This window comes from Nostoc sp. DedQUE05 (assembly GCF_034530955.1).
GTDB lineage: Bacteria > Cyanobacteriota > Cyanobacteriia > Cyanobacteriales > Nostocaceae > Nostoc.
Window position 1 is genome coordinate 1 of record NZ_JAVRCB010000054.1, and the last position, 52,514, is coordinate 52,514.

The 52,514-nt window shown below is 41.7% G+C and carries 44 protein-coding genes, 2 tRNA genes and 1 pseudogene; 29 read left to right on the top strand and 18 right to left on the bottom strand.

Annotated features, from left to right (window positions below; genetic code table 11):
• Nucleotides 1–221: 221 nt before the first annotated feature.
• On the top strand, nucleotides 222–776 hold the full coding sequence (locus tag RMZ42_RS29645) for a Uma2 family endonuclease (protein ID WP_322674783.1): 555 nt from the start codon (nucleotides 222–224) through the stop codon (nucleotides 774–776).
• A 79-nt stretch (nucleotides 777–855) separates the two neighbouring features.
• Here the strand turns inward: RMZ42_RS29645 and RMZ42_RS29650 are convergent, their stop codons facing one another.
• From RMZ42_RS29650 to RMZ42_RS29660, 3 genes are all read right to left on the bottom strand, one after another.
• Complete coding sequence (locus RMZ42_RS29650; protein ID WP_322674784.1) at nucleotides 856–2,316, bottom strand: DICT sensory domain-containing protein; 1,461 nt, start codon at nucleotides 2,314–2,316, stop codon at nucleotides 856–858.
• Nucleotides 2,317–2,543: 227 nt separating this feature from the next.
• The gene (locus RMZ42_RS29655; protein ID WP_322674785.1) at nucleotides 2,544–4,043 is read right to left on the bottom strand and encodes a UDP-N-acetylmuramoyl-L-alanyl-D-glutamate--2,6-diaminopimelate ligase; all 1,500 of its coding nucleotides are present in this window, start codon (nucleotides 4,041–4,043) and stop codon (nucleotides 2,544–2,546) included.
• 53 nt (nucleotides 4,044–4,096) lie between these two features.
• The gene (locus tag RMZ42_RS29660) at nucleotides 4,097–4,378 is read right to left on the bottom strand and encodes a glutaredoxin family protein (protein ID WP_322674786.1); all 282 of its coding nucleotides are present in this window, start codon (nucleotides 4,376–4,378) and stop codon (nucleotides 4,097–4,099) included.
• Nucleotides 4,379–4,586: 208 nt separating this feature from the next.
• Between RMZ42_RS29660 and RMZ42_RS29665 the strand changes: the two genes are divergently transcribed.
• From RMZ42_RS29665 to RMZ42_RS29695, 7 genes and pseudogenes are all read left to right on the top strand, one after another.
• On the top strand, nucleotides 4,587–5,600 hold the full coding sequence (locus RMZ42_RS29665; protein WP_322674787.1) for a homogentisate phytyltransferase: 1,014 nt from the start codon (nucleotides 4,587–4,589) through the stop codon (nucleotides 5,598–5,600).
• A 3-nt stretch (nucleotides 5,601–5,603) separates the two neighbouring features.
• Entirely contained in the window at nucleotides 5,604–6,077 is a 474-nt protein-coding gene (locus RMZ42_RS29670) for a tetratricopeptide repeat protein (RefSeq protein WP_322674788.1), read from the top strand.
• A 581-nt stretch (nucleotides 6,078–6,658) separates the two neighbouring features.
• Nucleotides 6,659–8,799 (top strand): annotated as a pseudogene (locus tag RMZ42_RS29675) (ATP-binding protein).
• Between the two features lie 332 nt (nucleotides 8,800–9,131).
• Nucleotides 9,132–10,358 carry a tetratricopeptide repeat protein gene (locus tag RMZ42_RS29680; RefSeq protein ID WP_322674789.1) on the top strand — a complete coding sequence of 409 codons (1,227 nt, stop codon included), beginning with the start codon at nucleotides 9,132–9,134 and terminating at the stop codon, nucleotides 10,356–10,358.
• Nucleotides 10,359–10,430: 72 nt separating this feature from the next.
• Nucleotides 10,431–12,020, top strand: a complete 1,590-nt coding sequence (gene cobA, locus RMZ42_RS29685) for a uroporphyrinogen-III C-methyltransferase (RefSeq protein ID WP_322674790.1) — start codon at nucleotides 10,431–10,433, stop codon at nucleotides 12,018–12,020.
• A gap of 117 nt (nucleotides 12,021–12,137) precedes the next feature.
• Nucleotides 12,138–12,734 (top strand): dephospho-CoA kinase, encoded by a 597-nt coding sequence (gene coaE, locus RMZ42_RS29690; RefSeq protein ID WP_322674791.1) that lies wholly within the window; start codon nucleotides 12,138–12,140, stop codon nucleotides 12,732–12,734.
• 241 nt (nucleotides 12,735–12,975) lie between these two features.
• On the top strand, nucleotides 12,976–13,281 hold the full coding sequence (locus RMZ42_RS29695) for a hypothetical protein (RefSeq protein WP_322674792.1): 306 nt from the start codon (nucleotides 12,976–12,978) through the stop codon (nucleotides 13,279–13,281).
• 185 nt (nucleotides 13,282–13,466) lie between these two features.
• Here the strand turns inward: RMZ42_RS29695 and RMZ42_RS29700 are convergent, their stop codons facing one another.
• A complete protein-coding gene (locus tag RMZ42_RS29700; protein ID WP_292733993.1) occupies nucleotides 13,467–13,802 on the bottom strand; it encodes a hypothetical protein in 336 nt (111 codons plus the stop codon).
• 184 nt (nucleotides 13,803–13,986) lie between these two features.
• Between RMZ42_RS29700 and RMZ42_RS29705 the strand changes: the two genes are divergently transcribed.
• From RMZ42_RS29705 to psb35, 6 genes are all read left to right on the top strand, one after another.
• Nucleotides 13,987–14,436 (top strand): hypothetical protein, encoded by a 450-nt coding sequence (locus RMZ42_RS29705; protein WP_322674793.1) that lies wholly within the window; start codon nucleotides 13,987–13,989, stop codon nucleotides 14,434–14,436.
• The gene (locus RMZ42_RS29710) at nucleotides 14,420–15,088 is read left to right on the top strand and encodes a Uma2 family endonuclease (RefSeq protein WP_322674794.1); all 669 of its coding nucleotides are present in this window, start codon (nucleotides 14,420–14,422) and stop codon (nucleotides 15,086–15,088) included. Before RMZ42_RS29705 ends, RMZ42_RS29710 begins: the two co-directional genes overlap by 17 nt.
• A 496-nt stretch (nucleotides 15,089–15,584) precedes the next feature.
• Nucleotides 15,585–16,745: a KamA family radical SAM protein gene (locus RMZ42_RS29715; protein WP_322674795.1), complete on the top strand. Its 1,161-nt coding sequence runs from the start codon at nucleotides 15,585–15,587 to the stop codon at nucleotides 16,743–16,745.
• A gap of 169 nt (nucleotides 16,746–16,914) precedes the next feature.
• On the top strand, nucleotides 16,915–17,361 hold the full coding sequence (locus tag RMZ42_RS29720; RefSeq protein WP_322674796.1) for an SET domain-containing protein: 447 nt from the start codon (nucleotides 16,915–16,917) through the stop codon (nucleotides 17,359–17,361).
• Between the two features lie 90 nt (nucleotides 17,362–17,451).
• A complete protein-coding gene (locus tag RMZ42_RS29725) occupies nucleotides 17,452–18,441 on the top strand; it encodes a D-alanine--D-alanine ligase (RefSeq protein WP_322674797.1) in 990 nt (329 codons plus the stop codon).
• A gap of 182 nt (nucleotides 18,442–18,623) precedes the next feature.
• Nucleotides 18,624–18,851 (top strand): photosystem II assembly protein Psb35, encoded by a 228-nt coding sequence (gene psb35 / locus RMZ42_RS29730; RefSeq protein WP_322674798.1) that lies wholly within the window; start codon nucleotides 18,624–18,626, stop codon nucleotides 18,849–18,851.
• A 126-nt stretch (nucleotides 18,852–18,977) separates the two neighbouring features.
• Here the strand turns inward: psb35 and RMZ42_RS29735 are convergent, their stop codons facing one another.
• On the bottom strand, nucleotides 18,978–19,418 hold the full coding sequence (locus RMZ42_RS29735) for a Crp/Fnr family transcriptional regulator (protein ID WP_069074674.1): 441 nt from the start codon (nucleotides 19,416–19,418) through the stop codon (nucleotides 18,978–18,980).
• A 587-nt stretch (nucleotides 19,419–20,005) separates the two neighbouring features.
• Here RMZ42_RS29735 and RMZ42_RS29740 point away from each other — a divergent pair.
• Complete coding sequence (locus tag RMZ42_RS29740) at nucleotides 20,006–20,680, top strand: cadmium resistance transporter (RefSeq protein WP_322674799.1); 675 nt, start codon at nucleotides 20,006–20,008, stop codon at nucleotides 20,678–20,680.
• A gap of 244 nt (nucleotides 20,681–20,924) precedes the next feature.
• Nucleotides 20,925–21,596: a pentapeptide repeat-containing protein gene (locus tag RMZ42_RS29745; RefSeq protein WP_322674800.1), complete on the top strand. Its 672-nt coding sequence runs from the start codon at nucleotides 20,925–20,927 to the stop codon at nucleotides 21,594–21,596.
• Between the two features lie 488 nt (nucleotides 21,597–22,084).
• Here the strand turns inward: RMZ42_RS29745 and RMZ42_RS29750 are convergent, their stop codons facing one another.
• Both RMZ42_RS29750 and RMZ42_RS29755 read right to left on the bottom strand, forming a co-directional pair.
• Nucleotides 22,085–23,770, bottom strand: coding sequence for a SulP family inorganic anion transporter (locus tag RMZ42_RS29750; protein WP_322674801.1), 1,686 nt, complete (start codon nucleotides 23,768–23,770; stop codon nucleotides 22,085–22,087).
• Nucleotides 23,771–23,831: 61 nt separating this feature from the next.
• The gene (locus RMZ42_RS29755; RefSeq protein WP_322674802.1) at nucleotides 23,832–24,065 is read right to left on the bottom strand and encodes a hypothetical protein; all 234 of its coding nucleotides are present in this window, start codon (nucleotides 24,063–24,065) and stop codon (nucleotides 23,832–23,834) included.
• A gap of 60 nt (nucleotides 24,066–24,125) precedes the next feature.
• On the opposite strand from RMZ42_RS29755, the gene RMZ42_RS29760 reads away from it, so the two are divergent.
• From RMZ42_RS29760 to RMZ42_RS29800, 9 genes are all read left to right on the top strand, one after another.
• Nucleotides 24,126–24,359 carry a hypothetical protein gene (locus RMZ42_RS29760; protein WP_322674803.1) on the top strand — a complete coding sequence of 78 codons (234 nt, stop codon included), beginning with the start codon at nucleotides 24,126–24,128 and terminating at the stop codon, nucleotides 24,357–24,359.
• A gap of 6 nt (nucleotides 24,360–24,365) precedes the next feature.
• Nucleotides 24,366–24,764: a type II toxin-antitoxin system VapC family toxin gene (locus RMZ42_RS29765; RefSeq protein ID WP_322674804.1), complete on the top strand. Its 399-nt coding sequence runs from the start codon at nucleotides 24,366–24,368 to the stop codon at nucleotides 24,762–24,764.
• A 215-nt stretch (nucleotides 24,765–24,979) separates the two neighbouring features.
• Nucleotides 24,980–25,114, top strand: a complete 135-nt coding sequence (locus RMZ42_RS29770; RefSeq protein ID WP_322674805.1) for a hypothetical protein — start codon at nucleotides 24,980–24,982, stop codon at nucleotides 25,112–25,114.
• A gap of 150 nt (nucleotides 25,115–25,264) precedes the next feature.
• Nucleotides 25,265–25,786, top strand: coding sequence for a PspA/IM30 family protein (locus RMZ42_RS29775; RefSeq protein WP_322674806.1), 522 nt, complete (start codon nucleotides 25,265–25,267; stop codon nucleotides 25,784–25,786).
• Nucleotides 25,770–27,506, top strand: coding sequence for a DnaJ domain-containing protein (locus RMZ42_RS29780; RefSeq protein WP_322674807.1), 1,737 nt, complete (start codon nucleotides 25,770–25,772; stop codon nucleotides 27,504–27,506). The genes RMZ42_RS29775 and RMZ42_RS29780 overlap by 17 nt, the downstream gene beginning before the upstream one ends.
• Before the next feature lie 57 nt (nucleotides 27,507–27,563).
• On the top strand, nucleotides 27,564–28,184 hold the full coding sequence (locus RMZ42_RS29785; RefSeq protein WP_322674808.1) for a Uma2 family endonuclease: 621 nt from the start codon (nucleotides 27,564–27,566) through the stop codon (nucleotides 28,182–28,184).
• A gap of 705 nt (nucleotides 28,185–28,889) precedes the next feature.
• Nucleotides 28,890–30,341, top strand: coding sequence for a glycoside hydrolase 100 family protein (locus RMZ42_RS29790; protein WP_322674822.1), 1,452 nt, complete (start codon nucleotides 28,890–28,892; stop codon nucleotides 30,339–30,341).
• A gap of 188 nt (nucleotides 30,342–30,529) precedes the next feature.
• Entirely contained in the window at nucleotides 30,530–32,017 is a 1,488-nt protein-coding gene (locus tag RMZ42_RS29795) for a 16S rRNA (cytosine(967)-C(5))-methyltransferase (protein WP_322674809.1), read from the top strand.
• Between the two features lie 57 nt (nucleotides 32,018–32,074).
• On the top strand, nucleotides 32,075–32,497 hold the full coding sequence (locus RMZ42_RS29800) for a TerB family tellurite resistance protein (protein ID WP_194043291.1): 423 nt from the start codon (nucleotides 32,075–32,077) through the stop codon (nucleotides 32,495–32,497).
• A gap of 310 nt (nucleotides 32,498–32,807) precedes the next feature.
• Here the strand turns inward: RMZ42_RS29800 and RMZ42_RS29805 are convergent, their stop codons facing one another.
• Nucleotides 32,808–34,241, bottom strand: a complete 1,434-nt coding sequence (locus RMZ42_RS29805; protein WP_322674810.1) for a cobyrinate a,c-diamide synthase — start codon at nucleotides 34,239–34,241, stop codon at nucleotides 32,808–32,810.
• A 237-nt stretch (nucleotides 34,242–34,478) separates the two neighbouring features.
• On the opposite strand from RMZ42_RS29805, the gene RMZ42_RS29810 reads away from it, so the two are divergent.
• A complete protein-coding gene (locus RMZ42_RS29810) occupies nucleotides 34,479–35,114 on the top strand; it encodes a glutathione S-transferase (protein WP_322674811.1) in 636 nt (211 codons plus the stop codon).
• A gap of 944 nt (nucleotides 35,115–36,058) precedes the next feature.
• On the opposite strand, the gene opcA is transcribed toward RMZ42_RS29810, so the two are convergent.
• The 5 genes from opcA to RMZ42_RS29835 all read right to left on the bottom strand — a co-directional run bounded on the left by opcA (nucleotide 36,059) and on the right by RMZ42_RS29835 (nucleotide 42,825).
• On the bottom strand, nucleotides 36,059–37,435 hold the full coding sequence (gene opcA / locus RMZ42_RS29815; protein ID WP_322674812.1) for a glucose-6-phosphate dehydrogenase assembly protein OpcA: 1,377 nt from the start codon (nucleotides 37,433–37,435) through the stop codon (nucleotides 36,059–36,061).
• Between the two features lie 162 nt (nucleotides 37,436–37,597).
• Nucleotides 37,598–39,127, bottom strand: coding sequence for a glucose-6-phosphate dehydrogenase (gene zwf, locus RMZ42_RS29820; protein WP_322674813.1), 1,530 nt, complete (start codon nucleotides 39,125–39,127; stop codon nucleotides 37,598–37,600).
• 165 nt (nucleotides 39,128–39,292) lie between these two features.
• Entirely contained in the window at nucleotides 39,293–40,438 is a 1,146-nt protein-coding gene (tal, locus tag RMZ42_RS29825) for a transaldolase (protein WP_322674814.1), read from the bottom strand.
• Nucleotides 40,439–40,730: 292 nt separating this feature from the next.
• The gene (gene fbp, locus RMZ42_RS29830) at nucleotides 40,731–41,780 is read right to left on the bottom strand and encodes a class 1 fructose-bisphosphatase (protein ID WP_322674815.1); all 1,050 of its coding nucleotides are present in this window, start codon (nucleotides 41,778–41,780) and stop codon (nucleotides 40,731–40,733) included.
• A 781-nt stretch (nucleotides 41,781–42,561) separates the two neighbouring features.
• Nucleotides 42,562–42,825 (bottom strand): hypothetical protein, encoded by a 264-nt coding sequence (locus RMZ42_RS29835; RefSeq protein WP_322674816.1) that lies wholly within the window; start codon nucleotides 42,823–42,825, stop codon nucleotides 42,562–42,564.
• Between the two features lie 526 nt (nucleotides 42,826–43,351).
• Here RMZ42_RS29835 and RMZ42_RS29840 point away from each other — a divergent pair.
• Complete coding sequence (locus RMZ42_RS29840; RefSeq protein ID WP_322674817.1) at nucleotides 43,352–43,840, top strand: DUF1499 domain-containing protein; 489 nt, start codon at nucleotides 43,352–43,354, stop codon at nucleotides 43,838–43,840.
• 534 nt (nucleotides 43,841–44,374) lie between these two features.
• Nucleotides 44,375–44,446, top strand: a tRNA-Val gene (locus RMZ42_RS29845).
• Nucleotides 44,447–44,486: 40 nt separating this feature from the next.
• Here the strand turns inward: RMZ42_RS29845 and RMZ42_RS29850 are convergent.
• The 3 genes from RMZ42_RS29850 to RMZ42_RS29860 form a co-directional block, all read right to left on the bottom strand.
• On the bottom strand, nucleotides 44,487–45,893 hold the full coding sequence (locus tag RMZ42_RS29850; protein WP_322674818.1) for a 1-acyl-sn-glycerol-3-phosphate acyltransferase: 1,407 nt from the start codon (nucleotides 45,891–45,893) through the stop codon (nucleotides 44,487–44,489).
• A gap of 166 nt (nucleotides 45,894–46,059) precedes the next feature.
• Complete coding sequence (locus tag RMZ42_RS29855) at nucleotides 46,060–46,506, bottom strand: DUF2127 domain-containing protein (RefSeq protein ID WP_322674819.1); 447 nt, start codon at nucleotides 46,504–46,506, stop codon at nucleotides 46,060–46,062.
• 277 nt (nucleotides 46,507–46,783) lie between these two features.
• Nucleotides 46,784–46,856, bottom strand: a tRNA-Ala gene (locus tag RMZ42_RS29860).
• Between the two features lie 68 nt (nucleotides 46,857–46,924).
• Between RMZ42_RS29860 and RMZ42_RS29865 the strand changes: the two genes are divergently transcribed.
• The gene (locus RMZ42_RS29865; protein WP_322674820.1) at nucleotides 46,925–47,839 is read left to right on the top strand and encodes a rhodanese-related sulfurtransferase; all 915 of its coding nucleotides are present in this window, start codon (nucleotides 46,925–46,927) and stop codon (nucleotides 47,837–47,839) included.
• Nucleotides 47,840–47,854: 15 nt separating this feature from the next.
• Here RMZ42_RS29865 and RMZ42_RS29870 read toward each other — a convergent pair whose 3' ends face one another.
• Both RMZ42_RS29870 and RMZ42_RS29875 read right to left on the bottom strand, forming a co-directional pair.
• A complete protein-coding gene (locus tag RMZ42_RS29870) occupies nucleotides 47,855–49,354 on the bottom strand; it encodes an ATP-binding protein (RefSeq protein WP_322674821.1) in 1,500 nt (499 codons plus the stop codon).
• Nucleotides 49,341–51,689 (bottom strand): PAS domain S-box protein, encoded by a 2,349-nt coding sequence (locus tag RMZ42_RS29875; RefSeq protein ID WP_416211844.1) that lies wholly within the window; start codon nucleotides 51,687–51,689, stop codon nucleotides 49,341–49,343. The genes RMZ42_RS29870 and RMZ42_RS29875 overlap by 14 nt, the downstream gene beginning before the upstream one ends.
• Nucleotides 51,690–52,514: the final 825 nt, after the last annotated feature.

Below are 52,514 nucleotides of genomic sequence, written 5' to 3' on the forward strand. Positions count from 1 at the left end.
AAAGTTTTTTCTTTCTTTGTATGAAACCACCCTGCTCCCCGCTCTTCGGGAGGGGAGACAAAGCGCAGCTTTGGCGGGGTGGGGTTCTTCGGGTTTAATAAGCAATCAAGCGGACATGATATAAGTCCTAAAAACAATGTCTGATGAGCTAGCCGGTGCTTCATTCTAAAATCAAAGTAAACCTCTTGTCTAAGTGGTAGAAAAAAGGCTAAATAAGGATTATGACCGTAACTACCTATAAATGGACAATTAAACGTTATCACCAAGCAATAGAGGCAGGTATTTTTGACGACCAGCCCATTGAACTATTGCGCGGCGACCTCATTGTTATGCCTCCAGAACGAGAATCTCACGCCTACTACAACACAGAAGCAGCTGATTATCTTCGCACACTGCTCGGTGAACGGGTAAAAATCCGCGATGCAAAACCCGTTACCTTACCCAACGATTCAGAACCTGCTCCCGATGTTGCGATTGTCAAACCTTTAGGTGAGGTCTACTTAGAACACCATCCTTACCCAGAAGATATCTTCTGGGTTATTGAATTCTCCAAAGCCACTAGTAGCAAAGATTTAGGTGACAAAAAAGACATCTACGCTGAGGCTGGTATTGTTGAATATTGGGTTGTCAACCTGAAAATTCCGCAGTTAAAAGTATTTCGTGACCTAGAAAATGGGGAATACAAAACCGAACTGACATTAACTACAGGTACTATTTCACCCCTAGCCTTTCCTGATGTATCTGTCCGAGTTGAGCGCCTTATAGGTAAGACCTAGTACAGCGTATTATGGAAAGGGCGTAGGAGTTATAAGTTATGAATTATAAATCGATCGCTCATAACTCATAACTTATAACTCATAACTCATTTTCTGTCGCGATCGCTCTTGGCATATTACCAGCAGTTGCCAGTTGCACTGTAAAGGTAGAACCTTCAGATAATTTACTTTTTACAGAAATAGATCCACCACAGCGCAGCAGCAATTGCTGTACTATCGTTAACCCTAACCCAGCACCACCATAATCTTCGGTTGCTGCTGTACGCACGCGATAAAAGCGATCGAAGATTTTGGGAATTTCGTTTTCCGCAATACCGATACCTGTGTCGCGGAATTCTAATTGGACATAATCGCCTTGATTACGGGCACGCACCCATACTTGACCTCCATTAGGGGTAAACTTAAGACTGTTGTGCAACAGATTAATCACAATTTGCCTTAGCTTACCAGTCACGCACCAAACAGATGGGAGTTCAGTCGGTACGGTGTAGGCTAGCATAATTCCTTTTTCTTGGGCTACAGGTTGGTAGGTACTAACTACTCCAGGTACTATATCTGAGAGACGCACCAACTCCAAAGTCGTCCCGTCAAAATTCTGTTCTAGCTGCACCAGTTCCAAGAAACCAGTAATCAGGGAGTTTTGCTGATCGCACTGGGTATTTAACATCTGTAAATAACGTTGTCGTTGCGGGGGTTTCAGATTAGGGGAATTTAATAATGAAAGTGCTGTTTTCATGTGCGTCAAAGGTATACGTAGTTCCTGACAGACATTTTTCAGGTATTCATCTTTGAGTTGCTCTTTGTTGTGCAGTTCTTGATTTTGCTGCTCCAACTTATTAGTGCGTACTGTGATGATTTGACGATTAATTTCATCTTGTCGGAGGAGTTGTTTTGCCAACAATTGATTCATAAGTGCGGCTTGAGGCACGGTTGGACAAATAAAACTAGCAGGTATTGAGGATGATTCTGGCGCAATCGCTTGTTGGATACCATTTAATACTTGCTGAATTACTCTCCCCTCAACAGTAGTTATAATCAGCAATGGCTGGTTTTTATTAGTATTTACCTTCCCCGATGTCTGATTTTTACGTTTTTTAAGTGGTCGATGAGCCAAAATTAAACTGCAAAACTGTGGCGATAACACCATCAGAAAGTTTTCCCGCCGCATTTGGCTATCTGGTGGTAGATGAACGGGGACATAATTAGATGATGGGGATGAAGGAGATGAGGAGATATTTAATCTTCCCTCTTCCTTATCTTCCCCTGCTTCCCTTTTCCTACTCTCGTCAATCTGGCAACTATAAATGAGACTAGACGCACCTACCGAGGATTGATAACGCGCTAATTCTGATTGCCAAATTTTATCTGGTGGTAGCTTCACCCAGAGAGTGGCTGCAATTTGCTGCTCAATGAGTAAGTCAATTTGCGCTCTCACCAGTGATAGCAGAGTAGCAGGACTGAGGGACAATGGTTTCGGAGGCGCTTGCACTCCCATAACCAGTTGATAAACAGACAGATCCTTAGCCAGAGAAACATTCATGAGTCAAGCACAACTTGGATGAAGCAAGAAATAATTCTGTCTTCGATTTTCACCTTTATATGTGCATTTTTTACAAAATCACCACGGAAAAAAACATTAACTATAAAAAACTCTATCCACGAGGGGATGGGGGAGCAGGGGAGCAGGGGAGCAGGGAAGAAATTGCAGTAAGTTTTTCTCCTCTGCCCCTCTGCCTCTCTGCTCCCCTGCCTCTTCCAATGCCCAAATTATTGTACGTTAAGTCTTTGCTGTAAAGCCTCGCGGGCGTGTTCTCGGTCGTCAAAATGGATTTTTTCGGTGCCGAGAATTTGGTAATCTTCGTGACCTTTACCAGCAAGCAATACTCCATCACCGGGTTGTGCTTGTAAAATAGCGGTACGAATTGCGATCGCTCGATCGCAAATTACTCTTGGCTGCACTGTATCAGCTATTCCCGCTAAAATATCTTGCAAAATCCTTTCTGGATCTTCAGTGCGGGGATTATCTGATGTCACCACTGCCACATCAGCTAACTCAGCAGCAATTTTACCCATTTTTGGGCGCTTAGTGCGATCGCGATCGCCTCCACAACCAAATACACAAATCACTTTTCCAGGTATAAACGGACGCGCAGCTTTCAATAAATTTTCTAAGCTATCGGGCGTGTGGGCATAATCCACAATCACGCTAATATCTTGCTCAGTACTAATCTGTACCCGTTCCATCCGTCCGGGAACTCCAGGGAACTCAGGTATCACAGCTGCCACTAACTGTAAATCTAGCCCTAAGTGCAAAACTGCTCCTACGGCTGCTAAAAGATTTTCTAAATTATATTGTCCGACTAGGGGCGATCGAAAAGCCACATCACCTTTTGGTGTATGTAATGTCCCACTAACACCATTTGGCTGGTAACTTAAATCGCTCATCCATAAATCAGCGCTGTTGTCGTTGACGCTGTAACTCCAAACGCGTTCGGAATCTAACGAGGCAATTAACCGCTTCCCGTAGGAATCATCAGCATTAATTATTGCCCGTCCCTTGAGATAATTAGGACTAAACAATAACGCTTTGGCAGCAAAGTAATCTTCCATATCGCTGTGATAATCGAGATGGTCTTGAGTAAGATTACTAAATACCCCTACCTCAAATTCACAACCCAACACTCTACCTTGGGCCAAAGCGTGAGAACTGACTTCCATCACCCCAAACTCACTACCAGCCTTTACAGCTTCTGCTAGCTGCTGTTGCAGTTCCACTGCAAAGGGTGTAGTGTGGGCAGCAGTTTGCTCAAAACCTGCCCAACGAGTGTAGAGAGTTCCCATCAAAGCTGTAGCTAAATTAGCTTTGTTGAGGAGAAATTCAATTAGATGAGTAGTTGTAGTTTTGCCATTTGTACCAGTCACACCTACCAACTTGAGTTTTCGCCCTGGATAACCGTAAAAAGCACTGGCTATCTGCGCACAAGCTTGAGTGATGTTACTTGCACTAATGACCACAGCCTGATTTGTGGGAGGATTTTTTTGTGCAGCTTCGGGAGAAACGATCGCAGCGACAGCCCCTGATGCGATCGCACTTTGCCAAAATTCCCCACCATCAACCCGCGTTCCTGGCATCCCAATAAACAAATCACCCACACGACAAGCATGGGAATTCGTCTTTAAACCCCTAACTTCCACATCCTCTAAAGTTGGATAACTAGGCAATTGCTCAACACTGTCTACCGCTGTTAGTAATTCCCGCAATTTCATTTTGTGAACCTCGTCACATTCTTGATCTTGCGCTTATTCTGCATTATTTTTTTCTAATTGGCTAAATATTTACGCAACATTTGCTCCAATTGCTGCACGTTAGCACGAGGAGAAGGACGCGGCAATGGTTTCTCACTTCCCTCTGCGCCCTCTGCGCCTCTGCGGTTCGATAAATAAAGCACCGGCACTTCATACTGATACGCAGCAAACCAATCTTCACGAGTTGTAATATCCCTAACTTCCAACTCGAAACTGAGATTTTGGATTTGTTCTAGCTTTTCTTGCAAGCCTTCACATAAATGACAGCCGGGTTTACTGTATAAAATTAGTCGCATTCTTGATATGAGTTGGCGCAAGAAGTTATAAGTTTAGAATAACGTAGACGCTTCTCCTGTCGGAGACGCTACGCGAACGGCTTGTCGCAGCCACAGCAGAGGGCACGAAGTAGAAGGATGAAAGCTCATTGATTCATGAAAGTAGTCTAATGACCAAATTCTGTGACAATGATTAACAACCAACCAGAATACTGTATTTAAGCTACTCATGAGCCAAAGTTCTCAAAACAGCCCTTTAACAGGCAAACCTGTTCAATCATATTTCCAGTGGTTATACGCCTTCTGGAAATTCTCTCGCCCTCACACAATTATTGGTACAAGTCTGAGTGTTTTGGGTTTATATTTAATTGCCATTGCCATCAGTAGAGACCCGATTAATCATATCTCTACAGACGCGATGAATCGCGTCTCTACAAACGCGATGAATCTTGTCTCTACGTATTCTGTATTCCCTGTCTTTGGTGCATGGATTGGTTGTCTGTGTGGCAATGTTTATATTGTCGGGCTGAATCAATTAGAAGATGTAGAAATTGATAAGATTAATAAGCCTCATTTACCCTTAGCGTCTGGTGAGTTTTCTCAGCAAACTGGGCAATTAATTGTTGCTTCTACTGGGATTTTGGCGCTGGTTGTGGCGTGGCTAACTGGCCCGTTTTTATTGGGTATGGTAGCAATTAGTTTGGCCATTGGTACTGCTTATTCTTTACCGCCAATTCGCTTAAAACAGTTTCCGATTTGGGCGGCGCTGTGTATTTTTTCGGTGCGCGGTACGATTGTTAACTTAGGGCTATATCTGCATTACAGTTGGGCGTTGCAACAAAGCCAAACAATTCCGCCTGTGGTATGGGTGCTGACGTTATTTATTTTGGTGTTTACCTTTGCGATCGCTATCTTTAAAGATATCCCCGATATGGAAGGCGATCGCCTCTACAATATTACTACTTTCACTATCAAACTTGGCCCTCAAGCTGTGTTCAATCTATCTCTTTGGGTAATAACTGCCTGTTATCTGGGAATAATTCTGGTTGGGGTGCTACACGTCGCCTCAGTTAACGCTATATTCCTGGTAGTTACTCATTTGGGGCTGTTGGCTTGGCTGTGGTTACGGAGTTTGACGGTAGACTTACAAGAGAAAAGTGCGATCGCTCAATTCTACCAATTTATCTGGAAACTCTTTTTTATGGAATATCTGATTTTTCCTATCGCCTGTCTTTTGGCTTAGACAATGCTAGAAACCTTTCCTACTAGTTCGATTCTCGCTGCTGTTGTAGTTGTTCTGAGTCTGTCAATCCTTGGCTATTTCGCTTGGAAAACTTTGATTACCTCAGATTTGTTTCAAAAAGGTATCAATCTTGCCCAAGCAAAAGATTACCAAGGTGCAGAAGCAGCTTTTCGCAAAGTGATTTCCATCAACTCTACAAATGACGTAGTGCGCTTGTTTTTGGGAGATGTTTTAAACCAGCAAGGACAAGTAGAAGAAGCAACAGAATTATTTCGGGAAGTAATTCGCCGCAGTCCGAAAAATCCTGATGCTTACTTGCGGCTGGCAAATATTCTCATGCAGCAAGAGCGAGAAGAAGAAGCTAAAACTAACCTGCAACAAGCTAAAGATTTATTACAAAAACAGCGCCAACCTGAAAAAGCTAAAAAAATCACTCAACTATTAGATAAAATGAGTGCTAAGTCAAGCGAATCTTAACTTTAATGAGAGTTGCAGAGATTAAATTTTCCTGTTGTGTCTCCTAATTTTTGCCATTCCCATCATTATGGTGAGAATGGTTTTTATTTGGTAATTTACTATTGTATACCATAATTATGTCTGCAACTTCCGCAAGTTTGACCGCTCTCTTCACAGCCCTTACAATTGCGATCGGATGCGCCACAAGCTTCATAGCTACAATTAATTCATTTAGGCTTTATAAGAAAAAATATTGTGAATTTTAAATTATATCATGTCTGCTTGATTGCTTATTAAACCCGAAGAACCCCACCCCGCCAAAGCTGTGCTTTGTCTCCCCTCCCCGCTTTTCGGGAGGGGTTGGGGGTGGGGTTCTTTTATTATGGGTAATTTGGCGGACATGATATTATTTATGTTTGCAAAACAGTGATGATACTAACAGCCTTTTTGTTTTGTAAAGACATATTGTAGTTTATTTAAGCAGTACAGAAATTAGACACACTGTATCACTAATATTTTAGTACTAAAATATTATTAAGCAAGGGTAGAAATTTAGTAGTAGATTGTTTAGATTAAAGAATCCAGTTTTTATGTCAAATATAATATCAGAATTGTGGACTAACTTTTTGACATCAGAATCATTTATTCCACATGGACACTGCTATCTATGGCAAACGAATTTAGTTTGGTTACACATATTATCTGACGCATTCATTGCACTAGCTTATTACTCGATTCCAGCTACACTCTTCTACTTTGTCCGCAAGCGACAAGACTTGCCCTTTGATTGGATTTTTCTACTATTTAGTGGATTTATCGTAGCTTGTGGCACTACTCATTTAATGGAGATTTGGACACTTTGGCATCCAATCTATTGGGTGTCGGGGTTTCTCAAAGCAGTAACTGCCACAATATCTGTAATTACCGCGTTAAAGCTTGTACCTTTAGTTCCTCAAGCATTGGCACTTCCTAGCCCTACTCAATTAGAACAAGCAAATCAAGAACTTCAAACACAAATAAGCGAACGCTTATGGGTAGAAGAGGAACTGCGAAAATACCAGAATCATCTCGAAGAAATGGTTGCTGTTCGCACCAATGAAATTACTCAGACTAACGAGCAATTACAACAAGAAATTCTTGAACGTCAACGCATCTTAGAAATTCTCCGGCAAAGCGAAGAACGTTACCGTTACTTGGCTGAGGCAATTCCTCAACTTGTTTGGACAACTAAACCTAACGGTGAATGCGATTATTTTAATCAAAATTGGTGCGAATACACTGGGCTAACGTTAGAACAATCTTTGGGTTCTGGTTGGTTGGCTGCATTGCATCCAGATGATGTTCAAAGAGCTGATAAAGTGTGGTCTGATGCTGTCAAAAATAGCACTATATATAACAATGAGTATCGCTTTAAACGAGCTGCTGATGGCTCTTATCGTTGGCAGCTAGCGCGAGGTTTACCACTTAAAGATGAGCAAGGTTTTGTAGTCAAGTGGTTTGGAACCTGTACGGATATCCACGAACAAAAACAAATACTTGAAGAACGAGCGCACCTACTGGAATTAGAACAAGTAGCACGAGCGAAAGCAGAAACAGCCAATCGAATTAAAGATGAATTTTTAGCCGTCCTCTCTCACGAACTACGCACTCCACTCAACGCAATTCTCGGCTGGTCAAAGTTGTTGCAAACCCGCAGATTAGACCAAACAAAGACATCTGAAGCCCTAGCCACAATCGAGCGAAATGCTACCTTACAAGTTCAACTCATTGAGGACTTGCTGGATATTTCCAAAATTTTACAAGGCAAACTGACGCTAAATATCACGAAGATTAATCTCAAGTCCACGGTATTGTCGGCACTACAGACAATGCAGTTAGCAGCAGAAACAAAGTTGATTGAGGTAAATACAGTATTTGAACCAGGTGTGGGACAAATTATGGGCGACTCGACTCGTTTGCAGCAAGTCGTCTGGAATCTCGTTTCTAACGCAATCAAATTTACACCCAGAGGAGGAAAGGTAGAAGTGCGACTCCAGGAAACTGATGGCTATGCTCAAATAATTGTTAGCGATACGGGTAAGGGAATTAGCGCTGACTTTTTGCCATTTGTGTTTGATTACTTTCGCCAAGCAGATAGCACCTCTACGAGAAATTTGGTGGATTAGGACTGGGATTAGCAATTGTGCGTAATATCATCGAAATGCATGGCGGCATCGTCAAAGCAGATAGCCACGGTGAGGGTAAAGGGGCAATATTTACTGTTAGCTTACCGCTTCTGCCAAATGAAAGTCCAAAGCTGACGGATGGACAAAATTATCCTGCATTTTTAGCTACTAACTCCTTACCTCTGCATGACATCAGGATTTTAGTTGTCGATGATGATACTGATTCACGAGATTTTGTTGCTTTTGTATTAGAGCAAGATGGGGCTTTTGTGATGACAGTATCTTCAGCAGAAGAAGCATTACAAGCCTTAGCAGAGTTCAAGCCAGATGTGTTGGTAAGCGATATTAGTATGCCCGATATGGATGGCTATATGTTAATACATGAAGTGAGAACTCGGATACCAGAACAAGGTGGACAAATTCCAGCAATTGCCTTGACTGCCTTTGCGAGAAACGATGACCACGAAAAAGCTCTAAAAGCTGGATTTCAGATGCATTTATCCAAACCTCTTAACCCAGAAAAATTAATTGCAGCGATTGTTAAATTGATGGAAACAAAAGTGTCAGCAATTACCTAAAAACGACTTTTTACTTTTAAGAAAGCACTATCTATAGTGGGGTAAGGGTTAAAGGGTAAAGGTATGAAATTTCCCCTTACTTTTTGACATGCACCCCAATATCTTGCAAAAGTAACTTTTGCAAGATGTCTATTGTGTACAAATAGCCATTTATATGAGATTACACTTGTATCAAGTTAGCTTAATCACTTATAATTCCAGCTATAACCTCGCCAAAGCTACGCTTTTGCTCTCCTAACAGCAAGTCAGGAAGGGCTAAGATAGGGTTTTTTGACGATCGCAATTAACCAAACTCGATATTAGATGTAAACCAAGCAGGTAAGGTAAGAAAAATGCTGAAAAACAAGAATCTACTGGTAGCAGCTATTATCTGCTTGTGTTTGAGTAATGGGAATACTGCCTTTGGTCAAAATGTTGGCGTTATTTTAGCAAAAATTCAAAATACTCAGTCCGCAGTTATTCGGAACAAAAACGCAGTTGCTAACTTCGAGCAAGGAAGCAATCTCTATAAACAGGGAGATTTAAAAGGAGCAGAGGCGGCTTTTCGGAAGGCAATTGAACTAGAACCCAATTTTGCACAAGCTTATATTGCCTTGGGAAATACTCTCGACGATCGCGGTAAACCACAAGAAGCGATCGCTCAATACAATAAAGCCATTAGTCTCGATCCTCAAGACTCTAGAGCATATTTTAATTTAGGTTTGACTTTAGCAAGACTGAATCAATTAGAACCTGCGATCGCCCAATACAAAAAAGCCATCAGCCTTGAACCCAAGTATGCTGAAGCTCACTATAACTTAGGAAACGCTTTCTACGCTCAAGGCAAGCTAAAAGAAGCAGTTACCGAATATACAGCAGCTATTCGCCTCAAACCAGACTATGCGCCGACTTACACCCGTTTAGGAAATGCTCTCTACGATCGAGGTGAGCTAGCAGAAGCAGTTACCCAGTATAAAAAATCTATTAGCTTCGATCCTAACTATGCAGACGCTCACTATTACTTAGGAAACGCCTTGTACGCTCAAGGAAAGCCAGCAGAAGCAATCGCCAACTATACCGAAGCCATTCGCCTCGCTCCGAAAAATCCAGCAGGTTATAATGCCTTGGGAAATACTCTATACGCTCAAGGCAAACTAGAAGAAGCGATCGCACATTACCAAAAAGCCATCAGCTTCGCTCCCAACTATGCAGACGCTCATTATAATTTAGCAAGTGCTTTTTACGCTCAAGGCAAGCTCACAGAAGCAATCGCTGGCTATACCGAAGCGATTCGTCTCGATCCCAAACACGCACAAGCTTACACAGGTTTGGGAAATGCGATGGACGATCGAGGTAAACCTCAAGAAGCGATTGCACATTACAAAAAAGCCATTAGCCTCGTCCCCAACGATGCATTCACTTACTATAATTTGGGAATCACTTTAGGAAGACAACAACAGTCAAAAGAAGCGATCGTTAATCTCAAAAAAGCCAGAGAATTATTCCAAGCTGAGAAAAACAAGGAGATGATTGAGCAAGTCGATCGGCTAATCGAAAAAATTAATACGCAAACGGATTGAATAAAGGGATTGGGGACTGGGGACTGGGGACTAGGAAAGAAGCAGGGAAGAAGAACTATTAACAAATGACAAATGACAAATGAAAGGGGTAAAGTCTACCTCGTAGGTGCTGGGCTTGGAGATGCAGCATACCTGACAGTAAAAGCTTACAATCTCTTAGCTACTGCTCAAGTATTAGTCTACGATGCTTTAGTAGATGCTCAATTATTGCAGTGCGTCCCAGATGATTGCCTGAAGTTAGACGTTGGTAAACGCGGTGGCAAACCCAGTACAAGCCAAGCCCAGATTAACAAGTTACTGGTAAAACACTGTCTGCAAGGAAAACAAGTTATACGGCTCAAATCAGGCGATCCTTTAATTTTTGGGCGTTGCACCTCCGAAATAGAAGCGTTGAAAGCATCCGGTTGTGACTTTGAATTAGTACCAGGAATTTCCTCAGCCCTTGCAGCACCTTTACTGGCAGGAATTCCCCTGACAGATCCGGTGTTAAGCCGCACTTTTGCAGTGCTTACAGCTCACGAACCAGAGGTTTTAGACTGGGAAGCACTGTCACGCTTAGAGACACTGGTAATTTTAATGGGAGGGCGACATCTACGAGAGATTGTAGATCGACTGGTGCAGCATGGGCGATCGCACATAACACCCATTGCCATCATCCGTTGGGCAGGAACTCCCGAACAACAAATTTGGACGGCGCAACTGGGCAATATTCTAGAACAAACCGCCGGATTATCCCTTTCTCCGGCGGTAATTGTGATTGGCGAAGTTGTTGGGCTACGCAAGTACTTACAACCTGAGAAAATAGATTGTCAGGTTTCTACTACAGGCAAAACTTTTAGCCCCCCTGCTATGTCAAGCAATTTCTCCCTATCTCCCCTTACTGGTAAAATGATCTTGGTAACACGCTCAATTGGGCAATCGAGTCAATTTAGCGATCGCCTCATTGCATCAGGTGCAACAGTCATCGAAATGCCTACCTTAGAAATCGGCCCCCCCTCCAGTTGGGAAGCTTTGGATAATGCGATCGCTCATTTATCTGACTTCGACTGGTTAATTCTTACTTCTACCAATTGCATAGACTACTTTTTTGAAAGGCTAACTACCCAAGGTAAAGATAGCCGTGCCTTAGCTGGCATTAAAATTGCCGTCGTTGGTGAGAAAACAGCCCAAAGTCTCAAACAACGCTCTCTGCAAGCAGATTTTATTCCCCCCAACTTTATTGCCGATTCTTTAGTGGAAAATTTCCCAGATCGATTAGATGGTAAAAAGGTGTTATTTCCCAGAGTTGAAAGCGGCGGCAGAGAAGTTTTAGTTAAGGAATTAACTCTCAAGGGAGCAAAGGTGATAGAAGTTGCGGCATATCAATCTTGTTGTCCTAGTAGTATTCCACCTGCGGCAAAGTTAGCTCTCCAAAACCGCAAGGTAGATGCAATCACCTTTGCCAGTTCTAAAACTGTACAATTTTTCTGTCAACTTACTAATAGTATATTTGCCAACAACTCCGATCCTAGCCAATTATTAGAGGGAGTTTGTATTGCCTCTATCGGCCCCCAAACCTCTAAAACTTGCCATGATTTATTCGGACGCGTGGATGTAGAAGCCGAAGAATACACTTTAGATGGTTTAACCCAAGCACTGATCGCATGGGCGACAAATTCTTAGATGAGGGAGCAGGGGAGAAATAAATTCAAAATTCAAAATTCAAAATTCAAAATTAAAACATTTTAGAACTTCTGCCTACTCTGCCTCTTGTGTCCCATGCCCAATGACAAATGACAAATGACAAAACGCATAATCGGCTTAACTGGTGGTATCGCCACAGGCAAAACCACTGTCACCAATTATTTGGCTAGCACTTATAACCTGCCGATTTTGGATGCAGATATTTATGCTAGAGAGGCAGTATCTTTAGGTTCGCCTATTTTGGGTGCGATCGCTCAACGTTATGGCGAACAAATTTTACTACCAGATGGCAGCCTCAACCGCCAAAAGCTAGGCGAAATTATCTTTAATCGTCAAGATGAACGCAAGTGGATAGACAATTTGATTCATCCTGATGTGCGCGATCGCTTTCTCAAAGCAATTGCTCAGTCTTCCTCACAAATACTGGTGTTAGTAGTGCCTCTATTATTTGAAGCTGGGATGACTGATTTGGTAACAGAAATCTGGGTAGTGCGTTGTTCTCAAGAGCAACAACTACAAAGATTGATACAACGAAACCATTTAAATACAGAACAAGCACGAGCCAGGATTAACAGCCAATTATCCATCGAAGAAAAAGTGGCTCATGCAGATGTCGTTTTAGATAACTCTTCTACCCTAGAAATACTACTGAAGCAGATAGATGTAGCTCTAGCTACGACAAGTAGTAACTAAATTATATTTTTATTAAAATATATACATATATGACATTTTCAAGACATAAAAAGCTTATTAATTAATACTAGATAGTTAAGCAAAAAACTTATATCTCACCAGATATTGTCCTACAGTTAGGTGATTTTACAGTTGAATATGCGATTAATAGTACTGTAAATTTAAAAGAATGACTTTTAAATAAATTATAAGTTCTATTTTTTAAATGTTTTTAAGTGCCTTCTCTTCAATCATAACAGGTATGAACTTAAGTTTTAGTTTTTTAAATAAATTAGCTTTGGTTATCTCGCCAGTAACAGAATTAAAACAAAAGAATAAAATCCATGATTACAGACAACAAGTTTGTGGAGGCGACTACATATTTGAGCGCTTCAATGAAGGAACAATCGGGTACATGACTGGAGTAGGGAAAAGCGTTAAAGCTTGCGATCGCATTATTTTACGAGAAGGTTGTGAATCTTATCAATATCAAGTTGAAGAAATTGATTATTACTCCGCTCCATCTGATATGTGGATAGCTTTACTCAAGCAAATACCGAATGACTAAATATTGTTAGCGAAAGCTTTAAATTGCGTGAGGGATTATTTGCACAATAGTACAGCTGTGAAAGAAGATGAGCGGCATTTGTGCGATGGGCTAGGCCCCGCCGTACGCGATCGCATTTCCAGAATCCTCCTTAAATTTAGCAGATGAGGCGATACTCACTAACAAATATCGCTTACTTAGAGCAATTAGCACCCAAATTCTTCTCTAAGCCTGCGCCTTAAATCTCCAGAGATAGGTAGCCAGTTAATTTCTTGGCAGATATTGTTACGAGTTTCCCCATTTTGTAAGCGTTGTCTATAGATGGCTATTAACAACGCCTCTAGACCAAACTTAGATAACATATCAGCTGCCAATCCTATTATTCCCAGCAGAACTATACCACCTATCATCCCTCCTGGCCCCAACATTGCTAAAGCTGCTGTAATAGCAGCAGCACCAGTAAGACCTGTAGTAGCCATCGTAATTATAAGTACAATTGCAGGCAAACCTATTCCAGCTGCTTTCCTTACAAATTCATCCATACTATATCCTCTAATAAATACTGATATAACAGACTCATTGGGTTTCAAGTTTAGTGTTCCCCGAAATTTGTACGGCTCAACATCAAATAACAATTGTTTTATAGCGCAGTGATTTGAGGTTGGTTATGGGGAAATATTATAACAGTACAATTTCTAGCAGTTATAACTGTAATTATTCACCAGTATGCTTGTATTCTTTATCCACAGTGTCAACACTCAGAATTCTAGATATGCTGACGTAATCATAAAAAAAATACACAACAAACTAGCAATTCCTGCAAAGTTTTACTCAAGTTTTTGGGGGAACTTATTCAACAATAAAAAACATCAAACTATTAGATGTATTGAGAAGGATTTTTCTAGATTTTGTGAACATCATAAAGAATATAAAGGTTCGTATGATGATATTTACAGATACAGAAAACGAAGAAATGAGATAATCAGTAATTTTTTAGGTGATTTTTTAATCTATCAAAATCCTGATCGCGGTAAAGCAATACGTAAAGCTATCGTTGAACAACTGAGTCAGTTCTTAAATGACCACTCAAATCAACAAGAAATTCATTTGATTGCTCATTCTCTAGGTAGTTTAATAGCCATAGATAAAGCTGTACATCTTGGTAGCATTGAGTGAAGTACCCGTCACCAAGGGAGCGAGGGCGATGTACGCAACCGTCACACAACCACTGACTTTTGAAGAATTTCTTGCCTGGGACGATGGTTCAGGCAGAGAGTTTGAGCTATTGGATGGGATTCCTGTGCCATTATCAGAACCAAATGCAAATCATGAGGATTTGATCGAGCGACTGTGTGCTTACTTAGAAAATCACTGCCAAGAAAATGACCTGCCTTACGTGTCGCGCCAGTCCAAGCAGGTTCGGCTCAAAACAGCACCAGGCGAAAAGGAAAAAAGCCGGAAAGCAGATATTGTCATATTTGCAAGAGTTGAATGGCAGAGGATGAAAACTAGCTCTAGTTCTGCTGCTGCATATATTCCACCACCCGGAGTCATTGAGGTCGTTAGCAACAACTGGAAGGACGACTATCTGACAAAACTTGCTGAATATGAGGACTTGGGCGTTTTTGAGTACATCATTGTGGACTATGCTGCTTTTGGTGGCATTCGGTTCATTGGCTCTCCCAAACAGCCAACCATTACAATCTACCAACTTGAAGATGGAGAGTATTTACCCCCAAAGGTGTTTCGAGGGCAGGATCGAATTGATTTTAGATTGTTTCCGAACATTCCCTTAACGGCTGAACAGATTTTTGCAATGAGTCGCTGATTAGCAACGAAGAAATTTATTTTAGTCGTCTTCTCGCCACAATCACCCAACGGTAATCAAATGTGACGTAGCTGGCTGCATTATTCTACACAAGTTGTAGATTGAGCGATCGCACCCCAAAAAATCCTTACATAATGAAATATACGACATTAGTCTATGCATTAATACTGATTAATAACACGAAAGACCGACTGACTTAAGGTAACAAAGACACTTTAAGAGCGATCGCTACGATCGCAGCATCAAGCTACTTAGTATAGAAAAATACTTATTGTCAGATTGAAAGTAAATTTTTTTATTTTACCTAAAAATCTAAGTAAACATACTAATACACTGTGAGATAAATTTGCTTACCTTTAACAAGGGACTTGAGTAGGGGAAATTCATTAATTGCCCTTACTTGTCTGCTTGCTTAATTGAGATGGTAGCTGGATTTGCGCCGCACTCTATTAGGCTGTGATTGGTTTATTATTCTCAGCTTAATTTCGGTCTGATCATGATCAAAAACATTACTCTAGATCCTCTAGTAACTGATATTCGGTGTGAAGAAATTTGTCAGATTTTGGGAGAAACTTACAACCAGGAACACTGGAACGATTGGCGCTGGCAAATGCGGCATCGGTTGACTAAGCTAGAACACTTTCAGAAGTTATTAAGGCTTAGTGCTACCGAAGAACAGGGACTTTTAATTGCACCAGAGAAGTTTGCTGTAGCCGTAACTCCATACTTTGCATCGCTACTCGATCCAGAAGATCCCCTTTGTCCACTACGGTTACAAGTGATACCACGGCAAGAAGAACTAATAGTTAGTCCAGCAGACATGGTAGATCCATGTGGTGAGGATGGCGACACTCCAGTACCAGGACTCGTACACCGCTATCCTGACCGAGTGTTGCTGCTTGCCCTAGACAGCTGCGCTGCTTATTGTCGTTACTGCACCCGTTCTCGTTTGGTGAGCCAAGGTGAGATGTACCCAGTAACGCGGCGGTTGGATGCGATCGCCGCTTACCTGGAGGAACACACCGAGATCCGTGATGTACTAATTTCCGGTGGCGATCCTCTATTGATGGCTGATGAACCTTTAGACAATTTGCTGAGGCGGCTGCGTGCCATCAAGCATATTGAATTTATCCGCATTGGTTCCCGCGTGCCGAGTTTTTTACCGCAGCGAATTACACCAGAACTGGTTGCCTTGCTACGTAAACATCGTGTGTGGCTATCTTTGCACTTTTGTCATGTGCAGGAACTTACCCCAGAAGTGGCACAAGCTTGCGATCGCCTCGCTGATGGCGGCATTCCTCTAGGCAGTCAAACCGTGCTGTTAAAAGGTGTGAATGATTCTGAAAAAGCCCTGAAAAATCTGTTTCACGGTCTTCTGAAGCTGCGTGTACGACCTTATTATCTTTATCAATGCGACCCTGTTGTTGGGACTGCACATCTGCGAACGAGCGTGCAAACTGGGCTTGATTTAATTTCTAAATTACGCGGTCATACTACTGGCTACGCTGTACCAACCTATGTAATTGATGCCCCTGGTGGTGGTGGCAAAGTCCCAATTCAAGCCGAAACTCTAGTTGCTTATGAGAATGGTACAGCTACAGTGCAAAATTGGGCAGGTAAGACGTACACATATATAGATCCAGTTGAGCAGGGGTAATATCGTGTCCGGCTAAAAACTTATCATTATAGACCGCAGTTATTGCTGGGGAAAGAGGCTTTTGGGATTTTTGCACAGATGCGGTAATCATAAGTGATTAACCGGACTTGATATAACACTATATATTTGTACACGAGTCGATCGCCATCATTTAATAGAGCTGGTTGAAATGTTTCTATTGAGTTCTTGGCAAACCAAAAAACTAAGTAATAGCAGGAGATTAGTTGGAATGTTGATTGTTGGTAATACAAACCTAAAAGGTCGAGGTGTCTTCACACAGAAGCACTTTTTGAAAGGAGAACTCATTGAGAGAGTGCCAATTGTTGTTATACCCGCAGAACAGGTTGAATTCTTAGATAAAACAATTTTGGGCAACTATTACTACGATTGGGAAGATAAAGCTGCGGCGATCGCTCTAGGTTTATCTTCCTCGATCAACCATTCCTACAATCCCAATGCTTATTATGTGAAAAAATTCGCTGACCGAGAGTTGGATCTGATTGCCTACCGAGATATAGAAGTAGGAGAAGAAATTACTGCTAACTACAACGGTTCTCCTGATGATAAATCTCCTATATGGTTTGATGTTGTTGATGAGATATTTTCACTTAATTAAAGATTTAGTAATCGAAATTATTTAATTAAGACACCTAATTTGTACATTAAAGCTAACAGAGAAAGCTTTCTCACTGGGAATTATCGGGGTATGGGGTTATTTATTGGTCTATGTTATGACCTGAAGGCAGATTACCTTCAGGCTGGTTTCAATGCGTCTGAGGTGATGGAGTTCGACGATGAAGAAACCATCATCGGGTTGGAAACTGCACTATTGCAGTTAGGTCATCAGGTTGAACGTGTCGGTAATGGTAGAAAACTTGCTCTGCGTTTGGCAAAAGGCGATCGCTGGGATCTGGTTTTCAATATTGCTGAGGGTTTAAAGGGTCGTTCTCGCGAAGCTCAAGTCCCGGCAATCTGCGAATTATTTGCTCAAGCTTACACCTTTTCCGATCCGCTTACCTGCGCCCTGACGTTAGACAAGGCACTAACTAAGAGAGTAGTGCGCGATCGCGGTTTGCCGACAGCTCCCTTTGAGGTCGCGAATACTACCGCAGAGGCAGCAGCTGTGTCGTTGCCAATGCCACTTTTCCTTAAGCCTATGGCGGAAGGCAGTTCTAAAGGGGTAACTGGGCGTTCTCTTGTCAAAGAACGCGAGGAGCTAGTCAATACTTATCAAGTGTTACACGCACTTTTTGGGCAACCAATACTCGTGGAAACCTTTCTTCCTGGTAGAGAAGTAACAGTAGGCATTATTGGCAACGGTAGCAACTCACGGGTAGTAGGTGTGATGGAAGTAATTTTTACAGGTCAAGTGGAAGCTTTCGCCTACACCACCCTCAATAAAGATGAGTATTTGGAACGGGTATCTTATCGTTTGCTCATAGATCCCGAACCACTGGCAGCACAGGCAAGGCAACTAGCGCTGGATGCTTACCATACTCTTGGTTGCCGTGATGCTGCCCGTGTGGATCTACGCTGCGATCCTAGTGGTGTGTTGCAGTTTATGGAGGTTAACCCATTGCCAGGGCTACATCATATCCGCTCAGACTTACCAATGATCGGACGTTTGGGTGGTATGACATATACAGAAATCATTGCTGAAATAGTCGAGTCTGCATGGCAAAGATATAAATGCTGAAAAATAGGCAGTGGGGCAGGCTGACAGGTGCAACAAACCTATATATGTCAGCGACTTCCCCCTCCCCTCTGCCTTTTTTATGCAATATGAAGTTGCTCAAACTAAACTACAGAGGGATGTTAGGTGATACGCTCATCTTATAGGGTGTTCAATAGTGTTACCTGACTGTGGAGAATATACTCATGAATTTATTATTTATGCAAACAGCAGCACCAGCTATAGATGCTGCCCCTCATTTTCCTGTTGCTTTTACCTTGGTGTATGTCGTTGGTTTTGTTGCTGCTGTCACCATTGGCTCAATAGCTTGGTACAACTCGAAACGCCCCGCAGGTTGGGAAAGCAAAGAACGTCCTGATTTTGTGCCTAAAGTTGATAAAGAAGAAACTCCGGGTGTGGGTGAACCTAAATAATAAGCAGTGATGAGTGCTGAGTTTAATAATCAAACTTACAGCAGTTTTCATTTATTTTGAACCACATTTTAGATTATTCAGAAGCCTTGTAGAGACGTAGCAGTGCTACATCTCTACATTTGCCTATTAACTCCGCAAAGAAGTTACATTCATATCGTCGTTCAATCTGCGAATCAAACGGGATAACTCACGAATGATATTCACTGCAATTTCGGGAGTTTCTTCGATCGCATCATATAGTTGCTCTTGCGTCAGTTCTAAAAATTCACAAGGTTCTAGAGTCGTGGCAGTGGCAGATCGAGGTTGAGTATCGAATACTGCCATCTCACCAAAATATTTTCCCTGTTCCACCTCTGCCAACTGTTTATTCCCAATGTGAACTTTAACTCGACCGGAGACGACAATATAGAGCGATCGCCCTTCTTCTCCCTGTCGAAAGATGGTGTAATTAGCTGGGAATGACAATTCGTTCATCACTGAAGTGAGCCGCACAATAAAATCATCCCGCAATTCCTTAAAAATCGGGACTCGCCGGACAAATAATAAACGGTCAACACTGGTTAGCATAATTACAAGTTAAAATTCAACATTACTGAACATCTCAAAACTGAAGTCAGAGGGCGATTAGTCATATTACCGATGTTGAATGCTAGCCGTCAAGGATATCCGAGCCTTTATCATCTGACAAGAGTTCTCTTCAATAAGAGCGATTGCATAGAAGTTTCTCAAACAATAGCTCAGTATTCAATACTACTCGTTTTGTGCATTTTGAACTCAGAATTTAGTTTAGGGAAAAGGTTAAAGGCTATTTTCTTTCCGTTTTTCCCTCATGAGTGTCAATGGGTACAAAGCCCAAAACATTTAGTAATTTTGTCAATCACTTTTATTTATCATTTTAAAAAACAAGAGTATTTGCTCTTATTTGGCTGCAAGCCATAATATTGATTTCATGAGCTCCCAAGGTACCTTGCTGAGAAAAAATCACCAATTTGATTGGAGGCAATGCCTCTAAAAATTGGATCATTGGCTGATAAATAACGAATATCGCTCGGTTGTCGTTAGAAAAACAGTCACAAAATCTCTGAACCTGCCCTCAGATCGAGAAGCAGAGAAGATTAACACAAACAGCATTAGAATTACTGTGAGCAACAATTATGGCTTGGCTAATTAGTACATTATTGATTGGAATCTCTGTCGCTTTTGCAACTACCTTTGACGACAACTTATATTTGACAGCTTTTTTCGGTAAAGTCAATCGTAGCTTTCGCCCTAAGCATATTGTTCTCGGTGAATTCCTGGGATTTACTACCTTAGTATGTGCTAGTCTCCCTGGTTTCTTCGGGGGTCTGATTATTCCTAGCAGCTGGATTGGTTTACTAGGTTTACTTCCCGTCGCCATTGGTATCAGTAATCTCATCAGTCGAGAAGAACAAGAAGAGACAGTGCAAGCTGTGTCAGTTGACTTCACCTCTCCGGTAAAATCTGCACGCCAGAAGAAATCACTATTAGCAACCATCCGCGATCCTCAAACTTACCGTGTTTCTGCTGTCACCATTGCCAATGGAGGAAACAACATTGGAATTTATGTACCGTTGTTTGCCAGTAGCAATCTTCCAAGTTTGGGCGTAATTCTGTGTGTTTGTTATTGCGCTGTTGGGATGTGGTGTTTACTCTCTTACAACTTGACTCGTAATCCTCTGATGACTCCCGTTTTAACTCGCTATGGTCGCAAAATCTTTCCCTTTATCTTAATTTACTTGGGACTGTCTATCTTAATTAAAAGTGAAACATATCGACTTTTACCTAGTCTGGCAATGCTTGGGAATTAGGTATGAAGCGATCGCTCCCCCTTGAGTGGACGCTCCACGCGATCGCAATTCTTGATGATGTAAGCAAACAAATCAGCGATCGGTTCCCATCCAAAAAGATTTTTTAATCACTTGAATTTATCAATATGAATAACAATAATATTTGCTCTTATCAATCAAGTTATCTAAAGTGAGAATAAAGCACATTATCGATGGCTCTTATAAAAGCAAGCCCACCAATAGGAATCAGATTATGAAGGAACTAATGAATCAATCCAACTCTAAAAAATTAACTCAGTGGCTCGTAAAAGCAGTGTTTCTGGTAGTTGTAGCGGGATTTACTCTGCTTATCCAGCCCAGCGCTAGAGCGCAAGCACTAACACCATCCATACCTACGGAATCTGAACTAGCTCCAGTTGAATCGCCAATAGAGCCTGTAACACCACCAGTAATATCTCCGCTTAAATTACCAATAGAGCCTGTAACACCACCAGTAATATCTCCAGTTGTGCCGCCAATAGTGTCAGTAGCAGATAACGTTAGACATTTATTACAAACCAATGAATGTGTCGGCTGTAACCTGGCTGGGGCAATGTTAAAGGACACAAACCTGCAAGCAGCAAATTTGGAAGGTGCTAACTTACAAAATGCAGACTTAGAAAGAGCTAACTTGCAGCAAACAAACTTACAAGGGGCTAACTTTCAAGGAGCAGATTTAGGCAAGGTAAACCTTTGGGGAGCAAACCTGGTGGGAGCAAACCTATTTGATGCAGACTTAGAGAAAGCCAATCTACTGGGAGCCAATCTGCAAACCGCTAACCTACAAAACGCAGACTTGGAAGATACAAATCTGACAAATGCAAACATTCAAGGAGCTAACCTGATGGGTGTTGATTTGGAAGATGCAATCAGACCAGAAGGATTCGCTATTCGGTAATTAAACTGAAGTTCTCCATACGAGTTGAATAAAAAATATCAAAAGCCTGATTCAGCAATGAATACAGGCTTTAATTAATAGGCAAGTTCGTAGTAAGGACTTTAGTCGTTAATTTTCTAAGCACTAAAGTGCTTACTACAAATTTTTCATTACTAACAGGACTTACGCAACTGGCATATTATTTTCAGTTCGTAGTATTCGCGCAGCGTCTCGTTCGCGTTAGCGTCTCCGAAAGAGAAGAGAGGGCTAAAGTCTTCAAAATAAGGGCTAGAGCCGCTTACTACAAACTACAAATCCGATTTTTTTATGACACTTGCGTAAGTCCTAACTAACTTAGACATTGTAATAGTACAGTACCGCGTAAATAAACATACCATTGCAAATGGCGCAAGAGCTTGGAATACAATTATGCGTGACTTTTCACTTGTGCCTTGCGGTACTAAGATACTTTGCGACTTTTCAAACATCCTCTTAATGGCAAAATATTTTCAGTCATTTAATTCCAGCAATTCTTTTGTTTTCAAATCAGCCGCGACAGGTTGAGAACATGCAATCTGAGGAGAGATGGAGCAAATCGCCTCTGTGGTTGTTTCAAAACAATTTGATAACCCAATTGTATTTAACAATCCTGTACGTTCTAGTAGTTGTTGGACTTCGGGTTGTAAACCTGTGAGAATTAAGCGGCAATTGTGCCGTTCCAAGTCATGATAAATATCTTCTAAGGCTACTAACCCAGTTGTGTCCATATTTGGTACAAACCGCAACCGGAGAATTAAATACTTTACTTCCGGTTCATCGCGGAGGAAAGTAGCAAACCGTTCAGCAGCACCAAAAAATACGGGGCCATCTACCCGATAAACGGCAATTTCTTTACCTAATTCCAGAGGAGTACCAGGGGGAAATACTTCGGTTTCAGGTATTTTGGCTAGGCTCAATTCGCTCATGCGTTTGATGAACAAGGCTCCGGCTGCAATCAATCCCACTTCGACAGCGAGAACTAAGTCAAATAAGATTGTCACTAGCCAGGTGAGAATCATTACAGCAAAGTCTGAGTAGGTAGCACGCATCAATAAACCAATAGCTTCCCACTCAACCATTCGCAGGCTAACCACCATCAAAATCCCAGCAAGTGCCGCTAAAGGAATCTGTGCTGCTAGGGGTGCTAAAGTTAAAACGATGATGGCTAAAACAACACCGTGAATTACGCCAGATAGTCGGGTTTTGCCGCCAGAACGGACATTTACAGCAGTTCGAGCGATCGCACCTGTGGCAGGAATACCACCAAAAAATGGCACAATCATATTAGCCAAACCTTGACCAATTAATTCGCGATCGCTATTATGTTTCTCGCTGACAGTCATACCATCTGCCACTACCGCCGATAGCAACGATTCAATACTTCCCAGTGCAGCTAAAGCCAAAGCCGGGTTAATTAGTTCCCGAATCAGGCTAAAATCATTCCAGTGGGGAATACCTTGAGGCATCGGTAAAGATTGAGGAATCGTGCCAATTGTTGGTACATTCAGATGGAAAGCAGAAGCGATCGCAGTTGCTAACACTAGTCCCACTAAAGAACCTGGTATTGTCGTATTGATCCTTGGCCACAAAAGATTGGTGGCAATTACCACAACTGCCAAAGCAACTGCTGCCCAGTTTAAAGCTTCTACATTAGTTAGACTTTGCCAAAGTCCGGGTAAAAAATGTTCGCTACGTGGTAATTTTAAACCAAAGAAATTATTTAACTGACCACAAAAAATAATCACGGCAATACCATTAGTAAAACCTGCCGTTACCGGATAGGGAATAAATTTGACTAACTGTCCCAGTTTGGCAACCCCCAAGGCAATCTGGATAATCCCAGCCATCACCCCAGCAATCCAAACTTTCTCAAGGCCGTACTTGGCGACAATTCCCACCAAAACTACAGCCATCGCACCTGTTGGCCCTGTAATCTGTACTGAGGAACCACCAAAAATCGCGGCGACAATTCCCGCCACAATCGCGGTGTAAAGTCCCGCCTTTGGTTCCACACCACTAGCCACGGCAAAGGCTAAAGCTAAAGGCAATGCCACCACTGCTGCTGTTAGCCCTCCCGTGAAATCGCCACGCAGCCCACTAAACAAGCTACCCAGCCGCAAAAGCTGTGGTTCTTTGAGGATATTAGATGTTGCCATATCGTCATTTTTAACTCTTATACACAATTTCTGAAGCACACACAAATGTTATTCCATCTTTTTAGTAGATTTCATCAGGGTTATTGAGAATTCCCTGATTGCGTATGGGTTTTGGTTCAAGTTCGCCTATTTGCTGATTAATAAAAGCGCAGGCTTGCTTGACATAATCGATAGAGTGTGTATATGGTATGCGATCGCTACCTAAAGTCTCAGTTACAGAGATAAATTTCTGCTTTAATCCAAACGCACAGCAGCTAGCACCAGTACAGCCCAAAAAGTTGATGTTTTTAAACAAATAAGCCTATTTTTAGTATTCACTTTATAATTTCTATGAGTACAAATTTGGTAAATACTAATGTTGCAATCGATTGAAGGAGTGTATAAAAACGGTAATATACAACTTTCAGAATTACCATCTAATGTGTCAGAAAGCCGTGTTATTGTAACTTTTTTAGAACCAGAAAAATCTCCAATCCAAAAGCAGATAATGCGGTTTGGTATGTTTTCTGGGAAGAAACAATCAACAGAAAACGATTTTAAAATTACTGAATTTAATGGAGATACCGAAGATGGCTTAGACTGGTCATAGGTAATTATGAAGTACGTGATTGATACTCATGCTCTCATCTGGTTTATTGAAGGAAATTCGCGATTAGGTGCGAATGCCAATGCTATTCTTTCTAATCCTGATTCCCAGTTAGTTATACCAGCTACAACATTAGCTGAAGCTGTTTGGATTATTGAGAGAGGAAGAACATCTATCCCTTCTGCCAAGAATTTACTTTCAGTAGTTGAAGCCGATCCGCGTGTGGTAATTTATCCACTTGACAAAGATATAATTAAAATAACTATGAGCTTATCTGCTATTAATGAAATGCACGATAGGCAAATTACTGCGACTGCACTAGTTTTAGCAAGTAAAGGTAATGAAGTACAACTATTAACCTGTGATTCAAATATAACTGCATCAGGATTAGTTTCGATTATTTGGTAATGAGTGCGTAAAATCGTTATGTTTTTAAACGCAAAGGGACGCAGACTAACGCAGAGCTTTGCCTAATTTATTTTGCTACGAATTAATTAAATATTGTACTGAGACTTTCCTGAAGTAGCATTAAAAGGAAAAGTCAAGGCTTAAGTAATTTTTACGAGGACGCAATAGTATTAATTAGTATACTCTCTGGGTAATCAGGCTACTCAGATAAACTTATGGGACTTTACGACCAAAATCAATCATCACAGGATGCCCTACGAAAGTTACGCGAAGGAGCAAGCCACTCTAGAGTAGCCCAAGAAATTGCTCAACGAGACTATGCAAAAGCTCAAGCCGAAGCTGATAAATAGGAACAAGAATATCACCTTGCTGTGCAAGGAGGTAATCAGAATTTAATTAATCAAGCGAAATTCCAAAAGGAACGATATCAAGCAATCGCTAGTAGACTAAAAACCCTGGTAGAGGAGCAACAACCACAAGTAGACGCAATTAAAAGTAGTTTGCAATCTTGGGAGCAAAAGGTTTCAAAAACACAGAATGAAGTATTACGGAGTGAGTCTAACATCGGTGAGGTTTCACCAACATTCATCAGCTTTGAATATAAAGATGTTGATGTATCGATTGATGATGAATTACAGCAACTTAAAGCATTAATGCTACCACCTCAACCTCAAGAGCAAACTCAAGCTAAAAAAGACAGCAAAGTGCTTTTAACAGAGGCTATTCATGAGACAAAAAAAGCTGTCAACAGCGCTGTTGCTAATCAAGAAAGTATTGAGAAAGATTTTGAAAAAGCCCAGAAAGAAATTAAATACTGGAACGAAAAAGTTCAGGACGCTTTGAAAAACAATGATGATGATTTAGCTCTTCAAGCTGTAGTAAATAAAAAAATACAAAATAAAATTGTGCTTGTTCTTCTAACTCAGCTTCAACAGCAGCAAGCAACAGTAACTTTACTCAGACAAAATCTGATGACTCTAGAAAATTTCAAGAAAACATTAGGCAATGACACAGAATTCTAAAACAGGGGCAGCATTCATTGCAGGCGGAACCCTAGCAGGTGCTGGTGTTTCCGCAACTGTAGGCGGGATGGGGCTAGCAGGCGGATTTTGCGCAGTCGGTATTGGTGTAACTCCTGTAGTCGGTGCTGGCGCTGTGGCTGGTGCAGCTGCTTATGGCGCTTTTAAAGCCATAGCAGAAGGAGATGCTGTTGCTTTTGGTGCAATGGGAATTGGTACAGTCGGTGGTGCTAGTGTTTATAGCGTCGTCGGTGGTATGGGTTTAGTCGCACCGAAAGTAGGACTAGCATTTGGTATTGGTGCAGTTCCGATGGCAGGAATCGGTGCAGTAGTGGGACTCGCCGCCTATGGTATTGCCAAACTGTTAGACGAATCGGGAATTAGCGAAACTCCAGCACAGCTTTTTGAGCGGATGGAAGAGAAAGTTTTGCAGATGGGATACTATTCCGAAGCAGTGATGGAATTAGATGCATTTTTATCTGGTGACGATCTCAACCAAAAATTTGCCGTTTTGGAAATGGAAGACGAGTTACAAGCGCTTAAGGCTGAATTCAATAAAAAATCAGAATTTGTTACTCCTAAACCTTCTACTCCCAATATTGAACCAGAAATAATTTCTCTAGAAACCCAGCTACCTGAAACTTGGAGATGTGTACGCACACTCAAGAGTCACTTAGCGGCAGTTAATGCGATCGCAATCAGTCCCGATGGTACTACCTTAATCAGTGGCAGTGATGACAGACAAGTTAATTTGTGGAACTTGAAAACGGGAAAATGGCTTTATACATTCTCTGGACAAGCAGAAGCAGTTTTATCTGTTGCTATCAGCCCTGATGGACAGAAGATTGCAAGTGGTAGTGTGGATCGCAAAATCAGCAGTTGGCAGATAGACACAAAAAAATTTCTCCATACATTCTTTTATTTAAATTCTCCCTACAGTCATAATGGCTTTGTTAACTCGGTAGCATATAGTCCTGATGGGGCAATTATTGTTAGTGGTAGCACTGATAAAACGATTAGAATTTGGGGACGCTACACGGGAACAGTAAAACGCACCTTGAATGGACACTCAGATGCAGTTTTGTCTGTCACCATCAGTCCCGATGGTAAAATCCTTGCAACTGGTAGTGCCGATAAAACTATTAGGCTTTGGGATACCAAAACTTGGGAACAACGCTATATTCTCACTGAACATTTGGGAGCGGTGAATACAGTTGTTATTAGTCATAACAGTCAAACTCTTATTAGTGGTAGCACAGACACCACAATTAAACTGTGGAATCTCCAAACTGGAGAATTACTTTCCACTTTGACTGGACACTCAACAGCGATTTTGTCTGTTGCCATTAGTCCTAATGGAAAAACCCTCGCCAGTGCCAGCCGAGACGGTACAATCAAACTTTGGAACCTCCACACTGGGGAATTACTACAAAATCTTTTTGGGTGTAATCCCGTTGCTTTTAGCCCTGATGGCAAGACACTGGTAAGCGGCGGTAATGGCGGAAGCATCAAGATTTGGAGTCAATTTACTCTCGATGGATTATCTGGGGAATGGTGGGAAGTCTTGGGCGTAAATCAGAGCGATCGCCCCAATGTTGTTAAAATTGCCTACCGTCGATTAGCAAGATTGTATCATCCTGATGTTAATAGTTCTACAATTGCAAAAGCCTCAATGCAAGCAATTAATCGAGCTTATAAAGAATTCCAGCGACAGGTAATATGAAGTTAGCAGTTTATCGATGCTAGTCAAAATATGAATAATATTTGAGGAAATAGTGTTATGTTTCAACATTTAGTAGAGTCGATAAATTTTGAAGAATTTGTCGAATGGAAACCGGAAAACGGCAGATATGAATTACATAAAAGAGTAATAGTTGAAATGCAGCCGACAGGGGAACATGAGTTAGTCAGAGCATTTCTGATTAGAGAACTCAATTTTGAGATTCGCCGGTTTAACCTAGCTTATTCGATTCCGGCTCAAGCATTAATCAAATCTGTCGATAAAAAATCTGGTTATATTCCAGATGTGCTGGTATTTAATATCCCAAACTTAATTAATGAACCACTTTGGAAAAAATCATCAACAGTTACTCAAGCAGCATCAATTTCATTGGTAGTAGAAGTTGTGAGTACAAATTGGCGAGATGATTACTTTCTCAAATTCGCTGAATATGAGGAAATTGGAATTCCAGAATATTGGATTGTTGACTATGCTGCTCTTGGTGGAAAACGGTTTATCGGCAATCCTAAACAACCGACAATATCAGTTTATATATTAGTGGATGGCGAATATCAAGTAACTCAGTTTTGTGGTAATGAGCAAATTCAATCGCCAAGCTTAACAGAGCTGAATCTAACTGCCGAACAAGTGTTTAAGGCTGCTTCGGGAGAACAGTATTAACAATTCAAAATTCAAAATTCAAAATTCAACTCTTTTACTTACGATAAACATTGTACTAATACTTGTTACTTATATAATTGGATACATACTGCGTTCCTTGGAACAGTCTTTGACTCAGCACTCTTCGTTATCTTTGGATAGACTCCTATAAACGCCCCATGTCATCTGTCAGCAGGGTAAGATATTTAACCCTTGAGAAGTATTGACATATTAAAATTTTATAGCCTTCATCTTGCATATTCAGAAAAAACGTTATAAATTATTAGAGAATAGGGCAATAATCTGGCTTCTTAATGTCAAAAACTAATCCTGCTCAAGTAAATATACTGCAACCAGTTTAACTTCACACAACTCCTAAACAGCGCTGAAGATATGTTTTTGTTTGGTAAAGCAAAGATTCTGGACAGACAACGGAACAATAAATAATCTAAAAGTATATCTTATGTGACTGTTTTTAGGAATTATCTTACTAGTTGCGGTGGAAAATAACAACTATAATTCACCAAAATAGTAATAGATGGGAAGCAATTAACTAACAATAAATTTGTATAAATATCAGCAATTTTATTTCTTGTTAGTTGATTATTTTTTGCTCAACTATTTTTGCTATTAAAAGAATCGTTTTTGTTATGCTGAGAATAGCAAAAAGAATAAATGAAGACACATCTACCACAAATTCACAATCCTTATGGAGTTATTCTGGCAATGCACCTAAATGAATTGGAAACTACTGAGAATTTAAAAGAAGTGGAAGAAGCATGGCTAGCACTAGAAAAATCAATTCTCTATTATCAAGGTCGCCCTGTTGGCACAGTAGCGGCTTATGATGCTTCTGTAGAAGCGCTTAATTACGATCAGTGCTTTGTCCGAGATTTTGTTTCTTCAGCTCTAATTTTTCTGATTAAAGGTAGAACCGATATTGTTCGTAATTTCTTAGAAGAAACCTTAAAGTTACAGCCTAAAGAAAAGGCATTGGATGCCTATAAGCCAGGACGCGGATTAATACCAGCTAGCTTTAAAGTGGTATCAGACAATGGGCAAGAATATTTAGAAGCAGACTTTGGCGAACATGCGATCGCTAGAGTTACACCTGTAGATTCTTGCTTATGGTGGATTATTTTATTGCGCGCTTATATAGTCGCCACAGAAGATTTTTCTCTCGCCTATCAACCTGAATTCCAAAATGGAATCAGGTTAATTATGGAAATCTGCTTGGCAAATCGTTTTGATATGTACCCAACGCTGTTGGTTCCAGATGGCGCTTGTATGATTGACCGTCGTATGGGCATTTATGGGCATCCTTTAGAATTACAAGTCCTCTTTTACACGGCATTGCGTGCATCTCGCGAACTGCTAATTTGTCAAGGTAATTCTGATATTGTTGAAGCCATTGATAACCGTTTGCCTCTTTTATGCGCTCATATTCGCCAGCATTATTGGATAGATATTAATCGTCTGAATGCAATTTATCGCTTCAAAAGTGAAGAATATGGCAAGGCTGCTGTTAATCTGTTCAACATATATGTAGATTCCGTTCCCTATTATGAATTAGATAAGTGGCTACCAAAAAAAGGTGGTTATTTAGCAGGTAATGTTGGCCCGTCGCAGCTAGATACTCGCTTCTTTTCACTCGGAAACTTAATGGCAATCATTTCCGACTTAGCCACCGAAGAACAGTCACAAGCGATTATGACTCTTATTGAGGAACGATGGGATGATTTGGTGGGAGATATGCCAATGAAAATTTGTTTCCCAGCTTTGGAACATGAAGAATACAGAATTGTGACTGGATGTGACCCCAAAAATATACCTTGGTCGTATCATAATGCTGGTAGTTGGCCTGTTTTAATGTGGATGTTGGCGGCGGCGGCTGTGAAAACTAATAGAACAAATCTCGCACAAAAGGCGATTCAAACTGCCCAAGGACGCCTTAGTACAGATGAATGGCCAGAGTATTATGATGGAAAAAAAGGGCGACTGATTGGCAAACAAGCTAGAAAATATCAAACTTGGACAATCACTGGGTTCTTATTAGCAAAAGAACTCGTGGCAGACCCCACTTCTTTACCATTAATCAGCTTTGGAAAATTACCAGCAGAACAGGTTTCTAGAGCGTGTGAGTTAGAAATTGCCACTGTAGACCCATATATGCAATAATTCGTAATTTATAATTCGTAATTCGTCATTAAAAGACAGTTCTAGACAGAAATTTAGACCCGAATAAAAGTAAGACCACCTATAAACAAGGGGGAATTCAACTCGACAATTACGAATTACGAATTACGAATTAGTAAAGAGTTGGGAGTTAGAATACAAAAGCCTCCTGACTCCCGAATCGTGTTTTCATGACAAACGCCCGTCAATTAGCTTTTATCGCCCTGCGAGATGTTCATAAGGGGGCTTATGCTGATGTTGCCCTAGATAGAGTGCTGCAAAAAGTTAATTTGCCTGATTGCGATCGCCGCTTAGTGACAGAATTGGTTTATGGGAGCGTCAGAAGGCAACGCACCCTCGATACTCTCATCGATCAATTCGCCAAAAAGAAATCTCATCAACAACCACAAGACCTCCGCACTATCTTACATCTGGGCTTCTACCAGCTGCGTTATCAAGAGCGTATTCCCGCCTCAGCTGCTGTTAATACCACAGTCCAACTCGCTAAAGAAAACGGTTTTGCTGGACTGGCGGGTTTTGTTAACGGTTTATTACGACAATACATCCGCCTTGCAGAGAAGATAAAGGGCGATCCGTTACAACTTCCAGAATCACCAAATCTGGAAACCTCACTTCCATTCCTCTCCCCTACAAAGGGAGAGGCTTTGAATTCTCCCCCAACCCTTGTAGGGTTGGGGGCTGGGGGGTTAGGTTTCGCGCTAACTTTTCCAAATGATGTGAAAAATCAGGTGGAACGCTTGGGCATTTTACACAGCTTTCCTGATTGGATTGTTCAAGTTTGGTTAGAACAACTGGGTTTGACTGAGACAGAACAATTGTGTGAATGGATGAACCAATCACCAACCATTGACTTACGCATCAACCCACTTCGCACCTCCATTGAGGAAGTTGAGGCGGCTTTGCAATCTGCTGGTGTTTTGGTGAGACGGATTCCTCATTTACCCCAAGCTTTACGATTTATTGGTAATACTGGGTCAATTCAAAAACTACCGGGTTTTAAAGAAGGTTGGTGGACTGTACAAGATGCTAGCGCTCAATTGGTAGGTCATTTGCTCGACCCCCAACCAGGTGAGGTGGTAATTGATGCCTGTGCTGCACCAGGGGGGAAAACAACCCACATTGCGGAATTAATGGCAGATGACGGTAAAATTTGGGCTTGCGATCGCACTCCGTCTCGTCTTCGCAAACTCCAAGAAAATTCTCAACGGCTAAATTTACAATCTATTCAAATTTACACTGGCGACAGTCGCCACTTCAAGCAATTTCAAAATACCGCAGACCGTGTATTACTTGATGCTCCATGTTCTGGTTTGGGAACTATGCACCGTCATGCTGATGCGCGTTGGCGACAGACACCAGAATCCGTCCGAGAACTTTCGGTACTGCAACGAGAATTATTGACACATACCTCAACTTTTGTCAAACCTGGTGGTGTACTAGTTTATGCCACCTGTACATTGCATCCAGTTGAAAATGAACAAGTAGTTTCGGCGTTTTTAGCTGATTCACCTCAGTGGCAAATTGAGTCTCCTATTGGCGTTGAGTTACCTGATTCTACCGATAGTGCGCCTGAAGGTTGGTTTAAACTTTGGCCCCATCGACAGGATATGGATGGTTTTTTTATGGTGCGCTTAAGAAAAACCAATAATTCCGAGTGAATACTGTTTGGGATTGTACGATTTGGTGGAGGCCTGAATCTACCAGAGGAGGCAGCAATGGTTTCCCCTTCCAATGTGAAAAACTTAGTTAAAATCCTGATTGGAGCAGCCTGGATCGATGGCAGAATCCAGCCAGAAGAACGGCAATATCTCCGCGAAATAGCTCAAGCAAAAGGTTTAGCTAACGACCCAGAAATTAAGCCTTGGCTGTACGAATTAGTTCCTGTGCAGCCAAAAGAATGTTACGACTGGGTGCGGGAGTATCTAGGCGATCGCCCCAGTCTTGAAGATTGCGAAAATCTGATTGAAGCCATCAGTGGTTTAATTTATAGCGATGGTGAAGTTGCTGTCGAAGAAGCCAGACTCCTGACGCAATTGCAGGATATGGCGAAGCCGAATGAGTCAAATCAACCAGCTCACACTGCGCTTCTCAAACAAATTCAAAAGCTTTACCGCCGTTGGGTTGAAGTCCAAAACTAACATGGAACTATGAGTTGATCCAAGAGGAGGCGGTGAATTATCTCATATCATGTCCGCTTGATTGCTTATTAAACCCGAAGAACCCCACCCCCGCCAAAGTTATGCTTTGTCTCCCCTCCCCGCTTGCGGGGAGGGGTTGGGGGTGGGGTGTAATGACTGTGGTTAGCATAACTAATTATGCGGACATGATATCACTGCCTTTTTGTGTCTCTTTATCCCCATACCCCGCGATAAATCAAGACGCGATAAATCAAGACGCGATAAATCGCGTCTCTACATGAGGGTTTTGGGTTATCTGAACTGTATTGGCTTAAATCCACGTTTTTGAAGATGCTACTTTTAGACATTCTTTAAGAAACTGCTGGGGAATTTCTCTACTTTCTCCCCAATGCTGATGAATATAAGAAGCATGAATATTTGCAGGTAAACCCCATCCTTCGCATCCCATATTTTCGTCACAATCGTAGCGAGAGGTTTCAAATAGGGGTTGAGTCGGAGTTAAGGTTAAATGGGAACGATGAAACTCATGTCCGTAAACAGTTGTATTTGCCTTAACTAACAAATTATCTTGCAAAGCGACAGCACGACGATAACCCAAAGTTAAACGTCCACCCATCACAGCAGATGTTGGTAATACTCCCGCCATTGACCAAGATTTACCTTCAAAATCGATAATTTGCTCGCACAAATACATTAATCCTCCGCATTCGGCAACTGTAGGCATTCCTTGAAGTATTGCCGTTTTCACTGCATGACGAACGCTAGAATTTTCTGCAAGTTGCTGGGCAAAAACTTCTGGGAAACCACCGCCAAAATACATTCCCTGAATATCTTTTGGTATACCAGCATCTTCTAAGGGACTCCAGAAAACCAATTCTGCACCAAGCTGTTGCAGCAAATCGAGATTGTCCTGGTAGTAAAAATTAAATGCGCGATCGCGGGCTACTGCAATCCTAACTGGGAATGAGGGAGATAAGGAGGATGAAGCAGAAAAAGAAAGGGGTTCTGATTTTAACAAAGGTAATAAACGTTGCCAATCGAAGCAACTATCTCCTAAATCGGCGAGGCGATCGATTAAAGCATTGAGTTCGGGAAGTTCGGCTGTGGGTACTAAACCCAAGTGGCGATCGGGAATTGTAATGTTATCTTGACGCCGCATGACGCCGAGAATGGGTAATTGTAAGGGTTCTAGGGAATCTTTCAAGAGAGAGAGATGGCGATCGCTCCCGACGCGATTTAATACTACTCCAGCTATTTTAATTCGGGGATCAAAAGATCGATAGCCGTGAGCGATCGCAGCTACAGAACCAGATAAACGGCTGCAATCAATCACCAATATCACAGGCAAATCTAAAAGCCGTGCAATGTGTGCCGTACTTGCAAAATCAGTAATTTGTCCTTTGTCATTTGTCCTTTGTCCTTCGTTATTTGCAAATGACAAATGACTAGTGACTAATGACGAAATCCCATCAAACAACCCCATCACCCCTTCCACGAGGGTATATTCACTCAGTTGACTATGACGGGCAAAACATTGCTGAACGTAGGCTTCGGAAGTCAATACTGGGTCTAAATTGCGACAAGCACGACCAGTTACGTGTTGATGAAACATCGGATCGATGTAGTCTGGCCCTACCTTAAAAGATTGCACCAAGCGATCGCGACGGCGTAAAGATGCTAAAAGGGTGAGCGTGACTGTTGTCTTACCCACCCCACTACGTTCCCCGGCAATGACTAAAGCCATAAATGAAACAAATTAGGTTTTTATGCAGCAACTATTTTGATTATTGGCTGTGCGTCCATCGTCGCTTTATGCAAAAGCAGATGTACCAGTTTATCAAACCAATTAACTCAAACTTATACCAATTAGAAACCAGAAAACTACCCAATTAGGGGAGTTAGGTTGAAAACGTCTGTTTAATAATACAGTTGGAGATTAGCCGAGATCGGATAATAATCAGCTACCAAAAGAGGAAAGTTTATGATCGTAGTGCATCATCTTAACAACTCGCGATCGCAGCGGGTGCTGTGGCTGCTTGAAGAATTAGGTATCGAATACGAGATCGAGTTCTATGAACGCGATGCCAAGACGATGATGGCACCGGAGTCGCTGCGCCAAGTCCATCCTCTCGGAAAGTCACCAGTAATCACAGATGCAGACTTGGCGATCGCTGAGTCGGGTGCAATTATCGAATACCTAGTCGAGCGCTATGGTAATGGTCGGTTAGTCCCAGCATCCGGTACGCCGGAGCATCTGCGCTACAAGTATTGGCTGCATTACGCCGAAGGTTCGGCAATGCCACTGTTGGTGATGCGGCTGGTATTGAACAATTTCGGGGCAGGCGACAGCAGCGTGGTTAGCGGATTCGTCGCGCCCCAGATCAAACTTCACTTTGACTACATAGAAGACGAACTCCGTAAAAATACGTGGTTTGTAGGCAATGAATTTACCGCCGCCGATATCCAAATGAGCTTTCCCCTAGAAGTAATCGCTGCACTCCCCGAAGAAGTTGAGAACCGACCAAAGCTGAAAGAATTTGTCGAGCGCATTCATGAACGACCTGCTTACAAACGCGCCCTGGAGCGTGGAGGTAAATACGAGGTATCTTTTCAATAGACTTCTTGCATGAATCGATGAGCTTTCACCCCAAATCCCTCTCCCAAGCAAGGCTACAGTGTACACAAAAGTCTTCTAAAGCTGTCCCACGTCTTGATCTGCTATGTTAATGCATTGACTTGTTATGTTAATACATCGACTTGTTATGCCAATACATCGACCTGTTATGCCAATGCATTGACTTGTTATGCCAATACATCGACCTGTTATGTTAATACATCGACCTGTTATGTTAATACATCGACTTGTTATGTTAATGCATCGACCTGCTATGCCAATGCATTGACTTGTTATGTTAATACATCGACTTGCAAAGATTAGCCCACCCTAAGTTACACCTGACTTTTCACATTATGTGGAAAAGCTAACGATTGACCTAACCCCCTAACCCCCTTCCCTCGCAGGGAAGGGGGAAAATTCAAAGTCTCTCTCCTAAAAGGAAGAGAAAAATAGAAGAGAGGTTTTCCAGATACCGTGAAAAGTCAGAAATTACACAGCAACTCTAAAAGACTAATGTGTACAGCGTAGCCCAAGCTTAGGAGAAGGTTGGGACAATACGGTTCGATTAAGATTTTTTGATGAAAATTATTGCTCGCCAAAGACGTGATACGCCGTCAAGACAAAAGATTGATTATTGTAGAGACATGATGAATCCCGTCTCTTGCTTTAACCGAACAGTATTGATTTAACACCAAGGAAAATATGGCGGTTCTCGCGTGGATGCAATATACTCTGACCTCACTTCCATTCCTCTCCTAAAAGGAGAGAGGCTTTGAATCTTACTCCCCTTCCCTTGTAGGGAAGGGGCTGGGGGTTAGGTCTGTATTGGACTCAACCGAGAAGCGCTATAGAAAAACCCTCCAGATTATTGAAATATCCAAAAATCTGAAGAGTTTGTGTTTGATTTTCGCAATTTTGGTAAATTTTATTGTTTCCAAGCGCAACTAACTATTTGTTTCCAATTTGAAAATATTCGCAGTCACTCCCAGACTTTCTTCAAAAAGTGACTCGCGACCCCAACGTTGTACCTGCTGACTTAGCAATGCTTCCGCCTTTTGTTCAGAAAGTGAAGTCACCTGTTGAAACAGACCAGCAGATTGAGCGCCGCCGTGGGTTTCCATCCGCATACAACCACCAGTTTCTGAGCAAATTACTGTACCACAGTCCGCCTGCGGATTGGTCGAACTGAGGCGCAAAGCAATCAAGTCGCCAGCAATTTCACCCACATCAGCAAGGGGAACACCCGCTAATTCGGTTTCTACTTGGCGTTGGTCTTGGGCAATAAAGTTAATCCGAGTGATTTCATAATCTCCGGTTTCCTTTTGATAGGAAACTGGCTGCCATCCTAGACGACTTGCCAACCAACCCAAAAACAGCAGTGCTTGTGCGGGGTTGCCTTTTTCATAATCAATAGTTACTCGGTCAACTTCCCGAAGGGCAGCCCGACGATGAGGCGAGTCGTAAGCTTCAGCTGCCAATTCTTGCCAAGCTGAAAGGCGACGCCAGTTAAGGTCAGCTAGGGGAACACCACTTTCTACCAATTCTTGGAGACGAAGTAAGTCACTTTCTGGCTCGTTAAAGCGGCAAGAATCCACAATCACATTATTGCAGACGGCTGCCAGCCGCTTGAATAGAGTGTTGTTGGGGTGTGGTGTTGCTTTCCACCAGAGAAACTTCGGTAAGCCGCCAATCAACAATGCTGGAATCATCCCCCCTACCCGTTCCAAGGCAGCAGCAGTACCACTGATAGTGATGTATTCGCAGCAAATTAGTGTGCTTGATGATTGCTTCTGGATGGGGCAATAGGCAGAAACTTGAGCTTTGACCCCTTCATCTTCGCCAGTAATCGGAAATAGCGCGATGATGCGACAGGGGTTGCGGAGGGCGATTTCATCAGCAATTCTGGGGCTTGGGGCATTTAAGCTGGGAAGATCGATAGAACCATTATCTCCGGCAGCACCGTTTCCTTGACGTTTAATAAATTCTTCTCTCAAGATAGCCAGGGTTTCAGGGGTTGCTGTTCCCGTATCTGGCAGTCGATATTTTGTCTGTACTTGGCGCAAGGCAGCTACCATCTGAGGCCCTAGAATCCCATCAAGCGGGCCGTTGTAAAATCCCAAAGTAGCCAAAAGATACTGGGTTTCTTCGGGTTCGTAAACCACTAAGGTAAATGTCGTGGCGCGGGTGGCAGCAGGAAGCCCACCGTCCTCGCCAGTAATGCCATAACTTTGCCAAATTTGATGAAGTTCCGCTTCTATTTCGTTAAGCGAAATATCTTTTGGCGTCTGAAGTGAAAAAATTGTAGAAGCTTGGGGAGCCATAGTAGTTTTGAGTTGTCAGCTTTGTTTGGTGAATCAGTTAGGAATTAGAAGTTAGGAGTTAAAAGTTGGGAGTTAGGAGTTAGGAGTTAGAATAACTGAAATTATTAACTCAAAAACTCATAATTTATTACTCCTAACTATTAACTCATCACTCCTAACTTTTTACAGTCTGCGCCAGCGACGGCCATCTTGGTTGATTAAGAATTCTGCTTCTGTTGGTTCCCAGGTTCCAGCTTCATACTGGGGAATAGTATTGGCGTCGGCGGGTGCATCCCAAACGGAAAGGGCTGGCGTTACGACCTGCCAAGCGGCTTCTACTTCATCCGCACGGGTGAATAATGTTTGATCGCCCATCATACAATCAAGGAATAAGCGATCGTAGGCATCAGATGTGGCTTGGATGCCAAAGGAACCATAACTAAAGTCCATATCAACGGAACGGGTACGGAATTCTGCCCCTGGCATTTTCACATCAAAACGCAGGGAAATACCTTCATTCGGCTGAATCCGCATCGTCAAAATATTGGCGTTTGCCTGTTGGGCGGCTGATTGGAACATCCGAGACGGAACTTCGCGGAAGTGAATGGCAATCTCACTGACTTTTTTCGGCATCCGCTTCCCAGTACGCAAGTAGAAAGGAACACCTTTCCAGCGCCAGTTATCTACCACAAACTTCATGGCGACGTAGGTCGGTGTGGTGGAGTTGGGATTAACGCCTGGTTCTGTCCGATACCCTGGCACTGCTTGACCCTTCATCCAGCCAGCACTATATTGACCGCGGACTGCTGACCGCGACAGATTCTGAACATCAGCTAAACGAGTAGCTTGGAGTACTTTCACTTTTTCTGTGCGGATGCTGTCGGCATCCATTGCGTTAGGCGCTTCCATCGCTGTTAGGCAGTAAAGTTGCATGAGGTGATTTTGCAACATATCCCGCAATGCGCCGGCGCTTTCATAATAACCAGCCCGATCTTCCACTCCCACGGTTTCTGCTACGGTAATTTGTACGTGGTCAACAAATTGACGATTCCACAACGGCTCAAAAATCGCATTGGCAAAGCGAAACACCAGCAAATTTTGAACTGTTTCTTTACCCAAGTAGTGGTCAATCCGGTATACTTGGTTTTCTTTGCAATATTTCTGTACCACTTGGTTAAGACTTTGGGCAGAAGCCAAATCCCGACCAAAGGGTTTTTCAATTACTAGACGATGTTTGTAGGGATCTTCTAGCATCCCGGCGGTTCCTAGCTGCTTAATCGCTTCGGGAAAGAATGAGGGGGCAACTGAGAGGTAGAACATTCGATTACCTCGTGTGCCCCGTTTTTCGTCTAATTCACTCAATAAGTTTTTCAGTTTTTGGTAGCCTTCGGGGTTGTCTATATCCCCAGGGCTGTAGAACAGACCTTGAGAGAAATCTTGCCAGAGTTCCCCTAAATCAACATCCGCATGTGCTTCTTCCATGCCCTTTTGCATTTGTTCGCGGAAGTACTCATGGCTCCATTCTCTACGTGCTACACCGACAATGGTAGTTTCTGGTGGAATACGCCGTTCTCGCCGCAATTTGTAAAGTGCTGGCACTAGTTTGCGCCAAGTGAGATCGCCAGAAGCGCCAAAAATGACTATAATCTGGGGTTCGGACATCCGTTGTTGTTGCAGACCAACGCGCAAGGGATTTTCTAGCAGACTAACCATAACAATTTTGGATTTTGGATTTTGGATTTTGAGATTGGGCATTGGGTATGGGGCATGGGGCATTGGGCATGGGGCATGAGGCATTGGGCATGGGTTATTCTCCTTGTCCCCTTGTCCTCCTTGCCCCCTTGTCCCTCTTGTCCCCTTGCCCCCAATACCCAGTCCCTACACTGGTGACAATACCTTGATCTTGTCTTCTAAAGAGTTCATCAAGGACTGGAAGGGCTGGATAAACTTGTCAATACCATCGACTAACAGTTCATCCATGACGTTATCAAGATCGATGTTGATGTCGGGATCTTTGAGGTTTTCGATCAGCGTGTAAGCATTATCTAAATCTGTTTCTAAGCGATCGCCTACGTTACAATGATCGGCACAAGCTTTAATGGTCGCTGGTGGTACGGTGTTGACGGTATCATGGCCGATCAACTCTTCGATATACATCACATCTCTGTAGTTGGGGTCTTTGGTGCTGGTGCTAGCCCAAAGTAGCCGTTGTTGTGTAGCCCCTTTTGCTGCCAAATCTTGCCAACGCTCGCTTCTAATGATTTTCTTGTATTCTTGATACGCAATCTTAGCGTTAGCGATCGCTACTTTTCCTTTAACAGCTCTTAGCTTTGCTTCCACGGAAATATCATCAACGCCTTTTTTCAACTTAGCATCAATCTTGCCGTCAATGTTGCTATCGATCCGGCTGAGGAAGAAGCTAGCAACTGAAGCAATTTTACTGATGTCCTTCCCTTCAGCCACCCGTTTTTCTAAGCCCCGAATATAAGCCATTGCTGTGTTTACATAGCTTTCTACAGAAAACAGCAGCGTAATATTAACATTCATCCCTTCGGATATTACCTGTTCTACTGCTGGCAAACCAGGTTCTGTACCAGGAATTTTAATCATCAGATTTTCCCGACCAATTTCTTGGAAATAGCGTCGGGCTTCGGTTATGGTTGCTTCAGTATCATGGGCAATGGTTGGCGGGACTTCAATACTCACATAACCATCTAGTCTATTCGAGGCTTCATAAACAGGGCGTAAAATATCACAGGCATTGCGGATATCTGCAAAAACTAGGGATTCGTAAATTTTGTCTAAGGGTAAGTTAGCCCGAACTCCGGCTTCGATATCGGCATCATAAATAACGTTACCAGCGATCGCTTTTTCAAAGATAGCTGGGTTAGAAGTAATCCCAGATATACCTTGATTTTCAACCATGTCTTTGAGTTCACCTGATTGAATAATGTCACGGGTCAAATTATCCATCCAGATACTTTGACCGTATTGGTTAATTTCTAGTAGATGATTGGTAGTCATAGCTAGTTTATTTCACTCCTGTATAGTGATGTTTCTAAGTGAAGTTGGCAAAACGCATCGATACTTACTTTTGAATTGTGGCGTTGCTAATCACTTATCGCATCGGCCAGCTGAGATAATCTTTAATTGATCTTCAAAAAGCGCTACATTGCATCCCTGATCCTAAATCACCATGATTAACTTTTAATTAATGCCAGATGAGAGTACAGCACAGAGGAAATAAGTTACTCTTATAAAACGTCTAAAATCCTTACGTAACAGTAATTACGAATTACGAATTACGAATTATCTTCTAGTGTCCGTTTTGAATAAAAGACTCCACCTTTGCTACATCCTCTTTACTGCCAATAATTAAAGGTGTGCGTTGATGCAGTTTTTTTGGCACCACATCCAAGATATTTACCAGTCCTGTAGTAGCACGGCCACCTGCTTGCTCAATCAAAAAGGCGAGAGGAGCCGTTTCATAAAGCAAGCGTAATTTTCCTTCAGGGTTTTGAATTGTGCCTGGGTAGAGAAACACGCCGCCTTGAACCAAAATTCTATGGATGTCACTCACCATTGCGCCGCTATAACGAGCGCTGTAGCCTTCTGTGCGATGAACGTAGCGGATATATTCTCGAATTGATTCTTCCCACTGCCAAAAGTTACCTTCGTTCACACTGTAAACAGACCCGTGGTTAGGAATGCGAATATTTTCTTCTGTGAGAATAAACTCTCCTAAGCTGGGATCGAGAACAAAGGAATGAACCCCCTTACCTATAGTATAAACCAGCATCGTGCATGGCCCATACAGGATGTATCCGGCAGCGAGTTGCTTGCGTCCGTTGGCGAGTAGGTCAGTTGCCTTACCATCGCTATCAGTTCCTTCTTGTTGGCGAATGGCGAAAATGGAACCTAAGCTGAGATTATTATCAGTGTTGGATGAGCCATCAATTGGGTCATACAGCAAGGTATAGCGGCCAATGGGACAATTTTCCGGGATGTAGTAAGGATTTTCCATTTCCTCAGAAGCGAGGCGACAGACTAAGCCACTTTGCTTAAACACTGAGATAAATACATCATTGGCATAAACATCCATCTTTTTGACGGATTCCCCTTGGACATTAACTTCCCCAGTAAATCCAAGAACACCTTCCATTAAACCGGCGCGACTCATACGACGAGCCACCAGTTTTCCGGCCAGGGCGATGCGATTCATCAGCGCGCTCAAATCCTGTGCATCTGGCGAAAAACTCTGAAGTTGTTGGAGGACGTGACGGGATAAGGTTGTACAGTCACGGTCTAAAGCTCTGTCTGTAGCATCGTAGGCAGATAAGTCTAAAGATTCTGGCGCTTTAGCCATTTTTATGTTCTCCGCAGCAACTAGCTGTTAATTGGGTTTTAGTCATCTATAGCAACTTATAGTTGCTGCTTCTATCTTAGAAAGGTAATTTGATAACTTAGATGCGACTTTAGATAAACTAAAGAAATGAATCTTCAGTGACTCCTGTACCTAGATCCTAGCTACTTCGACTTAACATGAATTTCTCAAGCGGGCGGGTATGCCTATGCTTACTATCAACAAATTCAGGAAGCAGGAGGCAGGAGGTAGGAGGCAGAAGGCAGGAGGCAGGAGGCAGGAGGTAGAAGGCAGAAGGGAACCCACGTTTTTAAACGTGGAATTGAAGTAAGGATGCCTTGTGTCGAGATGCATGGCAGGAGACACAATTTTTTTATACTAGTGGGCAATAATCCATAACTAAAGTTTTCGTTAGTACTTCTTTCCTTCTGCCTTCTGCCTTTCTTTGTAAAATCCACACATTTGCGGCAGGGACTATAGCTTTACTCTGAAACATTAATACAAAACTAGTATCAGATTTGCCCAAAGCAAGCAATCTGCCTAGTTAACTAAGTACAGCTTTGCTTAAAAGCGTAGCGTTTTTAGTTTTTAATGCAAGCCAACGCATTAACAAGGCGGCCACCGCATTAACAATACAAGCCCATGCATTAACAAGGCGGCCACCGCATTAACAATACAAGCCAATGCATTAACAAGGCGGCCACCGCATTAACAATGCAAGCCGACGCATTAACATTGTCGTGGATTGCCAATTTAATTCGGTACGAATTAATGAAATGCTGTACTAAGATACTTTTGGTTGCTGCCATAGGATGAGTTTCAATTCAGAGCAGTAGTAAGCCTCATCACTGATTTGGTGTTCGTGGTCAGCTATCCAATCATAAATTTGTGTTGCTTTTGCTAATGCCACTTTTTCTGAACGATAAAGCTGAGGAGTAGGACAGTAGGCTTGGCCATTGATGTGTATAGCTGCAATCTGCCAATAATCGCTCTCTGGTACAACTTCTAAAAACCCGTTACTGTAAGGCTGGATTATTCCTATGTTCATCTACAACCATCAAACTTTCTAACATTGGCCACAACAAAGCCGATACCAGCCAATTCTTTTGAGTCAAAGCTGGAATCATCGAAGAGGCAGAGGGGAAGGGGCTTTTAGCTGGGGGAGCAGGCCAACACTCTGCGCAAAGCCAAGCAGAGCATGGGTACGTTCGCGTTGGCGTTCGCGCAGCAGCCCCGCCCATAAGAGGGCGCTCATCTGGGGAGGGGTACAAGCTTTGTCTCAGCTTCTCCCCCTTGCTCCCCGCTCCCTACTCCCCTGCTTCTTTCGATCGGGGAATGCAGTCGCAACCCCTGCTAATGATTTTGGATTCGTAGTCAATGTAAATCTGAATTATTGGTCACTTTTTTGGCTTGATTCCCTTATTGGCAGGAATAATGGCACAAGGGACTGGTCGGCGCGGCTACATCGCGATTGCCCAAACTCAGAGTGCGGCTGGATAGATGATAATCTGTAGAGCGAACCAGCAATTCGCAGTACTCACTCAAAATAACCGCACAAAAGGACTAAATTTATTATGTCCCGTTTACTAACAGCATTCCGGCAGCGATTCTTACGGAGTATTGCAAAAGCAATACTTTTAACTTTGATTAGTAGTTTAATACTTCCTGGGGCTACTTGGGCTGCTTCTAGCTTGGGAGTTGAGAATGGTCATCTTAGTTCTTGTCCGGCTTCAGACAACTGTGTTGTTAGTCAAAACCCAGATGAAAAACACGCCATCGACCCGATTCCTTATCATGTAGACCGCAATGCAGCTAGAGAAATCTTACTAAAAGTTATCAGTGTTGTTCCGCGTACAGAAATTGTAGAACAAACAGATAATTACATCCACGCTCTTTCTAAAAGCCGTATCTTCAAATTTGTTGATGATGTAGAATTTTATTTACCTCCTAATGAGTCAGTAATTCATCTGCGATCGGCATCTCGTGTGGGAGAGTCGGATCTCGGTGTCAACCGCAGACGAAGCGAGCAGATTCGTCTGGCTCTACGCGATTTAAACATTTGATTTTGTCGCTACTTATTCTCATTTAACTGAGAGAAGTGCGATCGCAATACCATTTAAAATTTATACTTAATGGAGAAATGTCAGACTATCTGCAATGATTGTGCTTTCCACACCTTAGTAGAAGAAGGGATAACGTGCATTCATCCTGACGAATTTGGGGTTAATTGTTCTACCGTTATTTTCTGCAATTCATTTGAGCCAGCACTCATCATTGACAGTCCTTGCGTGACATACGGGAACGATGAAGAATAACGTCAATTGCGTAGGCACAGCAAGTCAAAGTAATTCGTAATTAATAATGACGCTCCTGCGTCGCTAACGCTGCGCTAACGTAATTCGTAATTACACCCCATACCGCATGTTGGGGTTTGAATAATGAATAACTTTTTTTATTTTCCATTAATAAATTAAGCGGCTTGTATCCTCAATTTATTAATTACGAATTACGAATTACGAATTACGAATTATTTGGTCAGCCCTGAGCATTTCAACTTACGTCGTTATTTAATAAGTTATAGTAATATAAAAGGTCTTGGGCGATTAGCACAGGGGTAGCGCACATCCTTCACACGGATGGGGTCACTGGTTCAAATCCAGTATCGCCCACTTATATAGAGCGACAAACGCAAAAATCTGAGAATTTCTATTATCTAATCATCTTCTCTAAAGCGATTTGCAAATCTTTTGTCAAATCGCTCACAGCTTGTCTAGACGCTTGGCGATCGCCCTGACAATTTTTGAAGCGTTCTGTAACTGAAATTGGCTCTCCCACAGTGATTTGTGCCTGTCGCAAACCTAACCGAGGTCGCCCCGGAAGTGTTGTATCCTGAATTCGAGAAAGCATATCGAATACAAGCAAAGCTGTTTCTGCAAACCGTTCCGCCGTCGGTTGTTCCTGAATATAAGTAGCTGTGACTGCAACAAAACTTTCCACTATCCGCATATGCCGCATTCGCAAGTCAGCTTCTTCTGCAATCCAGTCTGCCAAACCGCGTTTGAAGGGTGCTAAAGCATTGATATCTGGCAAATCGTCTCGGTAAATGTAACTCCAGCCAGCCTCTTCTAAGCGGCGACAACGGTCAATAAAATTACCCTGCGCTTGAACTCCAAAATATTGTTCGCTAACTTGTAATGCCTTATCTAGTAGGCGATGGAGTCGGGCAATTAATACCTGATTAACACTCTTCGATTCATCAGTTGAGATGGTTTTGGGGATATCTTGATGATAGAAGCGACGATAAAACTCTTCCATCTCGGTAATTAGATATTCAGCCAACCTACAGAGGCGTTGATGGTAAATCTCTTCGCGATTACCCGAATCAATTTCCAAAACTTTCAAGCCACCATCAGCTTCTAACTTACTCAACAACCAATCGAGTTTAGACCAAGGTGGCTCAACGTAACTATATTGGATAGCGATCGGCACAACAATTACAGTCTCAGAACGGTTAGCTTTTTCTAAGTCTTCTACACACCAGAACCCCATTTGAGCAACACCAGGTTCTAAGGGGCTAACAATGCCACTATGACCATTAGTACCGCCTTCCGGCGCTACTGCGATCGGTAGTGCGCCATTAGCAAACAACTCTCGTGCATTTTGGATAGCTTGCCGATCTAGTCGCCTACCACGCCGAACCGGCACACCCCCCAGCAGAGAGAACAGCCAACCTAGCCACTTTCCAGCCCAAACTGTCATACCTCGGTCATAAAGAAAATAGCTGTGAACCAGGGATTTTAATGTAATACCTTTTTGACGAGCAACTTGTGGCACAATCCGAGAAAGCAAATACAGCATACAGAGGGGATCTTCCACCTCTGGGTGGCGAAATGCCAACAAAAAGCGAATTTTTCCAGCCTGAAATTGTTGATAGAGTTCAGCTAATACTTCAACATTCGTGGCTTCTATTTTGACAATCCCAGCCGGTAGCCAAGGACGAGTGCGAAACCGTAGTGCGATCGGCAGTAACCACCGAACAATCTGGAGTACCAGCGGATTCAACCGTTGGGGAATAAATTTCAATGGTGGTTGAGTAGACTGAATCGATCTAGGCAAGTCGCTCTCCAGATTATATTTCTAGCGATTGTACAACGTGGGGGTCTTGGTTTTGCGTAAACCCTGAGCTTTGACGGTTAAGCTTTTTGATCGCTACCTTTCGCTGTTTTGCTTACTCAGCATTCCTAAACTTTTCAACGATAGACCCTAAGTATCGAATCAAAAATTAGTTTGGATGTTTCGGAAAATTTTGCCATAAATAGCCAAACACAGCTAAATTTAACACAAAAACTAATGTTTTAATCGCAGATATTCCTCGAATCAATTCATAAATCTCTGGTGGAATACTGATACCGACAAGTCCCAATACTAAGACATGTGCCCAACGCTTTTCGTACCATAAACCAACGGCTTCAATAGTGGTAACAATAGCATATATTCCGGTTCCGATGCTGCTAAATGCTAGAGTTCTAGGATTTAAGTTAACAACTTTCTTTAAAAGCCAATCAATAACGATCGATTTACCTTCTAAAACATAATTTTCTGAAAACGCCTCTAAAGTTTGATAATTTTTTAATGTCAATAATAAAGCGATCGAAGTAACCATAAGCAGCAAGGCGGTAAATGTTTTGTAGAGAACAATTGCCACTAACCCCAATGGACGCTTTTTCAAAGAACCCCCTAAGCATAGATAAGTCAAATTTTGAACGTCAAAATTACCTGAGTGCTGTCAAGTCAGAGTTCACCTCCTTATCCAGAGATTCTTCTAACTAAGTACGGCTTTGAATCGGTGCAATGAATGCAATACTATAATTTCCTCTCCCCGAACCCCTTGCTTAACAAGGAAAAATAATCCCATTTTTTGAAAATGAATCGGGTTTTAATTGATTTTAATGTGCGTAGACTAGCAAAAATAGCAGGCATCACACATTTCAATCAAAAATTTTCAATGGAGGTTAGCGGACTCGAACCGCTGACATCCTGCTTGCAAAGCAGGCGCTCTACCAACTGAGCTAAACCCCCATACTAAAATAGTAGATAACTTTGATTACCGTTGTTATTGTAACTTATATCGTTCTATTACCAAAGGAATGAAGCCAGAAAATATCCAAGTTGTCGCCACACTGTATAAATTTGTTAAGCTGCCAGATTTTGCCGAGAAACGAGATTCTCTGCTGTCTTACTGCCAAACGCAAGGTGTCAAGGGCACTATTTTGCTGGCACTTGAAGGGATTAACGGGACAATTGCTGGTTCGCGTCAGGCCATTGACTCAGTTCTCTGGTTTTTGCGTTCTGACCCCCGTCTAGCAGACTTAGAATCCAAAGAGTCCTATACCGAAACCCCACCTTTTGAGCGGATGAAGGTGCGGTTGAAGCAAGAAATTGTTACTTTGGGGTTGCCAGAAATTGACCCAACTGAGCAAGTTGGCATCTATGTCAATCCCCAAGAATGGAATGATTTAATTTCCAATCCAGAAGTAACGGTGATTGACACCCGCAATGATTATGAGGTGAATATCGGTACTTTTCAAGGGGCAGAAAATCCCCAAACTGAATCATTCCGCGAATTTCCCGATTATGTGCGCCACCATCTCGACCCAACCAAACACAAAAAGGTTGCTCTCTTTTGCACAGGCGGCATTCGCTGTGAAAAAGCTTCATCTTTCATGCTTGCACAAGGCTTTGCAGAAGTCTATCATCTCAAGGGCGGCATTCTGAAGTATTTGCAAGAAGTTCCAGCACAAAAAAGTTTATGGGAAGGAGAATGTTTTGTTTTTGATGAGCGGGTAGCCGTTAGTCATGGATTGGAGAAAGGAAGTTATGAGTTGTGCCTCTGTTGTGGGCGTCCGATTTCAGAAGAAGATAAAGTGTCTCCCAAATATGAGCAAGGTATCTCCTGTCCCTATTGTTTTGATAGCCTCACCGAGGAGAAAAGAGCGCGTCAGCAAGAAAAATGGCGCTACTATCAAACCCAAGTTAGCAACAAAAATCAGGATGTGAGTTGAAGAATAATTTATAACTCATGATTCAGAATTTAAGGGCAAAATTACTGTAAATTTAGTACCAACTCCAACTTCACTTGTGACACTGATTTGACCCTGATGAGCATCAACGCATCTTTTAACAATTACTAACCCCAATCCAGTACCCTGAATTGATTTAACATTTGAGGCTCGATAGAATGATTCAAACAGTCGAGCTTGGTCTGATTCGGGAATACCCATACCCCGATCTTGAATATAAAAAGTTGCTACTTTCTCAATGGGATCGCATATTAAATCAAACTGAATCTTGCCACCTTGGGGAGAATATTTAACCGCATTTGAGAGAAGATTTGCAAATAGGTAATGTAAGAGTCCTTCATCCATGACAGCTGATGTATTCTCACTATGACAGGTAAAAGCAATTTCACAAGCGCTGTTTTTAACAATCAAAAAATCTTCGATTAACTCTTGACAAAATTGCTCTAGGTTAAGGGGAGTAGGGTTGAATATGAGTTTTTCTGCTTCTGCTCGACCCATAAACAGCACTTCTTCCATGAGTTTTTCCATAGATTGGACAGCGCCTTGAATTCGCTTTAAATAGATGCCTCTTTTTGTATCTGTCAAATTTGCTCCCTGCATTTCCATGAGTTCTACTGCGGTTTGAACAACAGTTAGGGGATTACGGAACTCATGAGATACAGTAGAGATAAATAGGGATTTGAGACGGTTAAGTTCTTGCTCCTTCTCTAATGCTTGCTCTAGCAATTTTGTTTGCCGTCGTTCGCTAAGATCCCAAAAAACAACTACTACACCATTTATCTGGTCAGTTCCTCGCTTCAGTGGTGAAGCACTATCGCCAATGGGAATTCTTTTGCCATTTTTTGTAATCAGAGATGTGAATTCCCCTAAATAAACAGCCTGTTGCTCTCGCAGCACTTTTGTCACAGGGTTTTCTAATGTTGTCTCTGTCACTTCATCGACAATATGAAAAATTTTTGCTGCCTCATTTCCTAAAGCATCTTTTTGCTGCCACCCGGTCAGTGCTTCAGCTGCGGGATTCATGAATGTCATTTTTCCCTGCTCATTAGTAGCGATTACAGCATCACTCATTGAGTTTAAAAGGGTTGCTAACTGATCTCGATTTTCCCGCAGTTCGCGTTCTAATCGGTGTTTTAACAGACCAATCTCGATCGCAATTTTTAAATCTTTTGTAGTAAATGGTTTAACGATGTATCCAAAAGGTTGGGTAATTTTGGCTCTTTCTAAGGTATGGTCGTCGCCATAAGCGGTTAAATAAATTATAGGTACATCTAACTGCTCGCGAATCTGAGTGGCAGTAGCAATACCGTCCATATCACCTTTAAGAATAATATCCATTAATACTAGTTCTGGTTGAGTTTCCGATGCCTTGGCAATGGCAACTTTTCCAGATGAAGCTGTACCCGTAACAATGTATCCTAGCTGATTGAGTTGACTAGCAATAGTTCTAGCCACAATCACTTCATCTTCAACGACTAAAATCCTAGCTCGATCCATTTGATATTGATGAATGCAAAGTTAACTGCGTAAATTTTATGTTGAATACTGTTCCGCGATCGCGTTCTAGAGTAATATCGCCTTCTAGTTGTTCTGTAACCAAGTCATGTACTAACGACAGACCTAAAGAATCAGTATTTCTCCAATCTAAATTATCTGGTAAACCAATCCCATTATCTCGGATAGTCATCTCGATACTGTTATCAATATTGTGTAAAGCGATACTAATTATGCCTACTTGTTGATTGGGAAAAGCGTGTTTGAGGGCATTGGAGATTAATTCGTTAATTACCAATCCACAGGCGATCGCTTGATCGACATTCAAGCTTACTGAATCTATATCAGTTTCTAGAGAAATTTTACCAGGGCATATTTGATAGGAAATTAGTAAGCTAGCTGCTAAATTATTGATATAGTCAGCAACATCAATTTGTCCGATATTAGCGGAAGTATATAAATTTTTGTGAATTAGAGATATTGACTCAATTCGATTTTGACTCTCTCGAAGAACTTTGATTATTTCCGGGTCTTTGAGTGTTTGAGACTGAAGTTGTAATAAACTGGAGACAATTTGCAAATTGTTTTTAACTCGATGATGAACTTCTTTTAAAAGAACTTCTTTTTCAGCTAGGGCTGTTTTTAACTTTATTTGAGCTTTTTGTCTTTGAACAAGTTCCGTTTGAGCTTGCGCTAAGATGCTGGATTGTTGAATTGCGATCGCTAATTGGACTGTTACTCGATCGAGCAAATCTAATTGATTTTCTTCCCACTCCCGAAAACCAGAGCATTGGTGAGCAATCAGTAAACCCCAAATGTGAGAGCCAGGGTTTTGAGAGCTTACTTCTAGTAAAATCGGCACAACTAAATTTGCTTTCACCTCAAATTGTTTTAACAGGCGAATATGGCAATCAGTTAGTCCAGCTTCATAAATATTAGCGATCGCTCGTTTGTGTCCCTGATAATATTCCACTCCTGAGCCTGTTTGAAAACACGTATCGTGAATCTCTACACCCAACGAAACCGTCCATCCAGGTTCCACTGATTCTGCCATAATTGTGCCGATCATTTCTGAGTCAAACTGATAGACTATTACTCGATCGACCCCAAGTAAATCTCGCACTTCCTGAACTGTTGCATTTAGAATATCTTGAAGATTTAAAGATTGACGAATCCGTTGAGCAACAGTTCGCATCAATTGCTCCCGCTCGGCTTGAGCTTTTAGAGCTAGTTCAGTTTGCTTACGTTCTGTGATATCTTGCCCAATACCAATAATTTGACCATTTGAAAGGTAAACATTAGTCCAAGAGGTATCCAATAAACGACCATCGCGCACCTGAGTTTTAAAGTCACCCCAAATGCGTTGTGCAGACTGAATAAAATTAATTACATCCTGTCGATATTCAGAATTAGGATATAGCACTTTCATGAGATCGCAAGTTTGGAAATCTTGAAATTTCCAACCAAGAATATTTTCCCATTCTTGGTTCACCCACTGGAGTTCACCATTGGTATCGATCAGGGCAATCATCAATGGTATGTTCTCAAAAATTATCCGCAAAAACTCATTTTGTTCTTGAAGTTTTGTTTCGGCGTTTTTGCGGTCATTAATATCATTAAATACTGTTAAAATGGCTGATTCATTGTTAAAAACTAAATATTGTAAAGAAGCGATCGCCCAAAAACGAGTTCCATCTGCTTTTTTTAATTGCAGTTCATAATTATGAATAAACCCTTGTTGATTAAGAACTTTTAACAGTGCTTCTAAATCTGTCAAATTATGATACAAATCTACAATTTTTTTGCGATTAACTAAATACTCTGGAGAAAACTGAAATGTATGAAGAGACTCTGTATTAGCGTATAAAATCAACCCATCAGACACACGCGAAATAATGAATGGAACAGGAATAGCTTCAGAAATAACTCGAAATCTAGCTTCACTTTGTTGAAGAGTTCTTTCTATTTGTTTGTGTTCTGTGATGTCTCGTATATGAACTAAACGAGCCTTATAATTGCCATAGTCTATTGTCTGTGTGAAAATTTCAACATCAATAATCTGTCCGTCTTTTCGCTGATGTCGCCATCGTCCAGTAAAGTCCAAGCTAGAATGCTTTTGTCGTAAATATTCAAGTAAGAGAGGCACATCTTCTGAAGGGCGAACGTCAGTTATTCGCATTTGCAAGAACTCTTCTCGTGAGTAGCCGTAGTGAACAACAGCAGCTTCATTTACATCTAAGAATTGCAGATTATTCTGGTTATATACCCACATAGGATTGGGATTTTTAGAGAAAAGGAAATTAAAACTCCTTTGGCTTTCATTTTCAGAAAATAGCATTAGTGGTTTTGTGATAAAAGTTTTTATTATGTACTAAAATTTAATTATTTTAAATCTAAAATAATTATTAATTTTTTTGCAAAATTTGTTTTTTACGATCCAATCTTCTACTGATTCAGAATTTCATGTATAAGCTCTTTGATATTTAGGGATAAAAAATTGGTCTGTACTCAAAGAGACTTCTTACAGAGATACATGTCGGTTCAATATTTATGCAAATCTCCAGTGTAAAATATGTCTGATAGTTTACACTAAGAAAATATCACTTGCACAGCTAGGGGGAAGATAAAATAGCCTGAAATGCCTACATATTAAATAATGTGGCAATTTATGATAAAACAACAAAAAGACTTAATTATCAATAAGCCTTCTTTAATGATAAATTTGCCTGAATTCTACGAAAGACACCTGAAACAGGACTTGGACTTGTTTAATACTAAAAATCCTAATTTATTACAATCGATAAAAACTATCAACATAGAAGCATTTACTACGGCTTTACCATAGCAATACTTTATGAAAGTAGATGAAAGAAAATTCAACAGTTTTGATCTTTAAATTATATAAATGTTGAAGAGATATGGTTTCCTATAGTAAAAAATTGGCTGGCTAGAAATATATTTTTCTTTAACTCAAGTCATTTATGTAGTAATTGACCGAACTAATAATTGATGTCTATTCCCATATATATATTTTGAATTGTTAGGAAAAGTGGGTTAAAGCAACTTGTAATTCTTATACATTAAAACAAAAAGCGCCCTCTGTTAACGGAGGGCGCTTTCTTATTTAGCTAAACTTCAGAATTAACCGTTGATAGCAGGAGCG

Excerpts from the sequence above, each read along its gene's own strand:
- RMZ42_RS29670 (WP_322674788.1), top strand. The coding sequence starts at position 5,604 with ATGCTAGAAACCTTTCCTACTAGTTCGATTCTCGCTGCTGTTGTAGTT.
- RMZ42_RS29770 (WP_322674805.1), top strand. The coding sequence starts at position 24,980 with ATGGGACTTTACGACCAAAATCAATCATCACAGGATGCCCTACGAAAG.
- RMZ42_RS29840 (WP_322674817.1), top strand. The coding sequence starts at position 43,352 with ATGTCCCGTTTACTAACAGCATTCCGGCAGCGATTCTTACGGAGTATT.
- RMZ42_RS29750 (WP_322674801.1), bottom strand. The coding sequence starts at position 23,770 with ATGGCAACATCTAATATCCTCAAAGAACCACAGCTTTTGCGGCTGGGT.
- RMZ42_RS29780 (WP_322674807.1), top strand. The coding sequence starts at position 25,770 with ATGACACAGAATTCTAAAACAGGGGCAGCATTCATTGCAGGCGGAACC.
- RMZ42_RS29700 (WP_292733993.1), bottom strand. The coding sequence starts at position 13,802 with ATGGATGAATTTGTAAGGAAAGCAGCTGGAATAGGTTTGCCTGCAATT.
- RMZ42_RS29650 (WP_322674784.1), bottom strand. The coding sequence starts at position 2,316 with ATGAATGTTTCTCTGGCTAAGGATCTGTCTGTTTATCAACTGGTTATG.
- fbp (WP_322674815.1), bottom strand. The coding sequence starts at position 41,780 with ATGGCTAAAGCGCCAGAATCTTTAGACTTATCTGCCTACGATGCTACA.
- RMZ42_RS29835 (WP_322674816.1), bottom strand. The coding sequence starts at position 42,825 with ATGAACATAGGAATAATCCAGCCTTACAGTAACGGGTTTTTAGAAGTT.
- RMZ42_RS29660 (WP_322674786.1), bottom strand. The coding sequence starts at position 4,378 with ATGCGACTAATTTTATACAGTAAACCCGGCTGTCATTTATGTGAAGGC.
- coaE (WP_322674791.1), top strand. The coding sequence starts at position 12,138 with ATGACAAAACGCATAATCGGCTTAACTGGTGGTATCGCCACAGGCAAA.
- RMZ42_RS29665 (WP_322674787.1), top strand. The coding sequence starts at position 4,587 with ATGAGCCAAAGTTCTCAAAACAGCCCTTTAACAGGCAAACCTGTTCAA.
- RMZ42_RS29720 (WP_322674796.1), top strand. The coding sequence starts at position 16,915 with ATGTTTCTATTGAGTTCTTGGCAAACCAAAAAACTAAGTAATAGCAGG.
- RMZ42_RS29725 (WP_322674797.1), top strand. The coding sequence starts at position 17,452 with ATGGGGTTATTTATTGGTCTATGTTATGACCTGAAGGCAGATTACCTT.
- RMZ42_RS29795 (WP_322674809.1), top strand. The coding sequence starts at position 30,530 with ATGACAAACGCCCGTCAATTAGCTTTTATCGCCCTGCGAGATGTTCAT.
- psb35 (WP_322674798.1), top strand. The coding sequence starts at position 18,624 with ATGAATTTATTATTTATGCAAACAGCAGCACCAGCTATAGATGCTGCC.
- RMZ42_RS29760 (WP_322674803.1), top strand. The coding sequence starts at position 24,126 with ATGTTGCAATCGATTGAAGGAGTGTATAAAAACGGTAATATACAACTT.
- RMZ42_RS29870 (WP_322674821.1), bottom strand. The coding sequence starts at position 49,354 with ATGGATCGAGCTAGGATTTTAGTCGTTGAAGATGAAGTGATTGTGGCT.
- RMZ42_RS29680 (WP_322674789.1), top strand. The coding sequence starts at position 9,132 with ATGCTGAAAAACAAGAATCTACTGGTAGCAGCTATTATCTGCTTGTGT.
- opcA (WP_322674812.1), bottom strand. The coding sequence starts at position 37,435 with ATGGCTCCCCAAGCTTCTACAATTTTTTCACTTCAGACGCCAAAAGAT.
- RMZ42_RS29785 (WP_322674808.1), top strand. The coding sequence starts at position 27,564 with ATGTTTCAACATTTAGTAGAGTCGATAAATTTTGAAGAATTTGTCGAA.
- RMZ42_RS29810 (WP_322674811.1), top strand. The coding sequence starts at position 34,479 with ATGATCGTAGTGCATCATCTTAACAACTCGCGATCGCAGCGGGTGCTG.
- RMZ42_RS29790 (WP_322674822.1), top strand. The coding sequence starts at position 28,890 with ATGCACCTAAATGAATTGGAAACTACTGAGAATTTAAAAGAAGTGGAA.
- RMZ42_RS29745 (WP_322674800.1), top strand. The coding sequence starts at position 20,925 with ATGAATCAATCCAACTCTAAAAAATTAACTCAGTGGCTCGTAAAAGCA.
- RMZ42_RS29655 (WP_322674785.1), bottom strand. The coding sequence starts at position 4,043 with ATGAAATTGCGGGAATTACTAACAGCGGTAGACAGTGTTGAGCAATTG.
- RMZ42_RS29705 (WP_322674793.1), top strand. The coding sequence starts at position 13,987 with ATGCTTGTATTCTTTATCCACAGTGTCAACACTCAGAATTCTAGATAT.
- RMZ42_RS29805 (WP_322674810.1), bottom strand. The coding sequence starts at position 34,241 with ATGGCTTTAGTCATTGCCGGGGAACGTAGTGGGGTGGGTAAGACAACA.
- RMZ42_RS29715 (WP_322674795.1), top strand. The coding sequence starts at position 15,585 with ATGATCAAAAACATTACTCTAGATCCTCTAGTAACTGATATTCGGTGT.
- zwf (WP_322674813.1), bottom strand. The coding sequence starts at position 39,127 with ATGGTTAGTCTGCTAGAAAATCCCTTGCGCGTTGGTCTGCAACAACAA.
- tal (WP_322674814.1), bottom strand. The coding sequence starts at position 40,438 with ATGACTACCAATCATCTACTAGAAATTAACCAATACGGTCAAAGTATC.
- RMZ42_RS29765 (WP_322674804.1), top strand. The coding sequence starts at position 24,366 with ATGAAGTACGTGATTGATACTCATGCTCTCATCTGGTTTATTGAAGGA.
- RMZ42_RS29740 (WP_322674799.1), top strand. The coding sequence starts at position 20,006 with ATGGCTTGGCTAATTAGTACATTATTGATTGGAATCTCTGTCGCTTTT.
- cobA (WP_322674790.1), top strand. The coding sequence starts at position 10,431 with ATGACAAATGAAAGGGGTAAAGTCTACCTCGTAGGTGCTGGGCTTGGA.
- RMZ42_RS29800 (WP_194043291.1), top strand. The coding sequence starts at position 32,075 with ATGGTTTCCCCTTCCAATGTGAAAAACTTAGTTAAAATCCTGATTGGA.
- RMZ42_RS29865 (WP_322674820.1), top strand. The coding sequence starts at position 46,925 with ATGAAGCCAGAAAATATCCAAGTTGTCGCCACACTGTATAAATTTGTT.
- RMZ42_RS29875 (WP_416211844.1), bottom strand. The coding sequence starts at position 51,689 with ATGCTATTTTCTGAAAATGAAAGCCAAAGGAGTTTTAATTTCCTTTTC.
- RMZ42_RS29735 (WP_069074674.1), bottom strand. The coding sequence starts at position 19,418 with ATGCTAACCAGTGTTGACCGTTTATTATTTGTCCGGCGAGTCCCGATT.
- RMZ42_RS29695 (WP_322674792.1), top strand. The coding sequence starts at position 12,976 with ATGAACTTAAGTTTTAGTTTTTTAAATAAATTAGCTTTGGTTATCTCG.
- RMZ42_RS29645 (WP_322674783.1), top strand. The coding sequence starts at position 222 with ATGACCGTAACTACCTATAAATGGACAATTAAACGTTATCACCAAGCA.